Below are 53,547 nucleotides of genomic sequence, written 5' to 3'. Positions count from 1 at the left end.
CACACCCGTTCCCATACCGAACACGGAAGTTAAGCTCTCTAGCGCCGATGGTAGTTGGGACCTTGTCCCTGTGAGAGTAGGACGTTGCCAGGCAAAATGGAGGATTAGCTCAGCTGGGAGAGCACCTGCCTTACAAGCAGGGGGTCGGCGGTTCGATCCCGTCATCCTCCACCATATATGTCGGAGGGGTAGCGAAGTGGCTAAACGCGGCGGACTGTAAATCCGCTCCTTTGGGTTCGGCAGTTCGAATCTGCCCCCCTCCACCATTTCTTAATTATTGGGCTATAGCCAAGCGGTAAGGCAACGGACTTTGACTCCGTCATGCGCTGGTTCGAATCCAGCTAGCCCAGCCATTAAGAGCCATTAGCTCAGTTGGTAGAGCATCTGACTTTTAATCAGAGGGTCGAAGGTTCGAATCCTTCATGGCTCACCATTTTCTTAAAAAATATGCGGGTGTGGCGGAATTGGCAGACGCACCAGACTTAGGATCTGGCGCCTTTGGCGTGGGGGTTCGACTCCCTTCACCCGCACTTTTAATAAAATATCTCATACATGTCTTGCGGAAGTAGTTCAGTGGTAGAATACAACCTTGCCAAGGTTGGGGTCGCGGGTTCGAATCCCGTCTTCCGCTCCAATTTTCAATATGACATGCCGGGGTGGCGGAACAGGCAGACGCACAGGACTTAAAATCCTGCGGTGGGTGACCACCGTGCGGGTTCGACCCCCGCCCTCGGCACCATATGCGCCCGTAGCTCAATTGGATAGAGCGTTTGACTACGGATCAAGAGGTTAGGGGTTCGACTCCTCTCGGGCGCGCTTTTATTAACGGGAAGTGGCTCAGCTTGGTAGAGCACCTGGTTTGGGACCAGGGGGTCGCAGGTTCAAATCCTGTCTTCCCGATTTTCCCAAAAACATGGGGCCTTAGCTCAGCTGGGAGAGCGCCTGCCTTGCACGCAGGAGGTCAGCGGTTCGATCCCGCTAGGCTCCACTTTATTTTTTATATGTCGGAGGTATACCCAAGTTCGGCTGAAGGGATCGGTCTTGAAAACCGACAGGCGGCGAGAGTCGCGCGGGGGTTCGAATCCCTCTACCTCCTCCATTTATTTTTAAAACATAATATCGTCGCGGGGTGGAGCAGTACGGTAGCTCGTCGGGCTCATAACCCGAAGGTCGCAGGTTCAAATCCTGTCCCCGCAACCAATGGTCCCGTGGTGTAGTGGTTAACATGCCTGCCTGTCACGCAGGAGATCGCCGGTTCGACCCCGGTCGGGACCGCCATTTTATGTTGGCTCGGTAGCTCAGTCGGTAGAGCAGAGGACTGAAAATCCTCGTGTCGGCGGTTCGATTCCGTCCCGAGCCACCATTTTTTTATTTTTTTTATTTTTTTTTATTTATGCCGGCTTAGCTCAATTGGTAGAGCAACTGACTTGTAATCAGTAGGTTGGGGGTTCAAGTCCTCTAGCCGGCACCATTTAGGGGCATAGTTTAAAGGTAGAACTGAGGTCTCCAAAACCTCCAGTGTGGGTTCAATTCCTACTGCCCCTGTAAATTATATGGGCCTATAGCTCAGCTGGTTAGAGCGCACGCCTGATAAGCGTGAGGTCGATGGTTCGAGTCCATTTAGGCCCACCATATATTCCGCAGTAGCTCAGTGGTAGAGCTATCGGCTGTTAACCGATCGGTCGTAGGTTCGAGTCCTACCTGCGGAGCCATGGCCCGTTGGTCAAGTGGTTAAGACACCGCCCTTTCACGGCGGTAACACGGGTTCGAATCCCGTACGGGTCATAAAAAAAGAGTCAGCATATTGCTGACTCTTTTTTATTATGTATAAGCCTCTTTTTATCACCTTATTTTCCTCAAATAAATAAAGGGATTTAGGAAAAGCTATGGTATGTATTAAAAGGAGGAGATGAAAAATGACACAAGTTAGAGAACTTATGAGTACTCATATCGTACATTGTACACCATTAGACAATGTATATGAGGCGGCTGTAAAAATGAAGGAAGAATCGGTTGGATTGATTCCTGTTATTGAAAATAAACAAGTTGTTGGGCTTGTTACTGATCGAGACTTAGTTGTTCGTGGGATTGCTGAAAAACATCCTGGATCTAATCAAATTACAAATGTAATGACAACAAACATTGTTTCAGTTTCTCCAGATGATTCTATTGAAAAAGCTACAGAATTAATGGCACAATATCAAATTAGACGGTTACCGGTAGTTGAGAGCGGTCAACTCGTTGGGATGCTAGCACTAGGTGATTTAGCTATAAGAAAATCAGCAGATGATCAAGCAGGGTTTGCTTTAAGTGAAATCTCGGAGCATACGGAATAAATTATGTATAAAGATCAGATACATCATTCTAGTATATATGGATTAAACTAATATGTTAGCGTGATGTATCTAGGGCATTATATAATAAGTATAGAGTCAATATTTTTGACAGTTTTTTTAAATTTGTCATTCCTAATTTTTAATAAGAGAAAAAATGATATACTGAGAGATATAAGTATTATGATAGATTTTGAATATAACAATATTTATTATTAATGATGTAATAATGAATTAATATTTCCTACGTAGATAAAGTGAAACTTTAATTATTGGGGGGGGGGTGTCCATCCCCCAATAATTATTAGTTGAACCAATCGGGCTTTTATGGGCAGTTTTATCTCCCACCTAACTTCCTCGCATTCGCAGAATTTTGAGGTGGGAGTCTTACTGCCTGAAAATAGCGGGATAAAAAGGGAAGGGGAATTATATGAGGGCTGTACAGGGCGATCCAAATTGGAATTTGGTTACAGATACATATATAGAACCAAATAATTTCGCTGAGTTATTTTCTTTGCTTGTACCTTGTCATCCAAAAGGTGAAGGGAAAGAGCGAACTATATTAGTATGGAAAGAAAAAGAATTTTATAAAGAAGAAAATTTAGCGGCATTTATCGTATATGGCATGGATAAAGTAAAGAATTTACCGCAGTTTCATAAAGATGGAATTCCAACTCTAGTACGTATTCTTCGTTTATGTCAAGAGATTGGTTGGTATGAAGAGGCAAATGCTTTTATGATAACCCAAGGGCTAGATGAATTTGTCCAAACTTCATTGGAGTATGAAACATGGGATCTTTTGACGAAAGCAGTTGCTTTAAACTATTTAATTATTAAATATCGTATTGGTGAATTAACAGCTGAGGATGTAGAAATTTGGGATCGAGTTAAATTTAATGAGAAATGTATAACCGATTGCAAACATCTATTATCTCATAAAGAAGTATTGGAATTTACATTCTTTTATATATGTAAGCGAGCGAAGCTACTGTCAAAAGAGCAATTAAATAGTGATATGATGAGTCTAGCAATGCATTGTAATACTTTTGTGTATGATTTATATACACATGACTTATTACGAAAGTATCGTAAGTGTACAGACTTCCTATCATATTATGGACCTAGTCAAGCAGTTTTAGCTTGTCAAAGAGCTGTACTTTCACAAATTTCCGATCGATTAGACCCTTTAAAGACAACTCATGTAGATGATTATTTATATGTGATGAAAGAAATGATGGAGCATATGACGATAGGGGTAATGGATCGGTATGGTCATTTTATTGGAAAGTTACTATCATATGTACCATTTTTCGAAATGATCCAAGTTCCACAGCATGCATATTATTGTGAAGAATTACTGTATATTTGTAAGGGAATTGAATACAAAGAAGAACTACTACGCAATTATATATTTATACAATTACATGATTGTTTACCATCATTCTTTAAACTATTTCTTAAAAATAAGCGTTATGCAACGATTCATGATATTCTTTTCTATTGGTGCGACGATGAACAAAGAATGAGCTTAGAGAAAAAATATAATCTTAGTTTTATTTATGAAAAATATGCTTGTGGATAAACCGTATTTTACATATTAAAAATTAATATAAATTAAAAAGGATCTCAAGTTTATGTGAGATCCTTTTTTGTTAGTAAAACAAGGAGAAAGTAACTAAGATAAGAAATAACATTCCATAAAGGAGAAATTGTGAAGTATAACTTCCTTGTATACCAAAAAAAGTATTCATTTTTTCATATAAATTCAATATATATTTCATTGGATTATCTTTGAAAGATTGGTACACAGTGTCTCCTCTTTCTAAGCTTCTTGTTCATGTTTTTGGTTATTAGGAACATTAACGTATCTAGCTAGGAATAATAAAACACCTATAAAGAATACAGGAAGTACAGTAGATAAATAAAAACCATTACTAATTATATTTGTTATAAGAGCACTCAAAAGAAAAATTGCATTATAAATATGGGCAATTTTTTGTTTTAGCCGCATTTGTAATGCTTCCATAATGATTTCTAAAGCAACAAAAGCAATAATAATAGATAAAAATACAGTGTTCGTATTATAAATGATTAAACAACAGATTAAACCTAAAAAGGCCAGGTATTCAATAAAGAGAGGTATATTGCGTGGCATATAATTTACCTAACTAAATATGGCAGTGGGTTTACTGCATTTGTTTTTTCAAAATTCCATTCCCCATTATGTAATTCAAAATGAAGATGTTGCCCGTATGAATGACCTGTATTTCCCATATGACCTACTAATTGTCCAGTTTGTACTTGATCACCAGCTTGTACAGTACGATCCTTCATATGAGCATAAACTGTTGTATATAATTTCCCATTTATTTGATGGGCGATGAACACGACATTGCCGTAGCTAGCCGAATAATAAGATTTCACAACCTTACCCGCAGCAGCAGCTTGAATAGAGACATTTCCTTGTGCTGCTATATCTATACCATAATGCATTTGCTCCCAGCGCATATCAAAAGTGGAGCTGATTTTTCCTTGAGTAGGGAATTTGAAAACTGCTGGAATTGATGCAGGTTGAGCTGTTTTAGCTTGTGCTTGATTTTGATTTTGCACTACATAGTGTTTTGCTACATATCCGTATCCTGTGCCAAAACGAATTTTATACCAAGTACCTACCGTTTCTACTACTTGTACTTGTGTACCATTTTGTAATGAGCCAAGTAGAGTGCCACTTGTGCTAGCATTGCTACGTACATTTAATTTTGGTGTTGCAACAGTATAAGAAGGAGAATCTTGTACAGTTACACCTTTTACTAGAGGTGTGGATCCATTAGATACAAATGTTTTTTGGACGTAACCAATTTGCCCGTTATGTAATATTTTGTACCAATCTCCTTGTTCACCTTGAATGGTAATGAATTGACCATTTGGTAATATATCTAGAATAGAAGACTCTGTATTAGGTTCAGAACGAACGTTTAATGCGTTTGCATTTACGATATATTGATTCTTTGGTTGAACATTTTTTTTGAATAGAATTGCATCTTTTTTCATATAGCCTGTTTTGTTGTTAACAGATACTTTATACCAATCTTGAGTTGTCTCAAGAATAGTAACAGGGCTATTAAATCGAATGTTATCAATTATTGCACTGTCTGCATGGTTATTTTGATGTAGTGCAACGTTATCAATTTTTACATATCCAGTTTTTACTGTAGATGGTTGCTTAGCAGCTGCTGTTTGTATATCGGATTCTCCCATAGAAGGAAGTAAAGAAGCAATTGCGATAGTAGTTGCTGTTAAAGCTGTAGCTTTCATATTCATGTAATAAAGACCTCCTCTAGTTGTATAGTTGTAATTTTATTATAGTATAAAGATATAATATAGTGGGTGTATTCACATAAATGTAATATGAAATCAATATAAATAATGTTAGAAGAGAGGTTCATATATAAATATTGTATATATCATTTGTGGGGTCGCATTTATATTTGTTTAACACGTTAATATTTAATTCGCAATTAAGAAAATTAAAACAGTTGATGATGTCTTATGGCGGTGTTATACTGACAGTGATAATTTTATAGTTTGCTAGGAGGGCTGGTGTTGCCAGCTGAGAGTAAGACCTTAAGTCTTTGATCCTTTTTATTACCTGATCTAGATTATGCTAGCGTAGGGAAGCAATTCGGACACTAACAATGAGTCCCCGTTTCTTTGCGTATAGAAACGGGGCTTTTTTATTTAAAAATTTCATATTAACACCACTAGGGGTGCTTTTCGTGCTGAGAGAGGAATAATCCTTAACCCTTACAACACCTGATCTAGATAATACTAGCGAAGGGAAGTGGAACAACGAATAAATTATAATTTTATTTGCTGTAACCACTTCTTATATACAGAAGTGGTTTTTTTATTGAGATAAATAGATATATAGGAAGGGGAATTATTAATGAAATTTTGTGAAAGATTATTTGATACGGTGCAGCCTGTTTGGGAGAAAAGTCATAATCATCCGTTTGTAGTAGGTATGGGGGATGGTACGTTGGAAAAAGACAAATTCCAGTACTATATTATTCAAGATTATTTATATTTGTTAGATTATGCAAAGCTATATGCAATTGGGGTTGTAAAGGCAACGAATCCACAAGTTATGGCAAAATTTGCAGAGCAAATTGATGGGATTTTAAATGGTGAAATGACGATTCATAAACAGTATGCAAAAAGACTTGGCATTTCTGCACAAGAGATGGAATCTGCGAAACCATCTGCTAAAAATTTAGCCTATACAAATTACATGATGTCTGTATCTCAAAATGGCACACTTGCAGAATTAATATCAGCTTTACTTCCATGTATGTGGAGTTATTGGGAGATTGGAAAGCGTTTAAATGATATTCCTGGAGCAGGAGATCATGAGTTCTTTGGAGAGTGGATTCAAGGATATAGTTCTGAAGAATACGGTAACCTTTGTATTTGGTTAATAGATTTATTAAATGAAATGGCAGTTGGAAAGTCAGAGAAAGAGCTAGACCGATTAGAGGAGATTTTCTTATATTCCAGCCGATTTGAATATTTATTCTGGGATATGGCTTATCGTAAGGAGATGTGGGGTTTTGAGGAGCAAGAACATACTACAGTTTCATAATGTTTCCTTTCATTATGATGAGAAACCAATCATCAGTGAATTAAATGCTTCTATACAAGATAAAGAGTTTGTAAGTATTATCGGACCGAGTGGATGCGGGAAAAGTACTTTATTTCGCCTTATTACAGGCTTAGAAGAGGCAAGTATTGGACAGATAGAGCTGACAGAAACAAAGAGTCATCCTGTAGGGTATATGCCCCAAAGAGATATGCTCTTGCCGTGGAGGACGATTATTGAAAATGCGGCCCTGCCGCTAGAGTGCCAAGGAGTGCAGAAGAAAGAAGCGCAAGTAAAAGCGAAAGAACTGTTACATAAATTTGGTTTACAAGGGTACGAGAAAAAATATCCGAAAGATTTATCTGGCGGTATGAGGCAACGCGTATCTTTTATCCGAACTTTATTAACAGGCGGGGAGATATTATTGTTAGATGAACCTTTTAGTGCATTGGACGCTTTAACGAAGGCATCTTTGCAAGAATGGTTGTTTGAACAATGGAAAGAGTGGGAAAAAACAATTTTATTTATCACTCATGATGTTGAAGAAGCACTGTTTCTTTCTAATCGAATTTTGGTTGTAGAAAATCAACCGATAGCAACTTTAACTGAGCGAATTGTGCCGCTTGATCGTAACCGAACAAGAAAAGATTTATATAAGCCTGAAGTGTTAGCGCTTAAAGAAGATCTCCTTAGTATGTTACAAAGGCAGGTACTCGTATGATGAATCGCTTGAAGGAGCTATTACCTGCCCTCATATTAAGTGGAATTTTACTTGCTCTGTGGGAAGTAGGAGCAAGAATTGTAGATGAGATGTACATTTTGCCATCACCGTCTGCAATTGTAATGAAGATATGGGTGCTGAAAGATATATTATTTACGGTTCATTTACCTGCAACGTTGTACGTCGTTTTAATAGGCGTTGTTATTTCTATCGTACTGGGCGTAGGGCTAGCAATGTTAATGAATGCGAGTACATGGATGGAGAGAGCGTTTTATCCGTTATTAGTAGCTTCACAAACAATCCCGATTACAGCACTTGCGCCACTATTTGTTTTATGGTTTGGATATACCATTTGGAGCAAGGTTGTTGTTACAGTTTTAATTACGTTTTTCCCAATTGCGGTAAATACGTATGATGGACTGCGTAGTACGAAGAAAGAATGGGAGGAGCTCTTAGTTACGTACGGTGCAACGAAAAAGGATATTTTTCTAAAGCTAAAATTGCCATCTGCTCTTCCTTACTTTTTCTCAGCGTTAAAAATTGCAGTTCCGCTTAGTGTAATAGGGGCAGCAATTGGAGAATGGCTGGGTGCACAAGCTGGGCTTGGATATTTCAGTAAAAGAATGATGACGCAGTTAGACGGAGCTGGTGTATTTGCACCCATTGTATTGTTATCATTATTAGCTATTTTCTTCGTCATACTTATTTCTATATTAGAAAAGAAATTTATTAGTTGGAGGAAACATTCATGAAATTATTAAAACGCATCTTTGTGTTTACATTATTAGTTGCAATGATTGCAGGATGTTCGAGTAATTCAGCATCAGATAAGAGTAAAAAAGAAAAAGAAATAACGGTCATGCTTGATTGGTACCCGAATGCGGTACATAGCTTTATTTATACGGCAATTGAAAAAGGATACTTTAAAGAAGAAGGAGTAAAGGTGAATATTAAATTCCCTTCTAATCCGACTGATCCATTAACGCTAGCGGCAGCAGGGAAAGTGACAGTTGGTTTGTATTATCAGCCAGATGTTGTTATGGCCAGAGCAAATGAACAAATTCCAGTGAAATCAATTGGAGCTGTCGTACGTTCCCCATTAAATCATGTTGTATCGCTGAAATCGGCAGGTATTCAATCACCGAAAGATTTAGAAGGAAAAACAGTTGGATATTCTGGAACCCCTTTAAGTGAAGCATATTTAAAAACGATGATAAAAAAAGATGGTGGTAATCCAGATACAGTAAAAGTAGTTGATGTTGGATTTGATTTAGTACCAGCGTTAATTACGAAAAAAGTAGATGCTGTAACAGGAGCATACATTAACCATGAAGTACCTGTTATGCGTCATGAGGGACATGAACCAGCATACTTTAATCCAGCTGATTACGGAGTACCGAACTATCATGAGCTTGTGTTTGTAGCGGGTGATAAAACGTTGAAAAAAGATAAAGAAGCATTGCAAGCCTTTTTACGTGGTGCGAAAAAAGGATATGATTTCATGAAGAAAAATCCGGATGAAGCATTAAATATTTTATTAAATCATCAAGAAAAAGAAAACTTCCCGCTAGTACCAGAAGTTGAAAAAGAAAGTATGAAAATTTTATTAGAGAAGATGGAAACGAAAGATGAGCCATTCTTATCAGATTCAAAAGAGTCATGGGAGAAGCAAAATAAATGGCTGAAAGAAAAAGGAATGACGAAAGAAATTGTTCCAGCCGATGAATTATTCGAAAACATTTTAAAGTAGGCGAATGAATATGAAAAATGAGCTCCATGTAATCTCAAATGGTCACATGCCATTCGAAGAGTTAGTGAATGTAGCGATGCAAATTGAGAGTGAGATTGATTATTTGCATATTCGTGAGCGTGAGAAAAGTACGAAGGAATTGTATGAAGGTGTGGAAAGTCTTTTGGGTAAAGGCTTTCCGGCATCAAAGATAGTGATAAATGATCGAATTGATATTGCTATTCTATTAAATATTCCGCGTGTGCAGCTAGGATATCGAAGCGCAGATGTAAGGTCAGTGAAAGAAAAGTTTTCTTATTTGCATGTTGGTTATTCAGTACATTTTCTAGATGAAGCGATAGTGGCATTTAAAAATGGAGCGGATTCCCTCGTTTACGGTCATGTATTTCCAACGACTTGTAAAAAGGATGTACCAGCAAGAGGATTAGAAGAAATTGCTCATATGGCAAGGTGCTTATCCATACCAATAACTGCAATTGGTGGAATCACTCCGGAAAATACAGGTGATGTTCTTGCAAATGGTGTAAGTGGCATTGCTGTTATGTCCGGGATTATAAGCAGTAGTAATCCGCATAGCAAGGCGAAATCTTATAAGGAATCAATAAGAAAGTGGGCGGAAAAACATGTGTAAGAAGTACGATGTAGCGATTATTGGCGGAGGTGTAATTGGTAGTTCAGTTGCACACTTTCTAGCAGAAAGAGGGCATAAAGTAGCGATTGTAGAGAAGCAAAGAATCGCATCTGAAGCTTCGAAAGCAGCTGCTGGTTTACTCGGTGTTCAGGCAGAGTGGGATGAATATGATCCGCTGTTTGAACTTGCTAGAGAAAGCCGTGCTATATTTCCACAACTTGCAGAAGTTTTACGTGAAAAGACAGGCATCGATATTGGGTATGAGGAAAAAGGCATTTATCGCATTGCCCAAAATGAAGATGAGAAGGAAAGAATTCTTCATATTATGGATTGGCAACAGAAAACAGGTGAAGATTCCTATTTTCTAACGGGGGACCATTTACGGGAAAAAGAGCCGTTTCTATCCGAGTCAATTATAGGAGCGGTATATTATCCGAAAGATGGTCACGTTATTGCGCCAGAGCTTACGAAAGCATTCGCACATTCCGCGGCATTTTCTGGAGCTGACATATATGAACAAACAGAAGTGTTTGATATTCGTATTGAGAATAATAAAGTGACTGGGATTGTTACGAGTGAAGGTGTAATCACATGCGAAAAAGTCGTTATCGCTGGAGGGTCATGGAGTACGAAATTACTACATTATTTCCATAGTGATTGGGGTACATATCCTGTTAAGGGAGAGGTTGTTGCAGTAAGAAGCAGGAAACCTCTCTTGAAAGCTCCTATTTTCCAAGAGCGGTTTTATATTACGCCGAAGCGCGGTGGCCGTTATGTGATTGGGGCAACGATGAAGCCTCATACGTTCAATAAATCTGTACAACCAGAAAGTATTACTTCCATATTAAAGCGTGCTTATACGATATTGCCTGCTTTAAAAGAAGCAGAGTGGGAAAGTACATGGGCAGGATTAAGGCCACAATCGAATCATGAAGCTCCTTATATGGGAGAGCATGAAGAAATAAAAGGTTTATATGCTTGTACTGGACATTATCGAAACGGTATTTTATTAAGTCCTGTTTCTGGTCAGTATATGGCTGATTTAATAGAAGGAAAGCAGGAGAATCATCTGCTAGATTCATTGCTTTCTAAATCGGTTTAGAAAGGGGATGGAAGTTTGAATTTGAAAATTAATGGTAATCAAATTGAAGTACCAGTGAGTGTGAAAACAGTAGCTGAGCTACTTACACATTTAGAATTAGATAACAGAATTGTTGTAGTAGAGCGTAATAAAGATATTTTACAAAAAGATGATCATAAAGATACATCAGTTTTTGATGGAGACCAAATTGAGATTGTAACTTTCGTAGGAGGCGGTTGATTATGTTAAACATTGGACCATTTTCATTTCATTCTAGACTTTTATTAGGAACAGGGAAATTCTCTGATTTTGATGTGCAGCAAAAGGCAATTGACGTTTCTGAAGCTGAAATTTTAACGTTCGCAGTACGTCGTATGGATATATTTGATGCGAAGCAACCTAATTTATTAGAGAAACTTGATTTGAAAAAATATACGTTACTACCAAATACAGCGGGAGCAAAAAATGCTGAAGAAGCTGTTCGAATTGCGAAATTAGCAAAAGCTTCTGGACTTTGTGACATGATAAAAGTAGAAGTTATTGGTGATGATAGAACGTTATTACCTGATCCGGTAGAAACGTTAAAAGCATCTGAAATGTTACTTGAAGAAGGATTTATCGTTCTACCGTACACATCTGATGATGTTGTATTAGCGCGTAAATTACAAGAACTTGGCGTGCATGCCATTATGCCAGGTGCATCACCGATTGGTTCAGGGCTTGGTATTGTAAATCCATTAAATTTAAGCTTCATTATTGAACAAGCGACAGTACCTGTTATCGTTGATGCCGGTATTGGTAGCCCAGCTGATGCGGCATTTGCAATGGAATTAGGAGCAGATGGCGTGTTATTAAATACAGCAGTATCTGGTGCGAAAGATCCTATTAAAATGGCATCCGCGATGAAATTAGGTATTGAAGCAGGCCGATTAGGCTTTGAAGCGGGTCGTATTGCGCGCAAACGTTGTGCGACAGCGAGTAGTCCTTTAGAAGGAATGAGCGTAGTTGAATAATCGATATTCTCGCCAAGAATTATTTTCTCCAATTGGAGAAGAAGGACAACAAAAGATAGGAGAAAAGCATGTACTCATTATTGGTGCGGGTGCACTAGGTAGTGCAAATGCAGAGATGTTTGTAAGAGCAGGCGTTGGTAAGGTGACAATTGTTGACCGCGATTATGTAGATTGGAGTAATTTACAAAGGCAGCAATTGTATGCAGAGTGTGATGTAGAGAATAACCTTCCGAAGGCTGTAGCGGCAAAGAAGCGTCTGGAAGAGGTTAATAGTGAAGTAAGAGTAGAAGCTCTCGTTCAAGATGTAACGGCTGAAGAATTAGAAGAACTCGTTACAAACGTTGATGTAATCATTGATGCGACTGATAATTTCGAAACGCGTTTCATTGTGAACGATATATCGCAAAAATATTCTATTCCATGGGTTTACGGGGCATGTGTAGGAAGTTACGGCCTTTCTTACACAATTCTTCCTAGTAAAACGCCATGTTTATCATGTTTATTACAATCGATTCCGCTTGGCGGAGCGACATGTGATACAGCGGGGATTATATCACCTGCTGTATCTCTTGTCGTTTCTCATCAAGTAACGGAAACACTTAAACTGTTAGTAGAAGATTATGAATCGCTTCGAGATGGACTTGTATCATTTGATGTATGGAAAAATGAATATTCATGTATGAACGTGCAAAAACTTCGTAAACATAATTGTCTATCGTGCGGTGAGAATGCGTTATATCCATATTTAAATAAAGAAAACACATCGAAAACAGCAGTTTTATGCGGGAGAAATACAGTTCAAATTAGACCACCTTATAAAGAGGAAATGAATTTTGAACAATATAAAAAACTGCTGAATGACCGTGTGAATGATTTGAATGTAAATCCATACTTACTATCGTTTTCAGTTGAAGGAAAGAGATTAGTTGCCTTTAAAGATGGCCGTGTACTTGTACATGGAACGAAAGATATAAGCGAAGCAAAGACGATTTATCATCGCTATTTTGGATAGAAAAGGATGAGTGAGATGGAAGTGAATAAAGCTTTAACAATTGCAGGATCTGACAGCGGAGGCGGTGCTGGAATTCAAGCAGATTTAAAAACATTCCAAGAGCTTGGTGTGTATGGCATGACGGCTATTACAGCAATTACTGCTCAAAATACGCTTGGCGTTCAAGGGGTATATCCTGTTTCTTTAGAAGGAATTACGGAACAGCTGAATTCAATTGGTACGGATTTAACGCCAGATGCTGTGAAACTAGGGATGCTATTTAGCAGTGAAATTATTCAAATTGTCGCAGAACATATTAAGAAATTTGGCTGGAATAATATTGTGCTAGATCCTGTTATGATTGCTAAGGGCGGGGCATCATTATTACAACAAGAAGCAGTGCAAGCATTAAAAGAATATTTATTGCCACTAGCAACTGTTGTAACACCGAATGTTCCGGAAGCAGAAGTGTTAACTGGGATGGAGATTCAAAATATAGAAGATAGTAAAGAAGCTGCGAAAGTATTGCACGAATTAGGTGCTAAATATGTTCTTATGAAGGGCGGACATGCAGAATATCAAGGTAATGAAGTAATTGATTTACTCTTTGATGGAGAAGAGTTTATTGAATTTAGAAGTGAACGAATTCCTTCGAAGCAAACGCACGGAAGTGGCTGCACATTTGCTTCAGCAGTTACAGCTGGACTTGCAAAAGGATACTCAATTGAAGAGGCAGTTCAAGAGGCAAAACGATTTATTAGTATAGCAATTGAAGAGCCATTGAATATTGGTAGTGGCCATGGACCGACGAATCATTTTGCTTATAAAGTGAATAAGACACATGCATAAGTGAAAATTTAACCAGTGGGGCTATATCCCCACTGGTTATTAATGTTAATGATTAATAGGGGTTTAATATATGCTAGCAAATGTGATTGGTTCTTCTTGTTTAAATGCGTCCTTTAGATGAGTAAAGTATATAAAAGATGTGATGAGATTAATATTAAATATATAAAATAGGGAATCATAGCTTTCTTATTTTTACTTAAGTATTTACTATAAATTAATAACAAACAAGAAATTAAAAAAATGATTTCTAATGTAGTACGGAATTCAGTATAACCAGGAATAATAACTATAATCGCTAGAATGAATAGCAACGAATTACCTAGAATATTTATTATTTTGATAAAATTATTCTTTGTATCCTCGATCATATACCATCCTCTTTTCACTTTTAGTTTTTAATCATTTTTTTATTTAGTATTATTACAATACGACTAATGAAAATCCCTATTGAATACAAAAATTTTTATTGTTTACTTTTTCCAAATACAGGAGTAATATATCAGCCAGAATACATTTCTTGTAATACGCTGAGTCCAATTGTATGGAGCGGAGGAACCAATTTGTGCGTCGTCACTAGGGGTGAATCTTTCAATGTTGAAAGTAGGGCTACTCTCAAAGTCCGAATCCGACAGCTAACTTCGTAAGCGTCTTGAGAGAGGACGGTGCCATGATGGATATATCACTTCGTCGGTCTGATTAGTATAGGAGAATATCAATCTGTGTTGGAGTTCTTTTATGCTAAGGAGGATGAGGTACATGGAATTAACGCTTATTTGTGTTGGAGAAGAAAATAAGGTAAAGAGTTTAAGAGAGCTAGTAGCAGTTCAGCATGAGTTAATTATTTTTACAGCAAATGAAGAGCTAGCAGCTCAAGTTAGAAATTGTGGATTTGATTCGACTTATAGCTGTAATAAGGAGCAGGATTTTACTAGTATTTGCGAGCGGATTAAGAAAGTAATTTTATTAGGAGATGAGCTTCCGATAGTTAGCTTTTTCACAGAACGCATTCGTTTTTCTTTTCAAGCGCCTATTACTGTTGTTACAAAGAATAAACGCTATCCAGCCAGGCTCTATGAAACAATTGGAGCTAAATTTGTAGTGTTTACGAACTGTGATAATATTTCTTTTTTATTTTTTGAATAGGGCGGGGGAAACGAAGATGAGGGTATTGTTACTAGGAGATATTGCGAATCGTTGGGTGGTATCGGTAGAGCGAGTTCAAGAATTGGTAGTGCTCGATCCTATTTTTCCAAGGCCATATATAATATTGCCATCGAAAGATGCTTTATATTTAAAAACGGATATTATCGAATATGAGCAGCTACATGCAGAACTGTCACAAGTTTATATTCGGGGGAGAAATTTACGTGCATTTTTGCGTGGAGAATAAAGTGAAACTTTAATCAGTGGGAGTCTTACTGCTCACAAATAGCGGGATAAAGGTTGAATGAAAAAAGAGCGAATACTGAGTGCAACAAGCTATGCACTTCATGTAGTTCGCTCTTTTTATTTCATATTTAAAAGATCATTTTTATGAAAAAGAAAGAAAAGACAAGGAAATAGATGGAATTATATGAATAACACTTAATGTAAGCGTTTAAACAGCGGGATATTTTCTTATTTTCAGTAATTTGCCTCTTTACAAGTTAAATATAGAGGAGTATATTTACTCTCATAAATCATTCATGAAATTTCCAAAAAAAACCTAAAATCGCTGAGTTCCAGAAATGGAGCGGGGGAACCAATTTTGTGCATCGTCACTTGGGGTGAATCTTTCAGTTTTGAAAGTAGGGCTACTCTTTAGGCCCGAATCCGACAGCTAACCTCGTAAGCGTTTAGAGAGGAGGTTTACTTTGTGTAGTTCGTTTCGAACACTAAGTAGAGCTTAGTGTTCTTTTTTTGATGATTAGATGGAAAATTTTAACAGAAGAGAGGGATAGTTATGTTAGATGTTGTAATGATCGGGATTTTTGTTGGGTTAGTCGCATCGATGGCAAGTCTTGCAAGTTGGTCAGATAAAGTTGTGAAAGAAGGGAAGCAATCATGATGATTGCCTTATCGGTTATTGTTGCAGCGATTACGGTGTACTTAGTATACGCATTATTAAATCCAGAAAAGTTTTAATTAGGGGGAATCATTCATTATGATTTGGGTTGCAGTCGTTATTACAATGCTCTTGTTTATTCTAGTAGCAAAGCCAATGGGGATTTATTTAGAGAAAGCCTTTCAAGGTAGCAAGAAGCTAGATAAAGTATTCGGGCCTTTTGAAAAACTTATTTTTAAAATTACGGGTGTAAAAGCATACAATCAAACGTGGAAGCAATACGCATTATCATTAATTTTGTTAAACGGATTTATGATTATCGTTGTTTATTTCATTTTCAGATTACAAGGTGTGCTGCCGCTAAATCCAGCGCATATTGCAGGGATGGAGCCTACGCTCGCTTTTAATACAGCAATTAGTTTTATGGCTGATACAAATTTGCAGCATTATAGCGGTGAAAATGGTTTATCTTATTTATCACAATTAATCGCCATTACGTTTTTAATGTTTGCAGCACCAGCAACGACGTTAGCGATTGTTATGGCATTTATAAGAGGGCTTGCTGGAAAAGAACTTGGGAACTTCTTCGTTGATTTTACGAGAGCTTTAACGAGAGTTTTTCTTCCAATCGCATTTGTTGCGGCGTTAGCCTTTGTCGCACTCGGTGTACCACAAACGTTAGACGGGGCAGTTACAGCACATACGATTGAAGGTGCAAAGCAAAGTATATTACGTGGACCAGTTGCATCATTCGTTTCAATTAAGGAACTTGGGAATAATGGTGGTGGTTTCTTCGGAGCAAACTCAGCGCATCCATTTGAAAATCCAGGACAAATTAGTAATATTTTGCAAATGATGCTTATGATGTTATTACCAACAGCACTTCCATTTACGTACGGAAGAATGGTAGGAAATAAAAAGCAAGGACGTATCCTTTTTGTATCACTGTTCATGGTCTTTTTACTAGGATTTATAACGATTACGACATCCGAATTACATGGAAATCCAGTATTGAACCAAACGGGTATCCAGCATGTGCAAGGAAGCACAGAAGGAAAAGAAGTACGATTCGGAACCGTATTTTCTTCACTTTACGCGACAGTAACGACAGCTGCTGAAACAGGAGCGGTTGATACGATGCATGATACGTTAACACCAATTGGCGGTTTAGTTCCACTCGTAAATATGATGTTGAATACAGTATATGGCGGCGTTGGAGCAGGCTTTATCAATATTATCATGTATGCAATTATTGCAGTCTTTATATCAGGATTAATGGTCGGACGGACGCCAGAGTTTTTAGGTAAAAAGATTGAAGGTAAGGAAATGAAATTAATTGCGGTAACGATATTATTCCATCCGTTGCTTATTTTAGGATTTTCAGCATTAGCTCTTTCAACAAGTTTAGGAACAGATGCCATTTCTCATTCCGGTTTTCACGGTTTAACGCAAGTTGTATATGAATACACATCGTCAGCTGCGAATAACGGGTCTGGATTTGAAGGTTTAGGGGATAATACGCCGTTTTGGAATATTACGACTGGTTTAGTTATGTTTTTAGGACGTTATTTCAGCTTAATTACGATGCTAGCTGTTTCTGCTTCACTGAAGGAGAAAACGGTCGTACCAGAAACAGTCGGAACATTCCGTACGGATAATAGTTTATTTGGTGGCATCTTCATCGGAACGATTGTAATTGTCGGTGCGTTAACATTCTTCCCGATGTTAGTATTAGGTCCAATTGCAGAATTTCTTACATTGAAGTAATGGAGGGTAAATGATGAGACCGGTAGTAGTAAAAGAAAAACAAGTGAACGAGTCACAAATACATGTTATAGAAGATGAGGTTAGACAAGCGAAAACGTTGGATCGTGATATCGTGACGCATGCGATGAAACAATCCTTTGCGAAATTGAATCCGAAAGTAATGATAAAAAATCCTATTATGTTCATTGTGGAAATTGGATTTATAATAACGTTACTTTTATCCTTTCTTCCAAGTAGTTCGAGTAGCGTACCAGGATGGTTTAATATAACAGTTTCTCTCATTCTATTATTTACAGTTTTATTTGCTAACTTTGCAGAAGCGTTAGCTGAAGGTCGTGGTAAAGCGCAAGCCGATTCTTTAAAACAATCGAAAAAAGATGTATTTGCAAATGTTGTAAAAGAAAATGGAGACATTGTTCAAGTTTCAGCAACTGATCTGAGAAAAGGTGACATTGTTATTGTAAAACAAGGAGAAATGATTCCAAATGATGGTGAAGTAATTAAAGGATTAGCGTCTGTAGATGAATCTGCAATAACAGGAGAATCTGCTCCTGTTATAAAAGAAGCAGGTGGCGATTTTTGTTCCGTAACAGGCGGTACGATGGTCGTAAGTGATGAGATTACAATTGTGATTACGAGTAACCCAGGTGAATCATTTATCGATAAAATGATTTCTTTAGTAGAAGGAGCTGCTCGTCAAAAAACGCCGAATGAGATTGCTTTAAATACAGTATTAACGAGTTTAACTCTTATTTTCTTAATAGTTGTTGTGACGTTGCCGATTTTTACAAATTATTTAGGGTTTCAAATTGATACAGCTGTACTTGTAGCGTTGTTAGTTTGTTTAATTCCGACGACAATTGGTGGGTTATTATCAGCGATTGGTATTGCTGGGATGGACCGTGTGACAAAATTTAATGTGCTAGCAATGTCAGGGAAAGCAGTAGAAGCTGCGGGTGATATTAATACAATTATTTTAGATAAAACGGGTACGATTACTTTCGGAAACCGGATGGCACATACACTGCTTCCTGTAGGAAATGAAACGATTGAGCAAGTAGGAAAATGGGCTGCGATTAGCTCAGTTTTAGATGAAACACCAGAAGGTCGATCAGTTATAGAATATGTACAAACGAAATCTATATCATATAATAGAGAAATTGCAGAACAAGGTGAATTTGTTCCATTTAAAGCAGAAACGAGAATGAGTGGTGTTGATTTACAGGACGGAACGAAAGTGAGAAAAGGTGCTGTTAGTGCAGTTATTGAATGGGTTCAATCGCAAGGCGGAACAATTCCGAAAGATGTGAATCAAAAAGCAGATTTAATCTCAAAAGAGGGCGGGACACCGCTTGTAGTTGCAGTAGATGATCGTATTTATGGTTTGATTTATTTAAAGGATACAGTAAAACCTGGTATGCGTGAACGTTTTGAACAATTGCGCCAAATGGGGATTAAAACGGTTATGTGTACTGGTGATAATCCGTTAACAGCAGCAACAATTGCAAAAGAAGCAGGGGTAGATGAATTCGTTGCCGAGTGTAAACCGGAGGATAAAATTGCGGTTATTAAAGCAGAGCAAGATAAAGGGAAACTTGTAGCGATGACAGGTGATGGTACAAATGATGCTCCGGCATTAGCGCAAGCTGACGTTGGATTAGCGATGAATAGTGGTACGACAGCTGCGAAAGAAGCAGCGAATATGATTGATTTAGATTCGAATCCAACGAAAATTATTGAGGTTGTAGGAATCGGTAAGCAATTGTTAATGACACGAGGTGCGTTAACGACGTTTAGTATTGCGAATGATATTGCAAAATATTTTGCAATCATTCCAGCAATGTTTACACTTGCGATTCCGCAAATGGAAGCATTAAACATTATGAAATTAACATCACCGCTTTCAGCAATCTTATCAGCATTAATATTTAATGCAGTTATTATTCCGTTACTCATTCCGTTAGCGATGAAAGGTATTGCGTATAAACCGATGAGTTCTAATGCACTACTTAGTCGAAACTTATTCATTTACGGGCTTGGCGGAGTGATCGTTCCGTTCATTGGAATTAAAGTAATTGATATGATTGTCGGCTTGTTCATATAAGGAAGAGGGGAAAAAAGATGGCGAAAAAACAAAGTATACTTTCACCAATTATTCGTATTACTTTTACATTTCTAGTCTTGTGTGGACTTGTATACCCGCTTATTGTAACTGGTATTGCGCAAGCGGTAATGAAGGATAATGCGGATGGAAGTCTTATATATAATGATAAGGATGAAGTAGTTGGTTCAAAATTAATCGGTCAAAATTTCACAGATCCACGTTATTTTCATGGACGTGTCTCTAGTATAGAATATAAAGCAGAAGCATCTGGTTCAAATAACTATGCACCGTCTGATCCAGAATTAGCAAAACGAGTTGAGAAAAGTATTGAAGACTGGAAGAAACAAAACAGGGCCGTTCCAGTTACAGAAGTACCGATAGATTTAGTGACGAATTCGGGTTCAGGGCTTGATCCTGACATTAGTCCAAAAGCGGCTTCTGTGCAGGTAGATCGCATCTCGAAATTAACGAATATTCCGAAAGAAAAGCTGGATCAATTGATTAAGGATCAAACAGAAGGTGCTGCACTTGGCTTGTTTGGAGAAGATCGCGTGAACGTTTTAAAGTTAAATTTAGAATTACAGAAATTAATGAAATAGTAACAGTGCTACCTCAATCTAACGGATTGAGGTAGTGTTGTTTCGAAAGAAAGGTTGTGAGTGTTTTGTATGCGGATGACTATAAACCGACGTTTCAAAGGCGAACACCAGAAGAGTATTTAGAATACATTCGTCAACAAAATCGTGGGAAGTTAAAGCTATATGTAGGAGCGGCTCCAGGAGTAGGAAAAAGTTATAAGATGCTCTATGATGCTAGAGAAATGAAAAAGGATGGTATTGATATTGTAATTGGTTTAATTGAAACACATGGGAGGGAAGAGACAGAAGAAGCGATTGCTGATTTAGAAAAAGTCCCTTTAAAAGAAATACAGTATAAAGGAAAGTTATTTTGTGAGCTTGATGTGGAAGGAATTATAAAGCGTGCACCGCAAGTAGTTGTAGTGGATGAACTCGCGCATAGTAATATTCCTGGATCTAAAAATAAGAAACGTTATATGGATGTACAAGAATTATTAGAAGCAGGCATATCCGTATTATCAGCATTTAATATTCAACATTTAGAAAGTGTTCATGACATTGTAGCTCAAATTACGAATGTAAAAGTAAGAGAGCGTATTCCAGATTTTATTTTGCAAAAAGCAAATGAAATTCAACTCGTTGATGCAACGCCCGAGGTACTCCGGAAGAGATTAATAGATGGAAAGATATATAAGGAAGAAAAAATAGAGCAAAGCTTACAAAATTTCTTCACACTCAATAATTTAGGGGCACTCAGAGAGTTATCGCTTCGTGAAGTGGCAGATGATATGGATGAGAAAATTAGTCAAACAGTTACAGAACCAATTGGGGTGAAAGAAAAAATTCTCGTTTGTGTACAATACAGTTCAACAGCGGAGAAGTTGATACGAAGAGGTTGGCGTATGGCTGACCGGTTAAACGCTGAATTGTATGTCTTAAACGTTGAGAGGGAAAATATAGATTCTCTTTCAGCAGGGAAAAAGCAAACAATTGAAGAGTGGAAGTCGCTAACGAATCAATTTGATGCGAGTTTTGTATTAGAAGAAGCGAAAGGAAGAAAACCGGCGGATGTTATTATTGAAGTTGCCCAGAGACTACAAGTAACACAAGTTTTACTCGGGCAATCGGCGAGAACACGGTGGGAGGAAATACGAAAAGGTTCTATTGTAAATGAAATTATGAGACAAACGAAGTATATTGATATTCATATTGTTGCTGATCAAAGAGCTTAAAATAGAGCCGACCTTTCGGGGGCTCTATTTTGCTTTGTGTGCGGTAGGGGAGCGTAGCATTTTCATCGCATATAAGATTACGAGTAGAAACATAATTGCTCCTATGAAGAAAATCCAAAAATAATTTTGGTTAAATAAAAGAAATCCACTTATAATAGGTCCAGCACCCATACCGAGATAGCGAATGAAGTTGTACATACCGATAGCAGTTGCACGTTCTTGTACGAATTCTTCCGTTAATAAAGTAGTGTGAGTTGGCATAGAAAGTCCCATACTAAAACCGTATAAAGATGTAACGATAATTATGAATGGGATATTGATGCTATATGTGAAAGAGAATAAAGTGACACATATAATATTGAAGAAACTAGTGATGAATAAAGCTTGCTTTGTTGTGAGCCGTTTTTGCAAAAATTTGTAGCAATAACTTCCTAACATAATAGAAAGGGACATCGGTACAAACATAAGACCAATTTCACCTGCGTGTAGATAAAATATCTTTGTTAATATGCTAGGCAAAAAAACGAGGAAGCAGAAATACATACAAAATTGAATAAAGCCAATAAGAGCAATGGAAGATCCAGTTTTATTTTTTAAGATAAGCCAGTAATTCTTTTTTGTTTTAGGTTGCTCAATTACATTTGGTTTTGTTTCTGGAAGTAGTGAAATGTTTATAATTAATAAGAGAATGCCAAGTATAGATAAAAACAGAAATACGGATAAGTGACCATTTATACTGCCGAGATAACCACCTATGAGAGGGCCGAGAGCAGGTGCGAGAGCAAGTAACATTTGATAAAGGCTCATCGCTTCTCCACGTTCTTTTCCTTCAAATAAATCACCGATAATCGTTGCTGCAACTATAGGTATAGCCGCTATTCCTATAGCTTGAACAGCTCTAAAGAATAGAAATAAGTAAATGTTTGGTGAGAAAGCACAACCGATTGAACCAATTGTACTAATGATTAAACTAGGGATAAGGACAGATTTTCTTCCTATTGTATCAATTAAAGGTCCATAGATGAGCTGCATAATCGCAAGAACGAATGTGAAAAGTGAAACGGTTAAATTTACGAGATAAAGAGAAGTATGAAATGAATTTTGAATCATCGGTAAAATAGGTGTGTAAATATTTTGAGAAAAGGAACCGAGTAAAGCACTAATACAGACAACATATAAAATGAAATTTAGTTTGGATTTTTTCATTATGTTAACCTCCTTGTCATTTAGTTTCCTAGGAAACTAAATTTATTTTAACATGATTTTCTCACTTGTAAAGATGGAGAAATGATTTTAAAATGGTATATAGTTAAATTGTTTCTTTGGAAACTTAGGAGGCGGGCGGATTGGAACGTACAGCGAAACAAATGGAAATAATTTCGGATATTCGTACACTTTTTCATAAAAAAGAAGAACATATGAAAGAAAATAATGAGAAGTTTCTTCGTGAAACAGGTGTAAGTGGTATGTCTTTATCTGAGTTACATGTTATCGAGTGTATCGGACAAAATGGTCTTATGAATGTAACGGCTATTACGACAGAAATGGGAATGACGAAGGGTGCAATCTCTAAAATTTGTACAAAGTTGTTTCAAAAGCAATTCGTTGAGAAGATGCAAATGTTAGATAATCAAAAAGAAATTTTCTTCCGCTTAACGGAAAGAGGAAATGAAATATATAAAGCTCATGAAAAGTTGCATAAACAAGCTGAAGAAAAGTGGCTGTTACTTTTAGATGGATATACGAAAGAAGAGCAAAATTTTATTCAAAGGTTTATAAAGGATGTCTCCGATCATTTGGAAATATAATTGGAAGAAAAAATCTCTTTTTTCAAGCCTTTTGAATATAATTTCTGAAAGAACTCATATATAATAGAAAAAGATACTTAACATAGTGAATAATTAAAGAGTCAATGTATATAAAGAGGAGAGAATAACATGCTTGAAAATACGGGGTTAGTATTAGAAGGAGGCGGTATGCGTGGTGTATATACTGGTGGGATACTAGAATACTTTATGGAACAAGATTTATATTTTCCATATGTAGTCGGTGTATCAGCTGGTGCTTGTCATGCAGCGTCGTATCTTTCCAGACAAAGAAATAGAAACAAAACGGTCAATATTGATTATGTATCACATCCGAAGTATTTATCGTATAAAAACTTATGGAGAAAACGTCAGTTATTTGATATGGATTTCATTTTTCATGAAATACCAGAAAAGCATGTGCCGTTTGATTTTGAAACATACTTTAATAGTCCCGAACGCTTTCTTGTAGGAACAACGGATTGTGAAACAGGACAGTCTGTTTATTTTGAAAAAGAGGGAACGAATGATGATGCGCTAAATTTATTACAAGCGTCTAGTTCATTACCTTTCATTGCACCAGTAGTAAATTACCGTGGTAAGCAGTTATTAGATGGCGGGATTTCAGATCCGATTCCAGTGCGTAAAGCACAATCGGACGGGTTTAAAAAATCAGTCGTTATTTTGACGAGAAACCATGGTTATGCGAAGAAAAAATCAAAATTTGGATGGATTGCAACGAAAGCTTATAAAAAATATCCGAACCTTGTTAATACGATGCTAGCTCGTTATGAAGTGTATAATGAAACACTTCACTACATTGAAAAAGAAGAGCAAGCGGGTAATTTATTTGTTATTCGCCCGGAAGTGCCGCTTCAAGTAGATCGTATGGAAAAAGATGCGGCAAAGCTACAAAGTTTATATGAGCAAGGCTATGAAGATGCAAAGAGACAATTTGCAGATTTACAGTCGTTCTTGCAAAAGTAATAATTAGGCTGTGGAGAAGGAGTTCTCCGCAGTCTTTTTTATTATTGATCTATAACTGAATGCCATTTTAGAAACATATATATATATTTAGTTATGGTATAATATGGATAAAGTTGTGTGGAGAGGTGATACATATGGAAAATGTATATAAGGGGCTTAGACATACTGGATTTACTATGATACTTATTTTTGGTGGTGTATTTCTACTTCGCTGGTTCATCCATGATGAGATGCTACTGGACCAGCTTATTGGGTTTAGTGTAGGAATGATGATGGTTATTTCATCATTTTTTATTCAAAAGTATAGTAAAGAGTTACGGGTAGATGAGAGGTATTAGAAATTGTGAGCGCCCTTTATCCCGCATTAAAGTTTTACTTTATTTTGGCTTTTATTTCTGCTGTTATGCTTGTATTTAATAACGGAATGGGAGAGCTGATGATAGCAGCTTTCCTAGGATTTGTAGCAGTAGCGAACTTTCTCTTACTGCTTGCGCTAAAAGTAGTTCGTGTGATTGTTGCAAAAGGAAAGTAGAGCATCGGAATTCGATGCTCTACTTTTTTATTTAAACTTTTTTTAATAAATGAAAAGGCTAAAGCTGTAATTAAAATACTGCCTTTAATGATATCTTGTGCATAATAAGGAACGTTCATCATTGTGAGGCCATTTAATATAATTCCAATTAATACTGAGCCAAGAAATGTTCCGACAATGTTTGGTTTCTTTGCACCAAACATTGCATAACCGATATAGGCAGCTGCAACTGCATCCATTAATAATGGGGCGCCTGCTGAAACTTGTCCTGTTCCAACGCGGCTACATAGAATGATGCCGCCAATAGAGGCAAGTAAACCGCTAATCATATAGGCATATACACGGTAATGATCAGTAGGGATACCGGCTAGTCTAGCAGCTTCTCGATTCCCACCTGTCATATAAAAGAAACGACCGTACGTTGTTTTTTCTAAAAATAAATATGCAATCAAAACGACGCTAAGCATGATAATGACAGGGACTGGAATTCCTAAAACGGAGCCCTGACCGATAAATAAAAAGGATGGAATAAAATGTCCTGTGGCACCAGACATTCCTTCATAAATAGAAGATCCTTTTGAGAATGTTAAGTGTAGTCCATTCACGATATACATGATACTTAATGTAGCTAGTAAATCTGGTAGCTTAATTCGGATAACGAGTAGTGCATTTAATAATCCAACTAATAGTCCACAAAGAATAGGAATAAGGAGTGTGACTATTAGTTCTTGTCGATATAAAACGAGACAAGAAGCCGCGGTAATTGTGGCTAAACTAGCGGTAGAGCCGACTGATAAATCAAATCCATCTACAATTAATGTAAAGGTAACACCAATTGCAAGTAACGTTACAATAGAAATGGAACGTAAAATATCACTAATATTGTTGTAGGTTAAAAAAGAATCGTTGGCGATAGAGAAAAAAATTGTAACACCTATAATGATAGCAATCGTGCTAAATTGATAAAAAAGATGGGTAGGTAAATATAATTTCTTAGTTTTAGTTTTATGAATGAGATTCAATGGAAAAGCTCCCTTCAGATAAATGTAAAAGCTGTTCAGGAGATAGGTCATTCGGCAAGTACTCACCAACAAATTCGCCGTTTGCTAGTATGAGAATACGATCGGCGATATGTAGCGCTTCATCTTGTTCTCCTGTGAAATAAATTATGGAATTTCCGTCATTTGTAATGTTACGAATGGATTGAAAAATGTCTTGTTTCGCAGCGATGTCTACACCTTTAGTTGGCTCGTCCAAAAGAAATAGATTAGGTTTGAATCCATGCCACTTTGCAATTGAGACTTTTTGTTGATTTCCGCCGCTAAGTGAATGAATAAAGGCTTTTGGATCATTTGGTGAGATGCCGAAAGCAGTAATTGCCGCAGTAGCATTATTTAATTCGGTTTGTTTTCGTCTCCAACCTGATTGGTGTAAATTTGTGTGACTTATAATATCTTCCGAAAGAAATACGCCTTGTTTTCTTCTTTCTTCTGGTACAAGCGCGATTTTCGCTTTAATCGCATCTTGCGGTGTTTTAATCGTTATATTTTGACCGTCGATTTCTGCTTGATAAGTATGACGAGCACCAAATAAAGTTTCAGCAAGTGTTGTTTTTCCGCTTCCAATTAATCCGTATATCACAACAGTTTCTCCTTTTCGTACTGTAAGAGAAAGCGGAGGATGGTCTTTATGTAATTGAAGTTCTTGTACTTTCAATATTTCTTCGCTCCCGAGTTTTGGTGTTGTATTAATAGGAAGTGTAAGTTGTTTTCCAGTCATTGCTTCAACAATTTGTTGATCCGTAATCGTTGTAATGGTTTCAGAAAGTGCGACTTTACCTTTATATAAAACAGTTACCTCATCCGCAAATTTTCGAATCTCTGATAAACGATGAGAAATCAGGATGATGCCAATTCCTTTTGATGTTAAATCTTTTAATAGTTTTCCAAAGGTTTCGACTTCTTTTGGTCCAAGAGAAGAAGTTGGCTCATCTAATAAAAGATAATTTGTATTGTTAGATAGAGCTCTTGCGATGAGAAGTAATTGTTTTTCATGTAATGAGCAGTTTGAAACATCTTCAAGCATATTTAAGTCGGCCTGTACAGCTTGCAAGTATTGTTTAGCGAGTGCCACTAATTTTGATTTTGAAAATAGTGCTTTATTTTGCATTGCTAAATGATCGATTAGTACATTTTCTAATACGGATAATCCAGGAATAAGTCCGTGATCCACTTCTTGTGTTACGAAAGAAATACCATGCTTTTTTGCATCGCGTGGTGAAGTAAAAGAAACGGGCTGATTATTAATTGTTATGTGTCCAGCAACTGGTTGAATTTCACCAGTTGCTATTTTTAGTAAAGTACTTTTTCCTGCACCATTCATTCCTAGTAAAGCGTGAACTTTTCCTTTTTGTATGTTAATAGAAATATTTTCTAGTACAGGGGTAGCGATGTGATAAGAATGTGTAATGTTTTGAAGAGAGAATGGCATCATTTTTTCTCCTTCTCTAATTTTTTCATCCAAGGTGAATATGCATCTTTCGAGTCTCCCCAACCGTTTATATGTTTTGATAATTGATCCATCGTTATATTTTCTTGTGGTAAAATATTTTTCTTTACTAAATAAGGTTCTAGTGAATAAATATCTGGCGTTTGTTCACCAGCGATTTTCTTGTATAAGAAACGCACTTGAACTTTACCGACTTCAGCTGGATCGGTTGCAGCCGTAGCAGTCCAAGGTGAATTTTCTTTTTGCATGAGTTGTAAATCTTCATTACTTAAGTCGATGCTGTATACTTTTATATCTGTACGACCAGCTTGTTCGAGTGCTTTGACGGCCCCTTTAGCAAACTCATCCCACGAAGCGAAAATAGCTTGTAAGTCACCTTTTTTTGGATATTTTTTTAGTAAAGCTTCTACTTGTGTTTGTGTATCAAGTGGTGTGTTATTACTAGCGGTACCAAAGCGTGCCACTTCTTTTATATTTGGATAACGTTTATAAAAAGCATCAATGATAACATTGCGACGTTCCATTGGAGAAAATCCGCCAACCCATACGACGGCGATATTCCCTTGTCCATTCAGATCTTCTGCTAACGTTTTTAATGATTTCCATGCAAGACTATAGTCATCTTGATCAATAATCGTTACGCCTGGTAAGCGTAGGTCGTTATCAGATGCCACTACAGGAATGTTCGCTTGTAATGCTTTTTCTACTCCGGGTTTTAGTGCTTCAGAGCGACCATGATCAATTAAAATACCATCAACTTTTGAATTAATAGCAGTATCTAGATTTGCTGCCATTTTTGCTAAATCATTATCAGAATTGTAGACTTGCACACTGCCACCGAATAGCTCGACTTGTTTTTTGACACCCTCAATATATTGAGAGGAAAAAGTTCCGATGGACATTTGCATAATTAATGCGATTTTTAATGGCTTTTTTACTTGGCTTGGAATTTCTGTTTGTAAATGATTTTCTGCTGTAGTAGCTTCTTTCTTCACCGTTTGTTGCCTTTGTGAAGAGATAGCATCTTGTTCATTTGTGCAAGCTGTTAATGCGAGTAAGAGAATAATGAGTACGGTGGAACATAATTTTTTCATAAAAAAATCCCTCCTAAATTAAGAAGAGAGAGGAGGGAGTGAAAATAAAAACGTCTTTTCATATAGAAAAGACGTCTTATCATATTACTCTTATCTTTCAACACAATGTGTTGTAAGAATTAGCACCGTGCCCATAAATGGGTCGGTTGCCGGGCTTCGTAGGGCTCATCCCTCCACCTGCTCTTGATAAGACATCGAATATTTAACTATTTAGAATTATTCCATAAGTATATACTGTTGTCAAATGTTTTTTTGTAAATAAAAAATCCCTCTTTATGAGGGATTTTAATGTGGTAAGAAAACTAATTGATAAGCGAACAAGATTCCGAATAAATACACAAGCGGGTGAACAGCACGGAATTGTCCTTTTGCCAATTTCATAAGTGGGTATGAAATAAATCCAAGTGCAATTCCTGTTGAGATACTTGATGTAAGTGGCATGCTTAAGATTACTAAAAATGCTGGGAATGCTTCATCGAATGTATCCCAATCGATGTGGCGAACTGAGCCCATCATAAGACTACCAACGATAATTAATGATGGTGCTGTAATAGCTGAAACGCCAGAAACAGCACTCACTAACGGTCCGAAGAATGCTGCTAATGCAAATAGAACAGCTACTGTAACAGTTGTTAAACCAGTACGACCACCAGCTGCAACACCAGCAGATGATTCAATGTAAGCTGTTGATGGTGTTGTTCCGAACATAGCTCCAATTGTTGCTGAGAATGAGTCAGATAGAAGAGCTCGTCCTGCTTTTGGAAGCTTTCCGTCTTTCATAAATCCACCTTGTTGTGCAACGCCAAGTAGTGTACCTGTTGTATCAAATAGTGTAACGAGGAAGAATGAGAACACAACGCCGTATAATCCGTAGTTAATTACATCAGATACAGCAGTAATTGGATTTGAAACGATAATTCCTTCTGGTAATCCAGGCATTGATGTAACGCCGTTTGAGAATGTTAATTGACCTGTGAAGTAAGCGATAATACCAGTTAATAACATTCCGATAAATAGTGCCCCGTTTATATTTAAAGACATAAGGATAATTGTAATTCCAAGGCCAGCTAATGCTAGTAGAACTGGAGCAGAGTGAAGATCGCCAAGCCCAACTAAGTTTGCATCATTTTTTGTAACAATTCCTGTTAAGCGCAAACCGATAAAAGCAATAAAAAGACCGATACCAGCAGTAAGTGCATGTTTTAAGTTTTCAGGAATTACTTCCATTAATTTCGTACGGAAAGATGTGAATGATAACAAAATTAAAATCATACCTGCTACGAATACAGCAGAGAATGCAATCGCGAAAGTCATGCCTTCATGAGCTTTTACAACAGAGTAAGAGAAGTAAGCATTTAATCCCATACCTGGTGCAATTGCGATTGGTAGATTAGTAAAGATCGCCATAAATAATGTTCCGACAACAGCTGCAATGATTGTCGCTGTAAATGCTTGCTCAAATGGAACGCCTGCATCCCCAAGGATGACAGGGTTTACGACAATGATATATGCCATTGTTAAAAAGGTAATAATACCTGCCATAATTTCAGTTTTAATAGAAGTTTTATGTTTTGAAAGGTTAAACATATAAACATCCTTTCTTTTTACGAATAATTTTCACAACAGTTATATATAATATTCGTTTTTTAACTATTTTGCAATAGTTTTGCATAAAAACTTTAGAACAATTCCTATTTTATGTCGTAAATTCGAATATTAACCGTAAAACTGTGTGTGAATTGTGGTTTTTTAATGTGTAAGTAGTTTTTTTTATTGTGCGCATTATAAGGGGAAAGGAGTTGAAGGAAGTTATGCCGCAGCAAAAAAACTTTGTAACGATGCCAGCGCAACATCAAAATAAACAGCCTGGTATTGAATCATTAATGAATCCTCGTCCAAAGTTTGAAGATCCTAATTATAAAGGAAGCGAAAAGTTAAAAGGAAAGAATGTATTAATTACAGGGGGAGATAGTGGGATTGGGAGAGCTGTGTCCATCGCTTTTGCAAAAGAGGGAGCAAATATTGCGATTGCTTATTTAGATGAGGACGAAGATGCAAATGAGACGAAAAAACTTGTTGAGAAAGAAGGCGTAAAGTGTGTATTGTTGCCGGGTGATTTAAGTAATGAACAACATTGTAAAGATATTGTGGAAGAGACCGCCCGACAGCTAGGTAGTTTAAATATTTTAGTGAATAACGTCGCACAGCAATATCCGCAGCAAGGATTAGAATATATTACAGCGGAACAGTTAGAAAAAACGTTTCGCATTAATATTTTTTCTTATTTTCACGTTGCGAAAGCAGCACTCTCTCATTTAAAGCAAGGTGATGTAATTATAAACACGGCATCTATCGTTGCGTATGAAGGAAATGAAACGTTGATCGATTATTCTGCAACGAAAGGAGCAATCGTCACTTTTACAAGATCGCTATCTCAGTCGTTAGTACAAAAAGGAATTCGTGTAAATGGGGTTGCACCAGGCCCAATTTGGACACCGCTTATTCCATCCAGTTTTGATGAGAAAAAAGTATCACAGTTTGGGAGCAATGTTCCTATGCAAAGGCCTGGTCAGCCGTATGAATTAGCGCCTGCATATGTATATTTGGCGTCTAGTGATTCGGCATATGTGACAGGGCAAATGATGCATGTAAATGGTGGAGTAATTGTGAATGGATAGTTTTCATTTATAAGAGCAAAGTAAAGCTAATTGCATTTATCCCGCTATTTGCGGGCAGTAAAATTCCAACTCAAAATTCAGGTGGAGCACAGAAGTTAGGTGGGGGGATTAACTCCCCGTAAACGCCCGATTGGTGAAGGCTAATCCTCAGTGGGGGATGAACAAACCCCCCACTGATTAAAGTTTCACTTTATCTCGCTATTTGCGGGCAGTAAGACTCCTACCTCAAAATTCGGTGAATACAAGAAAGTTAGGTGGGAGATAAATGCCCGATTGGTGAAGGCTAATCCTCAGTGGGGATGGACAAAATCCCCCAACGAGTAAAGTTTCACTTTATTATGATGTTAGTGCTAGGGAGGATTTAGATGAAGAAAGTATGGTTTATCGTAATCCTATTTTTCTGCCTGCCAGCTAGCGTTTTTGCTAATACAGATCATTTAATATTAGTTAACCTTACAACGAATCAGCTGTCTTTTTTTGAAGAGGGAAACTATACTAGAACATTTCCGATAACGACAGGAAGAGATAGCACCCCAACGCCTGAAGGGAATTTTTGTATTATAACTAAATATAAAAATAAAGAATACCATCGTAAGAAAATAGCTGGGGGTGCTCCAAATAACCCTCTCGGTACGAGGTGGCTGGGTCTAGATAAAAAGGAATATGCGATTCATGGAACAAATCGGGAATGGACGATTGGAAGCCGGGAGTCGAATGGTTGTATTCGCATGCACGATCGGGACATACAATGGTTATACGACCGAGTACAATTACAGACGAAAGTAATTATTTCGCGTTTTCATACGAGTCCCGAATATGAAGCGTATAAGCTTGGTTATCGTGTTGTGAGTTGGAATGGTCGTAAAGTAGAAGAAGAACAAATTGGAATGCTTACGTTAGTAGACCGTGTAAATATATATTGGCAAGAACCAAATGGACAATTGACGAAAATAAAAACGGTATTGCCAACTGAAAAATATACAGTGTATTCCAAACGAAAAGATGGAACCTATTATATAGGAAACAATTTGTATATTGTAGATGAAACGGGAGAAAAAATTCGTTATGAGCAATTACCTTATTCGATTTTAAGTAACATATATAAAAGGAAATATAATGTTCCATAATAGCTACCGTGTATAGGCGGTAGCTTATTTGTGATGAAGTTTAGTTGGTTTTAATGATTTCATACCAATCGTGTGCCTGCAAATAGTGAGATGAAAAAATTGAAACAGCAACTATTATGTTTTGCTGAATATAATACAGTACAGACTGGGGGGCGGTCACATTATGAAAAGTGAATTTGCATTTAAAATTTTCTTAATCACGACTTGTTTATTTATCGTGTATGTATATGCGTTACTCGTCTTCTCCTTTTATGTTCCATATGTTGATTTAATATTGTTCGTCGGATTTATTTGGGCATTTGTTAAAGCGAGGGAAGGGGAGAAGAGTGTATATCGACGCATTACTTTATGCGGGACGGTCCTTCTCGTTATTTTGTACTTTTTTATGATGCATGATTTTTGGAGGGTAATGTAAAAAAGCATACGACTAATCGTATGCTTTTACGTTTAATATTTCGGTTTAAATGTATGACAACACGTTTCTACACTCGTTGTTACAGAACTTTCAAGCGTCTCGTTTGTTAAAGTAGTGTTTGTATATGAACTGTTTTCAATTTGACCTGCTTCTTGTGCATCAGGTTGAACAACGATTGCACTTGCTTGACAAAGGTTACCTTGTCCCCAAAATGAGCAATTGGAAACAGAGCATTTCACTTCTGGCATAAAACCCCCTCCTTATACATTAGTGTGGGATTTTACACGCATTTCATGTATAGAAGGAGTTTCCTTTTCTCGTTATTTCTTCGTTTGCTCAAGCCACTCTTTTAATTTGTCTTCCGGTTGTTCGCCGCTAATACGGCTCACTTCTTTACCATCTTTAAAATGAATGATTGTTGGAGTACCTTTAATTTTATATTCATCCCAAGGAGCATCTAATTTTTCAATATCCATAACTTTCATATCAACATTCAAGTCTTTAGCCATTGGTACTAGGATAGGAGATAATTTTTGGCAATGAACGCAAGATGTTTGATAAAAGTATACTGTTTCTTCTTTTTTTTCTTTTAAGTTCTTTTGGAGATCTGAAAGAGAGATTTTATTTGTGTAGTAGTCAGGACCATCTGTTTGACTACCAGTAGTATTATCAATTTTTTGGCTAGTTGAAGCATTTTTTTCTTCCATTTGTGTTACAGCGAAAATTGCTGCAAACAAGGCAATAATAATACCGCCAAATATAAGCATTTTTTTCATTTTTTCATCTCCTTACTTGTTTTTAATTACAATGAAGCTACAAATAGCGATTGTGATAAAGCCGATAAGTGCTAAAAACGGGATTGTCACAAAGCCAAACCAGTTTATGTATTCTCCCGTACAAGGTACGCGTCCGCAAGCTGCTCCTGCAGCTGATAGTGCTGAAACTTTTTGAATTGCATAATGATATAAAGAAATACAAGCACCAATACTTGCAATTGGTAAGGAATAACTTGCAATGCGATAATCTTTTTTTACTACAGCAATGCCGAGCCATAAAACGAATGGATACATAAAGATACGTTGATACCAGCAAAGGACACAAGGCTCAAATTTCATGATTTCGGAAAAGTATAGGCTACCTAGCGTAGCAATAAAAGAAGCTCCCCATGCAGTAAATAAAGCATACTCTTGCTTTTTTTCTCGTCCCATATTTTATACCTCACTTATAATAGTTACATACTAAATTATAGTATGAAGTAGTACAGAAAAGAAAGAGAAAATATGTTTATCAATAAAAGTTTTGTAAAAGAAAACTTTTATTGATATAAAAATGTTCAAAAAAGCGCCATTCTCTAAGAGAGAATAGCGCTATATTTTACATTTGAATTTGCTCTACTACTTCTTCTACATGTGACTTCTGGGATGCATGGTCAATATATTGAAATAGGAGCTGCAATTGCTTGTCAACTTCTGGTAATTCTTTACTGTATTGATAAGCGTGTAAAAAGTGTTCAATACGCTTAGAAAATAGTTGATCATTCGTTTGAACCATTAAAACGAGTAGTTTATCCCAATTACAGCAATACGTGTAATAGAGAGCTTTGTCATAGTCGTTATATGTTTGCACTGTGTTACCCTCCTTACCGAAGAGTTATATATAGTGTGTGATAAGCGAGGAGAAATACACTTGAAAGAATTTGTTAAGAAAAAAAGTGAATGAAAAGAAAAAAAACGAGGAGTCTCCTCGTTTTTTAAGCTTTTGGCATTGGCGTAGGTGTTGGTTTTCCATATCCTTCTTTGTATTTATTATCAATATAATTACGAATTTCAAGCGTTGATTTTCCTTTTTGTTTCATCGAAGCAGATTCAACTGCGATTTCTAAGCAATTTACACAAGTTGTTGCATGGGAATCCCAAACAACTTCACCATTCTTTTTGATTTCACGAATAAAGCAATTTTTATTATTTTTATGTCCTACACTTTCACCACAACCGCAGTAACAAGGAATCCAATCCAATAGTTCAGCATTTTGTCCAGCGACAGTATAGATGTCTTTCATTTGTGGATCAAGTTTGTCTAGGAAGGCCGGAAGTGTGTCGACTCCTTTTGTCTTTTCTTGAATGTCAGCTTGCTGAGTATGCGTGGCATGGTCATGCTCTTCTTTTGATTCAGAAGATTTTTTTTCATTTGTACCAGTACTCCCGCATCCAGTAAGAATTAAGCTCAGTACTACAAGTAAAGAAAATACATACTTTTTCATCCGCTTGTCCCCTTTACAAATGTATTAATAAAATTGTATCAGACTAAAGCACACCTAGGGAGAAGTTTTTTTTGAACGATTTTTGAAGCGCCACCGCAGTGAATGGAATAGAAATAAAATCGGTACATAAGCGTAGACAATATACATGCCTATTTGGGATAATATTGTATTTAATGCATTGATACTCTCACGGTTTGTAAAAAATAGGGATGAAATAAATATAATTGTGATAAAAAGTGGCAATGTAATTTTAAATGGTATGCGAAAAGATTTCTTAGTAATGCAACAAGAAGACCAAATCGTTAAACAAAGGTTAGGTAAAATAATAAGAAACCATAAGAAAATAATAATGTACTCAAACCTTTGGATAAAGGGAACCTTAATAATTTTTAGCATCGTTAATGTTGGCCAAATTGTATGATGTAGTTGTCCTTGGCTATAGTACATAAGGGAAACAAGCGCTAATATGACGTATAGAATGGTTGTAAAAGCAATACCGCTATGTGCCCATTTATTTAACGATTTTCCTTTTTTTATAAATGGATAAAAAATAAGGATTGCTTCAAATCCAAGAAATTCTAATGCAGATGCTTTAGTTGCAGTTAGAATGTCTAAAGGTGAATGAGTGAGAATTGGGAAAATGTTACGGACATGTGCATATTTCATTGGGAAAACTAAGAAAAATAGTACGAAAATCGGTATTATGACGCCCCAGAAACAGATTCCTGTTACAGAGCGGAATCCACCTTTTATTACGTAATATGTTACGAGTAAAAATAATAACGTTAATTTCCACGGTTTAATTGTAGGAAAGACCCAAACTTGAATGACTTCAATATATGTACGAAGAACAGTAAGGCAAAATAATAGAAGGTATGCAGCAAAGCATACGGAAAAAAATGTTCCAATCCACTTTCCGAAACATGTCGTATGAATATTCATTAAATCATTATCTTTTTCTAACATTTTAAGCATGCAAAATAACACGATATGAGTTGCAATACCAGCGACAATAAGGGAAATCCAAGAATCATAACCGGCATATTGCGCAATAATTCTTTGGTATCCTAACACACCTACTCCGATTTGAAGGGAGTGTAATAGAAGGAATGTGAAATAAGGGGAAACAGTATGTGTTTTATCTTGTTCAGCCATTATAGCACCTCACTATTCTCCGATACCAGATTGTACGACATTAATTTGCACATTAACAGCAACGTCTACGCTAGGGTACATTTCTTGAATTTGTTGTATAGTCCATTTTCTTGAATGACTACGAATTTCTTCTCGTATCCCTATTGGATCGATTTCTTTTTCTTGGAATTGTTTTATTAATTCGTTTAAATGCTTCTCAAGCGTTTTTTCTACATGTTTTTTTACGTAAGTTATATTTTCGTTCTTTGCTAAATCGAGCCAGTCGGGAGCATTTTTTATAAGTCCATTTAACTTTAAGTGGATGTTAACTTTCGGAATGTCACCGTTTTGGGAAAGAGAACAAAAACTTTTTCCAGATAAGTTTTGAGTAGCGATCAATCCTTTATGTTTACCTTGACGTATCGGAACTTCGTAACGCCCATTTTTAGTTGGATTAATGAGTAATTTTAATAAAAAAGATCCTTTTTTATCTGTGTACATAACCACTTTATCCTTTTTTAAAAAAGCAAGTCCTTTAATGGAAGCGGACTTGTCTTCATCAACTTTAATATAAGGAAGAAATGGATCGTATCCAGATGAATAAAAGTTATATAAAAAAATATTTAAAGCTGTCCGAGGGATTGTCTCGGTTTCTATATTTTGCTCCAGTAAATCAGATAGATATAGCGATCCATTCGTTTTGACATGTTTAAGTAATTCTTCTGTTGAACCATCTACAAGCGCTAGTTGCACATCTCGGCCAATATTAGGATTACGTTGTAAGTTGGTAATAACATCCCCAATTCCACGTTCACCAAATGATTTTCCAAATAGGACAACACGCATTTGACCTACAGCGATCGTATGTGGTGATTTGGCGTTTAGAAGTGAAGATATTGTTTCAATGGTACCAGCAGTCGTTGATTGAGTTTGAGGCTTTGATTGCACGCCCCTTGTGTAATCGGGATAGAGAATCGTCCCGCGAAATTTTTTATCTTTCGTTATATCAAATCCACCTACATGAATAATTCGCTGTGTGTCTACTATATTTGGTTGTGTACAGCCGGATTGGAAAATTAAAATGATAATGGAAAAGCATAATAAAGTATTTTTCATTTCTCTTCACCATCATGCTTTTCTTTCGCTTTGTTTGGATCATAGCGCCATTTCTTTTTTGGTCTTAGAAAAGAGGCACGTCCTGCAGTTTGACTAAATGGCAAGCGAAAGAGGCCTTCTGCTGTCCCTAAACCGCGAAATGGATATAGAGGTAATAAATAAGGTGATCCAAGTGATTTTAAGCGAATTAAATGAGCTAATATGAATACGAATCCTACAATGAGACCTAAGCCCCCAAATGCACCAGCTAAAAGAATAAGTGGAAATCGTAGTATCCGGATAGTAGAAGACATTTTTACAGTTGGTGTTGTAAAAGAAGCGAGTGCTGATAAAGCAACTGCAATTAATAAAATGGTACTCGTTAAAGCAGCCTGAACAGATGCTTGGCCAATTACAATCCCGCCAACGATGCCGATTGTTTGTCCAACTTTTGTAGGTAATCGTGCTCCAGCTTCACGGAGCAATTCGATTGTGATTTCTAAAAAAAGTGCTTCTAAAATAGGCGGAAAGGGTACATTAGCTCTTGAAAAAATAATCGGGCCTAGTAAATCCGCAGGAATCATTTGATAGTGATACGTTAATACAGCTGTATAAATAGCTGATGAAAATAGCGAGAATGCTGCTCCGAAAAAGCGAACCATTCGAAGAAATGAGCCTGCTATCCATGGTAAATAATAATCTTCTGGAGAGACGAAGAAATCGAGTAATGTCGCTGGTCCAGCTAATGCATATGGTGAACCGTCTGTTAAAATGACAACTCCTCCATTCAATAATGCATAAACGGAGCGATCTAAACGCTCTGTAGGGAGTAAAACAGGGAAGGGAGAGTTGCTGTTATCACTAATAAACTGTTCAATCATAGTTGCATCGAAAGGAACATCAAAGTCAATGTCTTGTAGGCGCTGCATTGCAGTATTAACGTGCTGTTCATTCGTAATGCCTTCGATGTAAGCAACTACGACTTTTGTTTTTGATATAGAGCCCACTACAACTTCTTTGAAAACTAATTGCTCCGTTACAATATTCCGGCGAAGTAAGTGTATATTTGTATCAATATTTTCAACAAATCCGACTTTTGGACCGATGACACTATATTCATTTTCAGTATCGTTATATAGCCGTGTACCTAAAACGGAACTTTCAGCACGAAAAAGTGCATATTCTGCGATTTGAGAATCATTTTTTAGTTGTATAAGTACATAACCACTTAATAATTTTTCACGAATGTCATCAATAGAAGGATTAGTGATAATCTCCTCAAGTGTGACGATATTTGCTATATCACTTATATTTTCAATGTGATCTAATTCTCTTTTTATAGGTGTTAAAATGAATCGATTAATGAGGAGTGATTCGGCTGTAGATTTATAGTAAAACAAACATAACGTCCCATCTTCTACGATGTTATAAGAAACGAAATCACTAGATCCTTTCATAGTTTGGATAAATTCAGGAATGGAACAGATTGTTTTTTTATTCTTTTTAGACGAAGAACGAAACATTTTCTCACCCCTTACCTACATTATTTACTTATGTTAGTTTTTGGGAAAGACGGGAATTTATACTTGAAAATTGAAAGTTCATAAAGAAAAGGAAGAGGGATGAATATCTCTTCCTTTTTGGCATGTTAATTTGTTTTCTTTTCTTTAATAGACTTCACTAATTTAATCATTTCTGCCCGTATATCTTCTTTTTTAACATTTAGTTTTTCCGCAATTTGTTTAATATCCATCCCATCTTTTTTCATTTTCAGTACATCATCGAGAGAAGTATTACTTTTTTGAGCGATGATTGTTAATACCGTGAGCTGACGTAAGCCTATGTTATACTCTTTCATTTTTTGTTTTAGTCCATCTGGTGTGGACTTTTGCATACTTGCTAATTCTTGCAGTAGTGCTTTTTTCGTTTCTTTATTCATATGATGCTTTTTCAATTTACTTGGATCTACACCGAAATGCTCGGCTGTTTTCTCCCAAGATTTATTTTGCTTATAGTAAGCTAAAACGTCCTTAATTTCTTTTTTACTTATTCTTGCAATGTGGGCAGCTTTCCAAATTTCATGTTTGTTATAGCCGAGTTTTTCTAATGATTGCATTTCTTCTTCTGAAACTGGCTTATGATGGTGCATGGTTACTTCTTTTGGCGTGGCAGCGGAAGCAAAAGCAGAAGCAGGAAAGACAGATATCCCACACAATAATGCTGCCATAGTCATACTTACTACGATTTTCTTATACATGTAAACTCCTCCTAGATGGGTAATGTGGAAAACTTACACATATCATTTCCATAAAATGTGAAAAACTTGTGAACAAGTTAAGTTTTTTTATTCACAGTATAAAAAGAAGTTTTTCTTGGTTTTCCAACATAAAACATTGATTAATAGTGAAAAACTAGGTTATAATCGAAATTGAAAATCAATATCAATGACGGATTTATACATATAGATAAAAATAAGGGAGAGAAAAATATGACTACATATACTTCCATCGCAAACGTTATTAAAGAAAGACGTTCTGTTCGTACATTCACAGATAAAGCAGTAGAAAAAGAGCTATTAATTGAACTATTAAACGAAGCAACGTGGGCGCCGAATCATAAACATCGCGAGCCATGGAATTGTAAATTATACATTGGAGAAGGTCGTCAGAAATTAGTAGACGCAGTATTAAACTCTTTCACAGAAGAAGAAAGAGCGAAACGCGGCAAAATTTTATCTGACCGTTTCTTAAGCACCCCTGCACAAATCGTTGTGTACATTAATGAAGATCCGCGTCAAATTCAACGTGACGAAGATTACGCTGCAACATGTGCATTTATGCAAAACTTCCAATTACTTGCTTGGGAACGTGGCTTAGGATGTGTTTGGAAATCAGGTGGATTAAACTATAATCCACTATTTATAGAAGGAATCGGTTTAACAAGAGGTCAACGCATCATTGGAATTCTTCACATCGGCTATTTCGATAAAGCACCAGAAGGAAAAGCTCGTACGCCGATTACGGAGAAGATGGAGATTATTGAGGGTTAATTTGGAAGGCATTCTCGTTTTTTACGAGGGTGTCTTTTTATTATGTAATCAATCCTCATGAAAGCTTGTTCCCCATCATACACTTTCTTAAGGGAAAGTGTAAGGAGGGAAAATAATGAGAACAAGTGACGATAAAGCACTACAATATGCGATTGCTGAAATTACTGAAATTGCGACTGGATTTGGTCTTGATTTTTATCCGATGCGCTATGAAGTATGTCCAGCGGAAATTATTTATACATTTGGTGCATATGGGATGCCGACGAGGTTTTCGCATTGGAGTTTTGGAAAGCAATTTTTTAGAATGAAATTACAATACGATTTGGGACTTAGTAAAATTTATGAACTCGTTATTAACTCTGATCCATGTTACGCCTTTTTATTAGATACGAATTCTTTAATTCAAAATAAACTAATCGTGGCGCACGTTTTAGCGCACTGTGACTTCTTCAAAAATAATATTCGTTTTTCTAATACGAAACGTGATATGGTGGAGAGCATGTCAGCAACAGCTGAACGTGTGAAAGCATATGAGCATAAGTACGGAAAAGCAGAGGTAGAAACGTTCTTGGATGCAGTACTTGCCATTCAAGAACATATAGATCCATCACTTATGCGCCCGAAACTTGCATGGAGTATTGAAGATTTAGAAGAGGATGTAGAAAAGAAAAAGATATCACAGTACGATGATTTATGGAATTTAGATGATCGAAACAAAAAGAGGGAAAGACCTAATATGCATAAAAAGAAGAAAATCCCTCCGCAACCAGAAAAAGATTTACTCCTCTTTATTGAAGAATACAGCCGTGAGCTAGAAGATTGGCAGCGCGACATATTAACAATGATGCGCGAAGAAATGTTATATTTCTGGCCACAGCTTGAAACGAAGATCATGAATGAAGGCTGGGCTTCCTACTGGCATCAACGCATACTTCGTGAAATGGACTTAACATCTGGTGAAGCAATTGAATTTGCGAAATTAAATGCAGGTGTCGTACAGCCATCAAAAACAAGTATTAATCCATACTACCTCGGTATTAAAATGTTTGAAGATATTGAAGAACGCTACAACAATCCGACAGAAGAAATGAAGCGGCGCGGTGTGAAGCCAGGCTCTGGTCGTGAGAAAATGTTTGAAGTACGAGAAATTGAATGGGATGTATCATTCCTAAGAAACTACTTAAATAAAAAACTTGTAATGAGAGAAGATATGTACTTATTCCAGCGCCAAGGAAAAGAATATAAAGTAATTGATAAAGAGTGGGAACATGTACGCGATCAACTCGTAAATATGCGTACGAATGGAGGTTTCCCATACTTAGTAGTAGAAGATGGCGACTACTTAAAGAATGGGGAATTGTACATTAAACATAGCTATGAAGGAATTGAGCTAGATTTAAAATACTTAGAAAAAGTATTACCGTATCTTCATCAGCTATGGGGAAGAACGGTGCATATGGAGTCCATTGTGGAGAGTAAGGGCGTTGTGTTTTCTTATGACGGGAAGATGGTGCATCGGAAGTATGTGTGAGAGGAAGCCGCTGGAATCAGCGGCTTTTTTATTGATTTGGTAATTTAATGAAATTGGTAAACGTATATGTGATAATGTTGTTAGTTTCTTAAATTTTGTTTTTTATTCAAGGGGGATAAGATGCGTGGGGGAGTTTGAACTGCAAGTTTATCAAAGAAAATATGTGGTAGGGAAAGAGGTTGAGTATTACATCCTTACAGGTAAGATCAGTGAGGCAGAGTATATAGTTAAAGTTTTAGCAAATCATGAAGAGCTTGCATCAGTAGTTGTATATAAGAGGTTGGAGTTTGCAAAGAAAAAAGGAATGGAACTTTTGTTACAACATGAAGAAAATGTTGAGTTGGAAGATTTAGAGATGATTCATTTTAAAGAGGATCGTCTTAACGGAAAGCCTTGGCAAAAAGATAATGATAGTGTGCTCAAGTCATTGTTAAATCAGAATTATAGAAGTTTAAATGGGGAAATTGAGTCGCATATAGGGAATAAGAATGTAACCGAAGAGAGGGATAAGATAATGCAACAAAAAAATACGATTCTATATGGACCACCAGGAACAGGAAAAACATATACAGTTGCGGAGAAAGCGCTTGAAATCATTATGCCTCAACAGTACAAACAAATAATGGGAAACCGTTTAGCTGTAATGGAAGCCTATCAAAAATTAAGTGAACAAAATCGTATTTCTTTTTGTACATTTCATCAATCTTTCGCATATGAAGATTTTGTGGAAGGGTTAAGAAGTGACGAGGAAGGAAAATTCATATTACAGGATGGTATTTTTAAAAGAATATGTGAAACAGCGGTATTAGGAGAAACAAAGGATGTTTCTGTATATGATTTTGATGAGAATGAGATTGAATTTTATAAAATGTCTTTAGGTGGCATTCAAGAGGAATACGGAGAAGATATCTACAACTATTGTATTGATAATAATTGTGTTGCATTAGGTTGGGGCGGCAATATTGATTATGAGGGATGTATAGATCGCCAAGCTGTACATGAGAAATTTTATTCATACAATGCTGAGGATGATAAGGTATTTAATGTTGATGCAATTAATCGGTTTAAAAATTGGATGAAGAAGGACGATATTATTTTCATTTCTGAAGGTAACCATAAAATTAGAGCCATTGCGAAGGTAATTGGTGATTATAATTATGTTGAAGATTCAGAGATTAGATATAAACACTTTCGAGAAGTAGAGTGGTTATATTATGGCGAAACAATAGGTGTCGACCAAATTTTAAAAGATAAAGTATTATCGCAGCAAACAATATATCAATTTGGAAAAATGGATTTAAATATGCAGCAAATAAAACGTTTGCTTACAAAAACAAAACCAGTTAATGAAGAAACGGATAATTATGTACTTATTATAGATGAAATTAACCGAGGAAATATCTCGAAAATATTTGGGGAGCTTATTACTTTAATTGAAGATGACAAAAGAATTGATGCTACAAATGAAATAAAGGTAACTTTACCTTATTCGAAAAAATCATTTGGTATTCCTAGTAATCTTTATATTATTGGAACAATGAATACCGCTGACCGATCTATTTCGATGATGGATACAGCATTACGCCGAAGATTTCATTTTGAGGAACTAATGCCGCAACCGAATTTGTTACCAGAAAAAATAGGGAATATAGAAGTACAGAAAATGCTAAAAGTATTAAATGAGCGCATTGAGTTTTTAATTGATCGTAACCATACAATCGGACATGCCTATTTTATAAAAGAAAATTTAACTTTTGAAGAGCTAGTTGAAATTATGAAGTTTAAAGTAATCCCATTGTTACAAGAATATTTTTATGAAGATTGGGAGAAGGTGGAACTTGTTTTAGGTGGAGCTGGAAAACTGGGGGATAATTCATATTTCTTAACAAAAGAAGAAAAAACTGCTCAAGGAATTTTTAAAACTGAATTAGATTACGATCAAACTATAAAGAAATATCAATTGGTGGAAAATCCGAATGAACAAGCTTTTTTAAATATATATGAGGGATAGGATATGAAACATATCACAACATATGAAGTTGCAGGAAAAGTTTTGATTAAGGAAAATTGTTCACAATGTTTAACTGAAAAAGAAGCTAGAGACTTAGAAAAGTATATTGGAAGTAGTAAGCTTGATAAGAAGTGTATTAAATGGGGAAGAAATAGCGTAACATTTATTAATTATGTTGGTTTTATTCAACTAACAACGGTATCTATTGAAATCCTACCTAAAACGCAGATAAACAGCTCTGATAAAGAAATTGAAGAATCAAGAAAAATGTTATTACAAATGTTGTATAGGACAGGAAGTCTAAAGATTAATGTTAATAATATGAGTATGAATCAAATGTGTAAGCATAATTTATTAGAAATGTTTGGAGAGCTATTTGCATTGATGTTGGAAAAAGAATTAATGAAGGGGCTTTATATGCAGTATGTTCAACTAGAGGAGAACTTATCTGTAGTAAAAGGGAATATTCTTTTTCATAAACAATTACAAAATCAAGCAACTCGTGTTAATCGTGTACATTGTCAATATGAAGAATTTTCTGCTGAAACCCAATTAAATTATATTTTGAAAAGTGCAATTGAAAAATTAATGAGTAATGTGAAACAATTAGGAACCTTAAAGAAATTGAAAAGATGTTCTGTTTATTTTGATGAGCTGGCATTTTCAACAATAACAAGCATGGATTTTAATACAGTTTATTTTAATAGGTTAAATAGAAGGTTTGAACCAATTTTTATTTTAGCAAGAATGATATTAGAAAATATGTTTTCATTATCAAGTTTCGGAAAAGAAAAAAGTTTTTCGATTTTATTTAGAATGGATGAATTGTTTGAGAAGTATATTGCTAATTTATTAGATACATGTATTGAACATAAAGTGATGGGTCAGCATAAGAAATATAAACTTATGATTAATGAGTTTAATGATAGAGAGGTATATCCATTAAAACCTGATATTGTTGTTTTGCAGAATGACAGTGAAAAGCTGATTATTGATACAAAATGGAAATTTATTAATGGTTCTAGAAACCGTCATGGAGTAAAAAGAGAAGATCTATTTCAAATGTATGCGTATTTAACTAGGTATGAGAAGGTTTCAACGGTAATTTTGTTGTATCCACATCAATCAGCTATTGCTAAGCCATCAAGTGAAGTTTTGGAATCGTGGTATTTAGAAGAATCTACGGGAATTCAACAAAAACAAAAAATAAGGGTATATTCTGTCAATTTATCCAGTGAAAGAAGAGTAATTCAAGATTTACAAGGGATAATTGAAGAGAACCTCACTGTATTATTATGAGAGTTTTTAGTAAATCGTTGTGAGTATATCGGAAGTATGTGTGAGGAAAAGAACGGACATAGATTGCTATGTCCGTTCTTTTTATCTGGAACAAAGTCAAATATGCTATTCTTGAAAAAAGGGAGTTACATAGAGAAATGGAGAGATTCAAATGAGCAAAGTAGGGGTATGCAAGGTGGATATTACGCCGCCTTTAGGCATTGATTTTATCGGATATCATAGAGATACAGGAATTAATAATATTGAAGAGCGTATTTATGGGACGGTCTTTGTATTTGAAAAAGATGAAATAAAAACTGTGTTTATAAGCATTGATAATATTGGGATGTTAGTAGAAGATACGAATATTATTCGTGAGCGAGTAGCTAGTAGGCTTCATGTCCCATTTGAGCGAATAACGGTTGTTTATACTCATACGCATTCCGGTCCAGAAACGGTCGGTGATGATCCGCTAGTACAGTCGTATAAAACGATTTTAGTAAATAATGTGGTGCACGGTGCTGTTACTGCAAATAACAACATGGTGTTATGTGAAGTTGGATGGGGTGTTACGACAGGTGATATGGGAGTAAACCGAAGAGAGAGAACATCTGATGGAAAAGCGAAGATGGGAATAAATATAGGGGGTGTTGTAGATAAACGAATTGGCATGTTAGCAATGAGAGATGCTGAAACGAAGGAGCTATCTGGGATTGTAGTATTTTGTACTGCTCATCCGAATGCTTTAAAAGGTGATAGTGATGTATTATCAGCAGATTATCCTGGAATGACGAGAGGGATTCTTGAGAAGATAGTAAACTGTCCTGTTATTATTGTTCAAGGTGCTGCCGGAAACGTGAACGCGAAGTATCGTGGTTCAAGGAAAGCATTAAAACAAATGGCTTACACACTTGGTGGACATGTATTAACGATGCTACCAACAGTTACATATAGCCCAATTGTAAAATTAAGAACGATTTCGAGTACGATGCAAATGAAATTGAAGGATATTCCTGAAATTGATGAGATAAGAGGAATGGCTCGATTAGCTGAGAGACAGTGGGGTGTGAATACAGATGAATGGCTTACTATCGTTTTAGAGAAACATAAGCAAAATATTCGGCAGCTAAGTATCGTTTTAGAAGTTCAACTGTTTCAAATTAATGATGGTATGTTCGCTGGAATACCGATGGAACCTTTTTCGGAAACTGCGTTAGAAATAAAAGAGAGTCTTCAAAATGAACTAGCTTTCTTTGGTGGCTATACGAATGGATATATTGGTTACTTACCGACAAAAGAGGAATATGCATATGGTGGGTATGAAGTGGAATTAAATCCTGTTGTGTATGGGCCGGTTACAAACTTGTTGATGCCGCCAGAGGAGAATACAGCAGATTTCATTGTACAGAAAGTTATAGAAATATACGTAAAAGAACTTGGAGCTATCTAGGTTCTTTTTTGTTTCGAATTTGTGAACAAAAGATATATATATTGAAAATGATTTTTGTATATTTTATCATATACCCATACGGGTATGAGTTTTTTGTTTATAATACATGGAGAAATTAAATAATAAACAACATGGAGGTTTAAAATATGTCTAGAAAAATTGTTGTAGTAGGTGGGGTTGCGGGCGGGGCATCAGTCGCTGCAAGGCTTCGTCGTTTAAGTGAAGAAGATAAAATTATTATGGTTGAGCGTGGTGAATATATTTCATTTGCAAATTGTGGATTACCATACTATATTGGCGGTGTAATTACAGAAAGACAAAAACTATTAGTACAAACTGTTGAAAAGATGTCAAAGCGTTTTAATTTAGATATACGTGTATTAAGTGAAGTGGTAAAGATTAATAAAGAAGAGAAAACAATTACTATAAAGAATGTAACTACAAATGAAACATATAACGAGGAATATGATGTGTTAATTCTTTCACCAGGGGCAAAACCAATTGTTCCACCTATTCCGGGTATTGAAGAAGCGAAGGCGTTGTTTACATTACGAAATGTACCTGATACAGATCGTATTAAAGCATACATTGATGAGAAGAAACCAAGTCATGCGACGATTATTGGTGGCGGATTTATTGGGATTGAAATGGTTGAAAACTTAAGAGAACGAGGACTTGATGTTACTCTTGTAGAGATGGCAAATCAAGTAATGCCACCGATTGATTATGAGATGGCAGCGTATGTACATGAACAGATGAAACAGCATAATGTTGAGCTTGTTTTTGAAGATGGTGTGGATGCTATAGAAGAGAACGGAACTATTGTGCGTTTAAAAAGCGGTTTAAATATAAAGACAGATATGATTATTTTAGCAATTGGTGTACAACCAGAGAGTCGTTTAGCAAAGGATGCAGGATTAGCACTAGGAGTTAGAGGAACGATAAAAGTAAATGAAAAATTTCAAACGTCGGATTCACATATATATGCAATCGGTGATGCGATTGAAGTGAAAGATTTTGTTACAGAAACAGAAACGATGATTCCTTTAGCGTGGCCAGCTAATCGTCAAGGTCGCATGTTAGCAGATATTATTCATGGTCATATGGATTCTTTATATAAAGGTACGATGGGAACTTCTATAGCTAAAGTTTTTGATTTAACAGTTGCTTCGACGGGAGTAAATGAGAAAATATTGAAACGGTTAAATATACCCTATGAGGTAGTACACGTACAAGCAAATTCCCATGCTGGATATTATCCAAATGCTACCCCAGTACTAATCAAATTAATTTTCAATAGAGAAAATAGAAAAATTTATGGAGCACAGGCGCTAGGGCGTGACGGTGTAGATAAGCGTATTGACGTTATTGCAACAGCGATGAAAGCAAATTTAACTGTAATTGATTTGCCAGATTTAGAATTATCATATGCACCACCATATTCATCTGCGAAAGATCCAGTAAACATGGTAGGATATGCGGCAAGTAATATAGTAGATGGTTTTGTTGATACAGTACAATGGCATGAAATTGATCGTATTGTTGAAAATGAGGGATATCTGATTGATGTTCGAGAGCCTAATGAATTAAAGCAAGGAATGATTAAAGGTTCTATTAATATTCCATTAGATGAATTACGTGATCGCTTGGATGAAGTGCCATTAGATAAAGAAATATATATTACTTGTCAGCTTGGTATGAGGGGATATGTTGCAGCACGTATGTTAATGGAAAAAGGATATAAGGTAAAGAACATAGATGGTGGTTTTAAATTGTATGGGACAGTATTACCAGAACGTGTTGTATATTGATAGGTTTCACTTTTTGTTTAGCGAACATATAAGGTGAAAATTAAAAATAGGGGTTTATAAAATACCTGTAGGGGTATAATATATTGTCATAAGTTATAAATGGTGACATAATGGTAATGAGGTGATTATAGGATGGAATATAATCAAGATATGAAAAATAGATTGAAACGTATTGAAGGTCAAGTTCGTGGTGTGCTTCGCATGATGGAAGAGGGAAAAGATTGCCGAGATGTTATTACACAGTTAACTGCATCCCGTTCTGCGCTAGATCGTACAATTGGACTCGTTGTGGGAACAAATTTAGAGCAATGTTTACGTGAACAGTTTGAAAGTGGAAATGGTTCAAATGAAGAATTAATTAAAGAAGCTGTTCAATTACTTGTAAAAAGCCGATAATCTGTCAAACATATGTGTTGACAGATTTTCAAAAACATTTTATTATACCCCTACAGGTATATGTATGGTGATTAGGGAGGAAATGACGATGAGTATAAAAGTGGATACGAGTTTAGATTGTAAAGGATTGGCTTGTCCGATGCCGATTGTGAAGACGAAGAAGGCGATGGAAAGATTGGCATCAGGGCAAGTGATTGAAATCGAGGCAACAGATAAAGGATCTACGTTAGATATTCAAAGTTGGGCGAGTAAAGTAGGGCATCAATATATCGGGACGAAACAAGAGGGAGATATATTAAAGCATTATGTAAGAAAAGCCCATGAGCATGAAGTGAATGAAGTTGTGAAATATCCTTATACGATTACGAATGGGGAATTGCAAAATATATTATTAAGTGGTGAGGATTGCACTGTATTAGATGTTCGTGAAGAAGCGGAATTCGTCTTTGGTCATATTCCATCCGCAATTTCGGTGCCGTTAGGTGAATTAGATAGTGCTTTGTTAGACAGTGCGAAACCAATTTATGTTGTTTGCCGAACGGGTAATCGTAGTGATATAGCGTGTCAAATGTTGAAAGAAAAAGGTTTTTCAAACGTGAAAAATGTCATTCCAGGTATGTTAGAGTGGCAAGGGAATGTGGAGAAATAAAATTTTTTAAATGAAAATATACCTACGGGGGTAATTAAATGAACATTAAGATGTTACAAGCAAAAGATGTTGCAGAGAAAGTTTTATTCGGAGATTTGTTTATTTTAGATGTTCGTAATGAGACGGATTATGAAGATTGGAAAATTGAAGGGAAACAAGTTTCTTCTATAAATAAACCTTATTTTGACTTGTTAGATGGTGTAGATCATATTGTAGATGAATTACCGAGAGAAAAAGAGATTTTAGTCGTATGTGCGAAAGAAGGTTCTTCGCAGTTTGTTGCGGAGCAATTGTTGAATGCTGGTTTCAACGATGTTTCCTATTTAGCTGGTGGGATGAAAGCTTGGAGTGAATATGTAAAGCCGCTCAAAGTAGGAGATGTACAGGGCGGAGGGAGTATATATCAATTTAACCGTCTTGGAAAAGGCTGCCTATCCTATATGGTAGTTTCAAAAGGTGAAGCAGCAGTTATTGATGCAGTAAGAACGGTTGAAGCATACGAGGAATTTGCGAAAGAGCATGGAGTTACTATTACGAATGTAATGGATACACATTTACATGCAGACCATATTTCTGGTGGTCGTAAGTTAGCTGAAAAAGTAGGTGGTACGTATTGGTTACCTCCAAAAGATGCGGAGGAAGTCGTTTTCTCATACGAACGACTTGTAGAAGGATCTGTTATTACGGTGGGGGGTACCAAAATTGGAATTGACGCGTTATACTCACCAGGGCATACGATTGGGAGTACGTCATTTATTGTAGATGATTCCTATTTATTATCAGGTGATATTTTATTTGTAGATTCAATTGGCCGTCCAGATCTTGCTGGGAAGGCTGAAGATTGGGTGAGTGATTTACGAAATACGTTATATAAACTTTATAAGGAACTGTCTCAAGATTTAATTGTTTTACCAGCTCATTATTCAAAAATAAGTGAAATGGACGACAGAGGCATTGTGAGTGCGCATTTACAAGATTTATTTAAGGAGAATGTAGGGTTAAATATTGTTGATGAGGGAGAGTTTCGTAAAACTGTGACAGAGAACTTACCGCCTCAGCCGAATGCTTATGAAGAAATTCGTCAAACGAATATGGGTAAGATTTATCCGAGTGTGGAAGAAGAGCGTGAAATGGAGATTGGCCCAAATCGTTGTGCAGTTCATGATTCATTATAAAATAACAAACTGGAGGAATAGATGATGAATGTAAAACAAGTATTAGATGCGAAAGGTTTAGCATGTCCAATGCCGATTGTAAGAACGAAGAGAGCGATGGATACTTTACAATCTGGAGAAGTGTTAGAAGTACATGTAACGGATAAAGGGTCAGTTAAGGATATTCCAGCATGGTCAAAAACAGGCGGTCATGAAATAGTAAAGCATAATATAGAAGACGATGTGCTGAAGTTTTGGATTAAGAAGGCGTAGTGAAGAACTAGTTTTATAAAGGCGGAGAGGTTGGTTATATGAATACAATATTAAGTACGCTGTTCATTGCATTTGCTGCATGGTTTGTTATTTCACGTTTTTTACCGGTGAAAGGTGTTCAAAATATAAATGGAAAAGAATTAAAAAGTATAGTGGGAAAACAGGGGAAGTACTTTATTGATGTTCGTACAGTAGGTGAATATAGAGGAAATCATATGAGAGGATTTCAGAATATCCCGCTAAATGAGTTAGTTAGTAAGGCAAATCAGCTAGATAAAAATAAGGAAGTAATCGTTATTTGTCAGAGCGGGATGAGAAGTAAGCAAGCAGCAAAAGTATTAAAGAAATTAGGATTTCAGCACATTATAAATGTTTCAGGCGGTATGAACGCTTTGTAAGGAAGGGATAGCAAGATGAAAGAAATAACAGCGAGAGAAGTAGAGGAAAGATTGTTACGAAATGAAGAGATACATGTGATTGATGTTCGTGAAGTGGAAGAAGTGATGGAAGGGAAAATTCCAGGAGTGATTCATATTAGGTCAGGTTTACTAGAGTTTCGAATACATGAGCTGGATAAAAATAAAGAATATATTATCGTTTGTCGCTCAGGCGGGAGAAGTGCAAGAGCAGTTCAGTTTTTAGAGAGTTACGGTTTTCGAGCCATAAATATGGTAGGTGGCATGTTAGCTTGGGAAGGTAAAGTTGTATAGTACGGAGATAAATGATTTGAGCCTTTTTATAAATAATTAAATACCCCTATAGGTAATTAGGAGGAGAACAACATGGAACAACAGAAGAAAACGACGATTGTTTTATTTAGTGGAGATTATGATAAGGCGATGGCAGCTTATATTATTGCAAATGGTGCAGCGGCGTACGATCATGAGGTGACTATTTTTCATACTTTCTGGGGTTTAAATGCGCTTAGGAAAGATGAGCATGTGAAAGTAAAGAAAACGTTTATAGAGAAAGTGTTTGGAAAAATGATGCCGCGCGGCGCTGATAAGATGGGATTATCAAAAATGAATTTTGCTGGTATGGGGCCAAAGATGATTAAAGGCATTATGAAGAAGCATAATGCGATGTCTTTGCCAGATTTAATTGATATGGCGAAAGAGCAAGAGGTTAAGCTTGTAGCTTGTCAAATGACAGTAGATTTATTAGGGTTAAAAGAGGAAGAGATTATGGAAGGGGTAGAGTTTGCAGGAGTAGGTGCATATTTAGCAGATGCTTCGGATGGGAATGTGAATTTATTTATTTAAATCACCTTCTTTTTAGAAGGCGGGGGATACAATATGAGTTTAACAGTACTACTTTTTATTATTGGATTTATAGGTTCGTTCATATCAGGGATGGTTGGGATTGGCGGTGCAATTATTAATTATCCGATGATCCTATACATTCCAGTATTGCTAGGATTTGCCGGATATACATCACATGAAGTGAGTGGTATTACAGCGGTTCAAGTATTCTTTGCAACTTTTGCAGGCGCGTGGGCGTACAGGAAAAGTAACGATATGGATAAAACGTTGGTTGTGTATATGGGAGCTAGTATATTAATAGGAAGCTTTGTAGGTAGCTTTAGCGCGAATTTATTAAATGAGCATGCTGTAAATGTTGTTTATACAATATTAGCTACTATCGCGGCTATTATGATGTTTATACCGAAGCGAAGCGATCGTAAGGGATCAGAGGGGATTATGTACAATAAATGGCTAGCTAGTTTGTTAGCGTTTATTGTAGGAAGTGTTTCCGGCATTATTGGGGCTGGTGGTGCGTTTCTTTTAGTCCCGATTATGCTAGTTGTTTTAAAACTACCGATACGTACGACAATAGCAACCTCTATCGCTATTACTTTTATTTCCTCGATAGGAATTACTACTGGGAAAGTGATTACTGGACAAATAGTTGTTATTCCGGCTCTTATCGTTGCGATAGCAAGTTTATTTGCCGCTCCTCTTGGAGTGAAAGTAGGGAAGAGACTGAATCAAAAAATTTTGCAATATGTATTGTCCGCTTTAATTGTAGGAACTGCGATAAAGATGTGGATTGATATGATATCGAAATAAAAAGATGGTGCTCTTGTAGCACCATCTTTTTATTTACGCCCAAATAACTTTCATTAAGTTCTTATATTCATCGTTTGCCAGTTTATATAGCATTCTCGTGTGTTCAAAGACAAGTGCGGGATTAAAGTTTGGTTCTGAGAATGCAAGAGATGTTGAAATATCAATTGCATTTTGTTTGTTTAGCGTGAATTTTGCAAATCGATAAGATGTGTTTAATTCATTGATGACATGTAAAATGTCATTTTTTGATGTTGAATCAGGTACAAGAGCAACATTGAAGCAGTATATATCCACAGCAGGATGTTCGCTTTGGAAAGCAGCGATAAGTTGAATTTTTGCGCCAGCTTCTGTTTCTAATCCTACTGAAAAATGTACCGAACCATCATTTTCATCTATATTTTCTTCCATGTATATATCGTTTGATTTTAAGTACTCTTTAAAATCTGAAATGTTATGTTTTACTGCAGCTTTCATATGTATGAGCCCCCTGATAATTGGAATAGATTAC

The 53,547-nt window shown here is 36.3% G+C and carries 56 protein-coding genes, 19 tRNA genes, 1 rRNA gene, 2 pseudogenes and 5 riboswitches; of the genes and pseudogenes, 61 read left to right on the top strand and 17 right to left on the bottom strand.

The features are described 5' to 3' along the window. The 22 genes from rrf to ACFWDE_RS17505 all read left to right on the top strand — a co-directional run. A 5S ribosomal RNA gene (rrf, locus tag ACFWDE_RS17610) occupies positions 1–93 on the top strand; the annotation flags it as partial. A gap of 5 nt (positions 94–98) precedes the next feature. Next, positions 99–174 (top strand) — tRNA-Val (locus ACFWDE_RS17605). Between the two features lie 8 nt (positions 175–182). After that, positions 183–266, top strand: a tRNA-Tyr gene (locus ACFWDE_RS17600). Positions 267–278: 12 nt separating this feature from the next. Then, positions 279–353: transfer RNA gene (locus tag ACFWDE_RS17595), tRNA-Gln, on the top strand. Between the two features lie 4 nt (positions 354–357). Beyond that, positions 358–433, top strand: a tRNA-Lys gene (locus ACFWDE_RS17590). Between the two features lie 16 nt (positions 434–449). Beyond that, a tRNA-Leu gene (locus ACFWDE_RS17585) sits at positions 450–530 on the top strand. A gap of 29 nt (positions 531–559) precedes the next feature. Further along, a tRNA-Gly gene (locus tag ACFWDE_RS17580) sits at positions 560–634 on the top strand. A 16-nt stretch (positions 635–650) separates the two neighbouring features. After that, positions 651–739, top strand: a tRNA-Leu gene (locus tag ACFWDE_RS17575). A gap of 3 nt (positions 740–742) precedes the next feature. Then, positions 743–816: transfer RNA gene (locus tag ACFWDE_RS17570), tRNA-Arg, on the top strand. A gap of 10 nt (positions 817–826) precedes the next feature. Next, a tRNA-Pro gene (locus ACFWDE_RS17565) sits at positions 827–900 on the top strand. 15 nt (positions 901–915) lie between these two features. Beyond that, positions 916–988 (top strand) — tRNA-Ala (locus ACFWDE_RS17560). Between the two features lie 18 nt (positions 989–1,006). Continuing rightward, positions 1,007–1,099 (top strand) — tRNA-Ser (locus tag ACFWDE_RS17555). A 24-nt stretch (positions 1,100–1,123) separates the two neighbouring features. Continuing rightward, positions 1,124–1,200: transfer RNA gene (locus tag ACFWDE_RS17550), tRNA-Met, on the top strand. 2 nt (positions 1,201–1,202) lie between these two features. Beyond that, positions 1,203–1,278 (top strand) — tRNA-Asp (locus ACFWDE_RS17545). Positions 1,279–1,287: 9 nt separating this feature from the next. Then, a tRNA-Phe gene (locus ACFWDE_RS17540) sits at positions 1,288–1,363 on the top strand. A 32-nt stretch (positions 1,364–1,395) separates the two neighbouring features. Then, positions 1,396–1,471: transfer RNA gene (locus ACFWDE_RS17535), tRNA-Thr, on the top strand. 3 nt (positions 1,472–1,474) lie between these two features. Then, a tRNA-Trp gene (locus ACFWDE_RS17530) sits at positions 1,475–1,545 on the top strand. A gap of 10 nt (positions 1,546–1,555) precedes the next feature. Next, positions 1,556–1,632: transfer RNA gene (locus ACFWDE_RS17525), tRNA-Ile, on the top strand. A gap of 5 nt (positions 1,633–1,637) precedes the next feature. Next, positions 1,638–1,712: transfer RNA gene (locus ACFWDE_RS17520), tRNA-Asn, on the top strand. A gap of 1 nt (position 1,713) precedes the next feature. Beyond that, a tRNA-Glu gene (locus ACFWDE_RS17515) sits at positions 1,714–1,785 on the top strand. A 131-nt stretch (positions 1,786–1,916) separates the two neighbouring features. Further along, entirely contained in the window at positions 1,917–2,336 is a 420-nt protein-coding gene (locus ACFWDE_RS17510) for a CBS domain-containing protein (protein WP_002125317.1), read from the top strand. Positions 2,337–2,763: 427 nt separating this feature from the next. Continuing rightward, entirely contained in the window at positions 2,764–3,915 is a 1,152-nt protein-coding gene (locus tag ACFWDE_RS17505) for a DUF3965 domain-containing protein (protein ID WP_377893608.1), read from the top strand. A 240-nt stretch (positions 3,916–4,155) separates the two neighbouring features. Here the strand turns inward: ACFWDE_RS17505 and ACFWDE_RS17500 are convergent, their stop codons facing one another. Both ACFWDE_RS17500 and ACFWDE_RS17495 read right to left on the bottom strand, forming a co-directional pair. Next, a complete protein-coding gene (locus tag ACFWDE_RS17500; RefSeq protein ID WP_002150506.1) occupies positions 4,156–4,488 on the bottom strand; it encodes a hypothetical protein in 333 nt (110 codons plus the stop codon). A 5-nt stretch (positions 4,489–4,493) separates the two neighbouring features. After that, complete coding sequence (locus tag ACFWDE_RS17495) at positions 4,494–5,654, bottom strand: SH3 domain-containing protein (RefSeq protein WP_377893605.1); 1,161 nt, start codon at positions 5,652–5,654, stop codon at positions 4,494–4,496. Between the two features lie 259 nt (positions 5,655–5,913). Then, positions 5,914–6,026, top strand: a riboswitch (TPP riboswitch). Positions 6,027–6,086: 60 nt separating this feature from the next. Then, positions 6,087–6,190, top strand: a riboswitch (TPP riboswitch). A gap of 89 nt (positions 6,191–6,279) precedes the next feature. On the opposite strand from ACFWDE_RS17495, the gene tenA reads away from it, so the two are divergent. From tenA to kdpDN, 18 genes are all read left to right on the top strand, one after another. Then, positions 6,280–6,975, top strand: coding sequence for a thiaminase II (tenA, locus tag ACFWDE_RS17490; protein WP_002150502.1), 696 nt, complete (start codon positions 6,280–6,282; stop codon positions 6,973–6,975). After that, complete coding sequence (locus ACFWDE_RS17485; protein ID WP_377893603.1) at positions 6,944–7,693, top strand: ABC transporter ATP-binding protein; 750 nt, start codon at positions 6,944–6,946, stop codon at positions 7,691–7,693. The genes tenA and ACFWDE_RS17485 overlap by 32 nt, the downstream gene beginning before the upstream one ends. Continuing rightward, positions 7,693–8,445 (top strand): ABC transporter permease, encoded by a 753-nt coding sequence (locus ACFWDE_RS17480; protein ID WP_215581996.1) that lies wholly within the window; start codon positions 7,693–7,695, stop codon positions 8,443–8,445. The genes ACFWDE_RS17485 and ACFWDE_RS17480 overlap by 1 nt, the downstream gene beginning before the upstream one ends. After that, complete coding sequence (locus ACFWDE_RS17475) at positions 8,442–9,443, top strand: ABC transporter substrate-binding protein (protein WP_377893601.1); 1,002 nt, start codon at positions 8,442–8,444, stop codon at positions 9,441–9,443. Before ACFWDE_RS17480 ends, ACFWDE_RS17475 begins: the two co-directional genes overlap by 4 nt. 10 nt (positions 9,444–9,453) lie before the next feature. After that, positions 9,454–10,074, top strand: a complete 621-nt coding sequence (gene tenI, locus ACFWDE_RS17470; protein ID WP_377893600.1) for a thiazole tautomerase TenI — start codon at positions 9,454–9,456, stop codon at positions 10,072–10,074. Next, positions 10,067–11,176, top strand: coding sequence for a glycine oxidase ThiO (thiO, locus tag ACFWDE_RS17465; RefSeq protein ID WP_377893598.1), 1,110 nt, complete (start codon positions 10,067–10,069; stop codon positions 11,174–11,176). The genes tenI and thiO overlap by 8 nt, the downstream gene beginning before the upstream one ends. Before the next feature lie 15 nt (positions 11,177–11,191). Then, a complete protein-coding gene (thiS, locus tag ACFWDE_RS17460; RefSeq protein ID WP_033718047.1) occupies positions 11,192–11,395 on the top strand; it encodes a sulfur carrier protein ThiS in 204 nt (67 codons plus the stop codon). A gap of 2 nt (positions 11,396–11,397) precedes the next feature. Continuing rightward, positions 11,398–12,168 (top strand): thiazole synthase, encoded by a 771-nt coding sequence (gene thiG / locus ACFWDE_RS17455; protein ID WP_377893596.1) that lies wholly within the window; start codon positions 11,398–11,400, stop codon positions 12,166–12,168. After that, positions 12,161–13,180: a thiazole biosynthesis adenylyltransferase ThiF gene (locus ACFWDE_RS17450; protein WP_377893593.1), complete on the top strand. Its 1,020-nt coding sequence runs from the start codon at positions 12,161–12,163 to the stop codon at positions 13,178–13,180. The genes thiG and ACFWDE_RS17450 overlap by 8 nt, the downstream gene beginning before the upstream one ends. Before the next feature lie 6 nt (positions 13,181–13,186). Then, the gene (thiD, locus tag ACFWDE_RS17445; protein ID WP_377893591.1) at positions 13,187–14,008 is read left to right on the top strand and encodes a bifunctional hydroxymethylpyrimidine kinase/phosphomethylpyrimidine kinase; all 822 of its coding nucleotides are present in this window, start codon (positions 13,187–13,189) and stop codon (positions 14,006–14,008) included. Positions 14,009–14,523: 515 nt separating this feature from the next. Next, positions 14,524–14,671, top strand: a riboswitch (cyclic di-AMP (ydaO/yuaA leader). 93 nt (positions 14,672–14,764) lie between these two features. Beyond that, the gene (locus ACFWDE_RS17440; RefSeq protein ID WP_377893589.1) at positions 14,765–15,151 is read left to right on the top strand and encodes a hypothetical protein; all 387 of its coding nucleotides are present in this window, start codon (positions 14,765–14,767) and stop codon (positions 15,149–15,151) included. A gap of 16 nt (positions 15,152–15,167) precedes the next feature. Beyond that, a complete protein-coding gene (locus tag ACFWDE_RS17435) occupies positions 15,168–15,398 on the top strand; it encodes a hypothetical protein (RefSeq protein WP_033706424.1) in 231 nt (76 codons plus the stop codon). A gap of 312 nt (positions 15,399–15,710) precedes the next feature. Then, a riboswitch (cyclic di-AMP (ydaO/yuaA leader) is annotated at positions 15,711–15,856 on the top strand. Between the two features lie 94 nt (positions 15,857–15,950). Next, positions 15,951–16,055 (top strand): SipW-dependent-type signal peptide-containing protein, encoded by a 105-nt coding sequence (locus ACFWDE_RS17430; RefSeq protein ID WP_000887888.1) that lies wholly within the window; start codon positions 15,951–15,953, stop codon positions 16,053–16,055. After that, positions 16,052–16,132 (top strand): K(+)-transporting ATPase subunit F, encoded by an 81-nt coding sequence (kdpF, locus tag ACFWDE_RS17425; protein ID WP_000972378.1) that lies wholly within the window; start codon positions 16,052–16,054, stop codon positions 16,130–16,132. The genes ACFWDE_RS17430 and kdpF overlap by 4 nt, the downstream gene beginning before the upstream one ends. Positions 16,133–16,151: 19 nt before the next feature. Next, positions 16,152–17,819 (top strand): potassium-transporting ATPase subunit KdpA, encoded by a 1,668-nt coding sequence (gene kdpA, locus ACFWDE_RS17420; protein ID WP_377893587.1) that lies wholly within the window; start codon positions 16,152–16,154, stop codon positions 17,817–17,819. Positions 17,820–17,832: 13 nt separating this feature from the next. Next, positions 17,833–19,923 carry a potassium-transporting ATPase subunit KdpB gene (kdpB, locus tag ACFWDE_RS17415; RefSeq protein ID WP_377893586.1) on the top strand — a complete coding sequence of 697 codons (2,091 nt, stop codon included), beginning with the start codon at positions 17,833–17,835 and terminating at the stop codon, positions 19,921–19,923. Positions 19,924–19,940: 17 nt separating this feature from the next. After that, complete coding sequence (gene kdpC, locus ACFWDE_RS17410) at positions 19,941–20,522, top strand: K(+)-transporting ATPase subunit C (RefSeq protein ID WP_002063856.1); 582 nt, start codon at positions 19,941–19,943, stop codon at positions 20,520–20,522. Between the two features lie 56 nt (positions 20,523–20,578). Further along, positions 20,579–21,733 (top strand): KdpD-like non-kinase potassium sensor, encoded by a 1,155-nt coding sequence (gene kdpDN / locus ACFWDE_RS17405; protein WP_377893584.1) that lies wholly within the window; start codon positions 20,579–20,581, stop codon positions 21,731–21,733. 24 nt (positions 21,734–21,757) lie between these two features. On the opposite strand, the gene ACFWDE_RS17400 is transcribed toward kdpDN, so the two are convergent. Then, positions 21,758–22,939: an MFS transporter gene (locus tag ACFWDE_RS17400; protein ID WP_377893582.1), complete on the bottom strand. Its 1,182-nt coding sequence runs from the start codon at positions 22,937–22,939 to the stop codon at positions 21,758–21,760. A gap of 140 nt (positions 22,940–23,079) precedes the next feature. Between ACFWDE_RS17400 and ACFWDE_RS17395 the strand changes: the two genes are divergently transcribed. From ACFWDE_RS17395 to ACFWDE_RS17380, 4 genes and pseudogenes are all read left to right on the top strand, one after another. Continuing rightward, positions 23,080–23,541, top strand: coding sequence for a MarR family transcriptional regulator (locus ACFWDE_RS17395; protein WP_377893581.1), 462 nt, complete (start codon positions 23,080–23,082; stop codon positions 23,539–23,541). A 129-nt stretch (positions 23,542–23,670) separates the two neighbouring features. Further along, positions 23,671–24,525: a patatin-like phospholipase family protein gene (locus ACFWDE_RS17390; protein ID WP_377893579.1), complete on the top strand. Its 855-nt coding sequence runs from the start codon at positions 23,671–23,673 to the stop codon at positions 24,523–24,525. A gap of 134 nt (positions 24,526–24,659) precedes the next feature. Continuing rightward, positions 24,660–24,863 carry a hypothetical protein gene (locus ACFWDE_RS17385; RefSeq protein ID WP_377893578.1) on the top strand — a complete coding sequence of 68 codons (204 nt, stop codon included), beginning with the start codon at positions 24,660–24,662 and terminating at the stop codon, positions 24,861–24,863. Between the two features lie 38 nt (positions 24,864–24,901). Further along, positions 24,902–25,057, top strand: a pseudogene (locus ACFWDE_RS17380) (sugar ABC transporter ATPase); the annotation flags it as partial. Between the two features lie 38 nt (positions 25,058–25,095). On the opposite strand, the pseudogene ACFWDE_RS17375 reads toward ACFWDE_RS17380, so the two are convergent. From ACFWDE_RS17375 to ACFWDE_RS17360, 4 genes and pseudogenes are all read right to left on the bottom strand, one after another. Beyond that, positions 25,096–26,079: pseudogene (locus ACFWDE_RS17375) on the bottom strand (ABC transporter permease); the annotation flags it as partial. After that, positions 26,063–27,550, bottom strand: coding sequence for a sugar ABC transporter ATP-binding protein (locus ACFWDE_RS17370; RefSeq protein ID WP_377893575.1), 1,488 nt, complete (start codon positions 27,548–27,550; stop codon positions 26,063–26,065). The gene ACFWDE_RS17370 and the pseudogene ACFWDE_RS17375, both read right to left, overlap by 17 nt. Further along, positions 27,547–28,659 carry a sugar ABC transporter substrate-binding protein gene (locus ACFWDE_RS17365; RefSeq protein WP_377893574.1) on the bottom strand — a complete coding sequence of 371 codons (1,113 nt, stop codon included), beginning with the start codon at positions 28,657–28,659 and terminating at the stop codon, positions 27,547–27,549. Before ACFWDE_RS17365 ends, ACFWDE_RS17370 begins: the two co-directional genes overlap by 4 nt. Positions 28,660–28,746: 87 nt before the next feature. Beyond that, positions 28,747–28,852, bottom strand: a riboswitch (SAM riboswitch). Positions 28,853–28,944: 92 nt separating this feature from the next. Continuing rightward, positions 28,945–30,246 carry an NCS2 family permease gene (locus ACFWDE_RS17360; RefSeq protein WP_377893573.1) on the bottom strand — a complete coding sequence of 434 codons (1,302 nt, stop codon included), beginning with the start codon at positions 30,244–30,246 and terminating at the stop codon, positions 28,945–28,947. A 224-nt stretch (positions 30,247–30,470) separates the two neighbouring features. Here ACFWDE_RS17360 and ACFWDE_RS17355 point away from each other — a divergent pair, with 224 nt between their 5' ends. The 3 genes from ACFWDE_RS17355 (at position 30,471) to ACFWDE_RS17345 (ending at position 32,879) form a co-directional block, all read left to right on the top strand. Continuing rightward, positions 30,471–31,337 (top strand): SDR family oxidoreductase, encoded by an 867-nt coding sequence (locus tag ACFWDE_RS17355; protein WP_377893611.1) that lies wholly within the window; start codon positions 30,471–30,473, stop codon positions 31,335–31,337. 365 nt (positions 31,338–31,702) lie between these two features. Further along, positions 31,703–32,464, top strand: coding sequence for a L,D-transpeptidase (locus tag ACFWDE_RS17350; RefSeq protein WP_377893571.1), 762 nt, complete (start codon positions 31,703–31,705; stop codon positions 32,462–32,464). Between the two features lie 163 nt (positions 32,465–32,627). Further along, a complete protein-coding gene (locus ACFWDE_RS17345; protein ID WP_377893569.1) occupies positions 32,628–32,879 on the top strand; it encodes a hypothetical protein in 252 nt (83 codons plus the stop codon). Positions 32,880–32,911: 32 nt separating this feature from the next. Here ACFWDE_RS17345 and ACFWDE_RS17340 read toward each other — a convergent pair whose 3' ends face one another. The 9 genes from ACFWDE_RS17340 to ACFWDE_RS17300 form a co-directional block, all read right to left on the bottom strand. After that, on the bottom strand, positions 32,912–33,127 hold the full coding sequence (locus tag ACFWDE_RS17340; RefSeq protein ID WP_377893567.1) for a DUF1540 domain-containing protein: 216 nt from the start codon (positions 33,125–33,127) through the stop codon (positions 32,912–32,914). 72 nt (positions 33,128–33,199) lie between these two features. After that, complete coding sequence (locus tag ACFWDE_RS17335) at positions 33,200–33,655, bottom strand: thioredoxin family protein (protein ID WP_377893565.1); 456 nt, start codon at positions 33,653–33,655, stop codon at positions 33,200–33,202. Positions 33,656–33,667: 12 nt separating this feature from the next. Continuing rightward, positions 33,668–34,087 carry a disulfide formation protein C gene (locus tag ACFWDE_RS17330; protein WP_002116351.1) on the bottom strand — a complete coding sequence of 140 codons (420 nt, stop codon included), beginning with the start codon at positions 34,085–34,087 and terminating at the stop codon, positions 33,668–33,670. Positions 34,088–34,253: 166 nt separating this feature from the next. Next, complete coding sequence (locus ACFWDE_RS17325) at positions 34,254–34,505, bottom strand: YhdB family protein (protein WP_002150460.1); 252 nt, start codon at positions 34,503–34,505, stop codon at positions 34,254–34,256. A 124-nt stretch (positions 34,506–34,629) separates the two neighbouring features. Continuing rightward, positions 34,630–35,139 carry a PCYCGC motif-containing (lipo)protein gene (locus ACFWDE_RS17320; protein ID WP_002063869.1) on the bottom strand — a complete coding sequence of 170 codons (510 nt, stop codon included), beginning with the start codon at positions 35,137–35,139 and terminating at the stop codon, positions 34,630–34,632. Positions 35,140–35,193: 54 nt separating this feature from the next. After that, positions 35,194–36,294 carry a GerAB/ArcD/ProY family transporter gene (locus tag ACFWDE_RS17315; protein ID WP_377893562.1) on the bottom strand — a complete coding sequence of 367 codons (1,101 nt, stop codon included), beginning with the start codon at positions 36,292–36,294 and terminating at the stop codon, positions 35,194–35,196. Between the two features lie 12 nt (positions 36,295–36,306). Next, the gene (gene gerYC / locus ACFWDE_RS17310) at positions 36,307–37,389 is read right to left on the bottom strand and encodes a spore germination protein GerYC (RefSeq protein ID WP_377893561.1); all 1,083 of its coding nucleotides are present in this window, start codon (positions 37,387–37,389) and stop codon (positions 36,307–36,309) included. Next, entirely contained in the window at positions 37,386–38,891 is a 1,506-nt protein-coding gene (locus tag ACFWDE_RS17305) for a spore germination protein (RefSeq protein ID WP_377893559.1), read from the bottom strand. The genes gerYC and ACFWDE_RS17305 overlap by 4 nt, the downstream gene beginning before the upstream one ends. Positions 38,892–39,016: 125 nt before the next feature. Beyond that, positions 39,017–39,625, bottom strand: a complete 609-nt coding sequence (locus tag ACFWDE_RS17300; protein WP_377893558.1) for a hypothetical protein — start codon at positions 39,623–39,625, stop codon at positions 39,017–39,019. Positions 39,626–39,856: 231 nt separating this feature from the next. On the opposite strand from ACFWDE_RS17300, the gene ACFWDE_RS17295 reads away from it, so the two are divergent. From ACFWDE_RS17295 to ACFWDE_RS17230, 14 genes are all read left to right on the top strand, one after another. Continuing rightward, a complete protein-coding gene (locus tag ACFWDE_RS17295) occupies positions 39,857–40,417 on the top strand; it encodes a nitroreductase family protein (protein ID WP_002150450.1) in 561 nt (186 codons plus the stop codon). A 115-nt stretch (positions 40,418–40,532) separates the two neighbouring features. After that, positions 40,533–41,948, top strand: coding sequence for a stage V sporulation protein SpoVR (gene spoVR / locus ACFWDE_RS17290; RefSeq protein ID WP_377893556.1), 1,416 nt, complete (start codon positions 40,533–40,535; stop codon positions 41,946–41,948). A 124-nt stretch (positions 41,949–42,072) separates the two neighbouring features. Beyond that, positions 42,073–43,959: an AAA family ATPase gene (locus tag ACFWDE_RS17285; RefSeq protein ID WP_377893555.1), complete on the top strand. Its 1,887-nt coding sequence runs from the start codon at positions 42,073–42,075 to the stop codon at positions 43,957–43,959. Between the two features lie 3 nt (positions 43,960–43,962). Beyond that, positions 43,963–45,258, top strand: coding sequence for an McrC family protein (locus ACFWDE_RS17280; protein WP_377893553.1), 1,296 nt, complete (start codon positions 43,963–43,965; stop codon positions 45,256–45,258). Between the two features lie 151 nt (positions 45,259–45,409). Further along, positions 45,410–46,687 (top strand): neutral/alkaline non-lysosomal ceramidase N-terminal domain-containing protein, encoded by a 1,278-nt coding sequence (locus ACFWDE_RS17275; protein WP_377893552.1) that lies wholly within the window; start codon positions 45,410–45,412, stop codon positions 46,685–46,687. A 146-nt stretch (positions 46,688–46,833) separates the two neighbouring features. Further along, on the top strand, positions 46,834–48,498 hold the full coding sequence (gene cdr / locus ACFWDE_RS17270; protein ID WP_377893550.1) for a CoA-disulfide reductase: 1,665 nt from the start codon (positions 46,834–46,836) through the stop codon (positions 48,496–48,498). Positions 48,499–48,630: 132 nt separating this feature from the next. After that, complete coding sequence (locus tag ACFWDE_RS17265) at positions 48,631–48,894, top strand: metal-sensitive transcriptional regulator (RefSeq protein WP_002063885.1); 264 nt, start codon at positions 48,631–48,633, stop codon at positions 48,892–48,894. A gap of 88 nt (positions 48,895–48,982) precedes the next feature. After that, positions 48,983–49,543 (top strand): sulfurtransferase TusA family protein, encoded by a 561-nt coding sequence (locus ACFWDE_RS17260; RefSeq protein ID WP_033706433.1) that lies wholly within the window; start codon positions 48,983–48,985, stop codon positions 49,541–49,543. Between the two features lie 38 nt (positions 49,544–49,581). Continuing rightward, positions 49,582–50,718: an MBL fold metallo-hydrolase gene (locus tag ACFWDE_RS17255; protein ID WP_377893546.1), complete on the top strand. Its 1,137-nt coding sequence runs from the start codon at positions 49,582–49,584 to the stop codon at positions 50,716–50,718. A 21-nt stretch (positions 50,719–50,739) separates the two neighbouring features. Beyond that, positions 50,740–50,970 carry a sulfurtransferase TusA family protein gene (locus ACFWDE_RS17250; protein ID WP_002063888.1) on the top strand — a complete coding sequence of 77 codons (231 nt, stop codon included), beginning with the start codon at positions 50,740–50,742 and terminating at the stop codon, positions 50,968–50,970. A 38-nt stretch (positions 50,971–51,008) separates the two neighbouring features. After that, positions 51,009–51,368 carry a rhodanese-like domain-containing protein gene (locus tag ACFWDE_RS17245; protein WP_377893544.1) on the top strand — a complete coding sequence of 120 codons (360 nt, stop codon included), beginning with the start codon at positions 51,009–51,011 and terminating at the stop codon, positions 51,366–51,368. A gap of 15 nt (positions 51,369–51,383) precedes the next feature. Next, on the top strand, positions 51,384–51,680 hold the full coding sequence (locus tag ACFWDE_RS17240) for a rhodanese-like domain-containing protein (protein WP_002063891.1): 297 nt from the start codon (positions 51,384–51,386) through the stop codon (positions 51,678–51,680). A gap of 72 nt (positions 51,681–51,752) precedes the next feature. Beyond that, positions 51,753–52,232, top strand: a complete 480-nt coding sequence (locus ACFWDE_RS17235) for a DsrE/DsrF/DrsH-like family protein (RefSeq protein WP_002063892.1) — start codon at positions 51,753–51,755, stop codon at positions 52,230–52,232. A 33-nt stretch (positions 52,233–52,265) separates the two neighbouring features. Then, the gene (locus ACFWDE_RS17230) at positions 52,266–53,039 is read left to right on the top strand and encodes a sulfite exporter TauE/SafE family protein (RefSeq protein WP_002063893.1); all 774 of its coding nucleotides are present in this window, start codon (positions 52,266–52,268) and stop codon (positions 53,037–53,039) included. Between the two features lie 33 nt (positions 53,040–53,072). Here the strand turns inward: ACFWDE_RS17230 and ACFWDE_RS17225 are convergent, their stop codons facing one another. Continuing rightward, entirely contained in the window at positions 53,073–53,513 is a 441-nt protein-coding gene (locus ACFWDE_RS17225; RefSeq protein WP_002010734.1) for a hypothetical protein, read from the bottom strand. Positions 53,514–53,547: the final 34 nt, after the last annotated feature.

The sequence above is a fragment of the Bacillus sp. NPDC060175 genome (assembly GCF_042728695.1).
Lineage (GTDB): Bacteria > Bacillota > Bacilli > Bacillales > Bacillaceae_G > Bacillus_A.
This window is presented reverse-complemented; position numbering and strand designations above follow the sequence as displayed.

What these genes read in the sequence shown, in the direction of transcription:
- cdr (WP_377893550.1), top strand. Translation starts at nt 46,834, where the DNA reads ATGTCTAGAAAAATTGTTGTAGTAGGTGGGGTTGCGGGCGGGGCATCA.
- ACFWDE_RS17500 (WP_002150506.1), bottom strand. Translation starts at nt 4,488, where the DNA reads ATGCCACGCAATATACCTCTCTTTATTGAATACCTGGCCTTTTTAGGT.
- ACFWDE_RS17400 (WP_377893582.1), bottom strand. Translation starts at nt 22,939, where the DNA reads ATGAAAAAATCCAAACTAAATTTCATTTTATATGTTGTCTGTATTAGT.
- ACFWDE_RS17250 (WP_002063888.1), top strand. Translation starts at nt 50,740, where the DNA reads ATGATGAATGTAAAACAAGTATTAGATGCGAAAGGTTTAGCATGTCCA.
- ACFWDE_RS17295 (WP_002150450.1), top strand. Translation starts at nt 39,857, where the DNA reads ATGACTACATATACTTCCATCGCAAACGTTATTAAAGAAAGACGTTCT.
- ACFWDE_RS17365 (WP_377893574.1), bottom strand. Translation starts at nt 28,659, where the DNA reads ATGAAAAAATTATGTTCCACCGTACTCATTATTCTCTTACTCGCATTA.
- ACFWDE_RS17390 (WP_377893579.1), top strand. Translation starts at nt 23,671, where the DNA reads ATGCTTGAAAATACGGGGTTAGTATTAGAAGGAGGCGGTATGCGTGGT.
- ACFWDE_RS17235 (WP_002063892.1), top strand. Translation starts at nt 51,753, where the DNA reads ATGGAACAACAGAAGAAAACGACGATTGTTTTATTTAGTGGAGATTAT.
- ACFWDE_RS17510 (WP_002125317.1), top strand. Translation starts at nt 1,917, where the DNA reads ATGACACAAGTTAGAGAACTTATGAGTACTCATATCGTACATTGTACA.
- ACFWDE_RS17435 (WP_033706424.1), top strand. Translation starts at nt 15,168, where the DNA reads ATGAGGGTATTGTTACTAGGAGATATTGCGAATCGTTGGGTGGTATCG.
- spoVR (WP_377893556.1), top strand. Translation starts at nt 40,533, where the DNA reads ATGAGAACAAGTGACGATAAAGCACTACAATATGCGATTGCTGAAATT.
- thiD (WP_377893591.1), top strand. Translation starts at nt 13,187, where the DNA reads ATGAGTGAGATGGAAGTGAATAAAGCTTTAACAATTGCAGGATCTGAC.
- ACFWDE_RS17350 (WP_377893571.1), top strand. Translation starts at nt 31,703, where the DNA reads ATGAAGAAAGTATGGTTTATCGTAATCCTATTTTTCTGCCTGCCAGCT.
- kdpB (WP_377893586.1), top strand. Translation starts at nt 17,833, where the DNA reads ATGAGACCGGTAGTAGTAAAAGAAAAACAAGTGAACGAGTCACAAATA.
- ACFWDE_RS17335 (WP_377893565.1), bottom strand. Translation starts at nt 33,655, where the DNA reads ATGAAAAAAATGCTTATATTTGGCGGTATTATTATTGCCTTGTTTGCA.
- ACFWDE_RS17505 (WP_377893608.1), top strand. Translation starts at nt 2,764, where the DNA reads ATGAGGGCTGTACAGGGCGATCCAAATTGGAATTTGGTTACAGATACA.
- ACFWDE_RS17330 (WP_002116351.1), bottom strand. Translation starts at nt 34,087, where the DNA reads ATGGGACGAGAAAAAAAGCAAGAGTATGCTTTATTTACTGCATGGGGA.
- ACFWDE_RS17345 (WP_377893569.1), top strand. Translation starts at nt 32,628, where the DNA reads ATGAAAAGTGAATTTGCATTTAAAATTTTCTTAATCACGACTTGTTTA.
- ACFWDE_RS17440 (WP_377893589.1), top strand. Translation starts at nt 14,765, where the DNA reads ATGGAATTAACGCTTATTTGTGTTGGAGAAGAAAATAAGGTAAAGAGT.
- ACFWDE_RS17355 (WP_377893611.1), top strand. Translation starts at nt 30,471, where the DNA reads ATGCCGCAGCAAAAAAACTTTGTAACGATGCCAGCGCAACATCAAAAT.
- kdpF (WP_000972378.1), top strand. Translation starts at nt 16,052, where the DNA reads ATGATGATTGCCTTATCGGTTATTGTTGCAGCGATTACGGTGTACTTA.
- ACFWDE_RS17370 (WP_377893575.1), bottom strand. Translation starts at nt 27,550, where the DNA reads ATGATGCCATTCTCTCTTCAAAACATTACACATTCTTATCACATCGCT.
- ACFWDE_RS17240 (WP_002063891.1), top strand. Translation starts at nt 51,384, where the DNA reads ATGAAAGAAATAACAGCGAGAGAAGTAGAGGAAAGATTGTTACGAAAT.
- ACFWDE_RS17275 (WP_377893552.1), top strand. Translation starts at nt 45,410, where the DNA reads ATGAGCAAAGTAGGGGTATGCAAGGTGGATATTACGCCGCCTTTAGGC.
- ACFWDE_RS17480 (WP_215581996.1), top strand. Translation starts at nt 7,693, where the DNA reads ATGAATCGCTTGAAGGAGCTATTACCTGCCCTCATATTAAGTGGAATT.
- ACFWDE_RS17265 (WP_002063885.1), top strand. Translation starts at nt 48,631, where the DNA reads ATGGAATATAATCAAGATATGAAAAATAGATTGAAACGTATTGAAGGT.
- ACFWDE_RS17225 (WP_002010734.1), bottom strand. Translation starts at nt 53,513, where the DNA reads ATGAAAGCTGCAGTAAAACATAACATTTCAGATTTTAAAGAGTACTTA.
- ACFWDE_RS17360 (WP_377893573.1), bottom strand. Translation starts at nt 30,246, where the DNA reads ATGTTTAACCTTTCAAAACATAAAACTTCTATTAAAACTGAAATTATG.
- ACFWDE_RS17315 (WP_377893562.1), bottom strand. Translation starts at nt 36,294, where the DNA reads ATGGCTGAACAAGATAAAACACATACTGTTTCCCCTTATTTCACATTC.
- thiO (WP_377893598.1), top strand. Translation starts at nt 10,067, where the DNA reads ATGTGTAAGAAGTACGATGTAGCGATTATTGGCGGAGGTGTAATTGGT.
- tenA (WP_002150502.1), top strand. Translation starts at nt 6,280, where the DNA reads ATGAAATTTTGTGAAAGATTATTTGATACGGTGCAGCCTGTTTGGGAG.
- gerYC (WP_377893561.1), bottom strand. Translation starts at nt 37,389, where the DNA reads ATGAAAAATACTTTATTATGCTTTTCCATTATCATTTTAATTTTCCAA.
- ACFWDE_RS17340 (WP_377893567.1), bottom strand. Translation starts at nt 33,127, where the DNA reads ATGCCAGAAGTGAAATGCTCTGTTTCCAATTGCTCATTTTGGGGACAA.
- ACFWDE_RS17280 (WP_377893553.1), top strand. Translation starts at nt 43,963, where the DNA reads ATGAAACATATCACAACATATGAAGTTGCAGGAAAAGTTTTGATTAAG.
- ACFWDE_RS17495 (WP_377893605.1), bottom strand. Translation starts at nt 5,654, where the DNA reads ATGAATATGAAAGCTACAGCTTTAACAGCAACTACTATCGCAATTGCT.
- ACFWDE_RS17260 (WP_033706433.1), top strand. Translation starts at nt 48,983, where the DNA reads ATGAGTATAAAAGTGGATACGAGTTTAGATTGTAAAGGATTGGCTTGT.
- ACFWDE_RS17430 (WP_000887888.1), top strand. Translation starts at nt 15,951, where the DNA reads ATGTTAGATGTTGTAATGATCGGGATTTTTGTTGGGTTAGTCGCATCG.
- kdpC (WP_002063856.1), top strand. Translation starts at nt 19,941, where the DNA reads ATGGCGAAAAAACAAAGTATACTTTCACCAATTATTCGTATTACTTTT.
- thiG (WP_377893596.1), top strand. Translation starts at nt 11,398, where the DNA reads ATGTTAAACATTGGACCATTTTCATTTCATTCTAGACTTTTATTAGGA.
- ACFWDE_RS17320 (WP_002063869.1), bottom strand. Translation starts at nt 35,139, where the DNA reads ATGAAAAAGTATGTATTTTCTTTACTTGTAGTACTGAGCTTAATTCTT.
- tenI (WP_377893600.1), top strand. Translation starts at nt 9,454, where the DNA reads ATGAAAAATGAGCTCCATGTAATCTCAAATGGTCACATGCCATTCGAA.
- ACFWDE_RS17245 (WP_377893544.1), top strand. Translation starts at nt 51,009, where the DNA reads ATGAATACAATATTAAGTACGCTGTTCATTGCATTTGCTGCATGGTTT.
- ACFWDE_RS17385 (WP_377893578.1), top strand. Translation starts at nt 24,660, where the DNA reads ATGGAAAATGTATATAAGGGGCTTAGACATACTGGATTTACTATGATA.
- kdpA (WP_377893587.1), top strand. Translation starts at nt 16,152, where the DNA reads ATGATTTGGGTTGCAGTCGTTATTACAATGCTCTTGTTTATTCTAGTA.
- ACFWDE_RS17300 (WP_377893558.1), bottom strand. Translation starts at nt 39,625, where the DNA reads ATGTATAAGAAAATCGTAGTAAGTATGACTATGGCAGCATTATTGTGT.
- ACFWDE_RS17255 (WP_377893546.1), top strand. Translation starts at nt 49,582, where the DNA reads ATGAACATTAAGATGTTACAAGCAAAAGATGTTGCAGAGAAAGTTTTA.
- ACFWDE_RS17305 (WP_377893559.1), bottom strand. Translation starts at nt 38,891, where the DNA reads ATGTTTCGTTCTTCGTCTAAAAAGAATAAAAAAACAATCTGTTCCATT.
- ACFWDE_RS17230 (WP_002063893.1), top strand. Translation starts at nt 52,266, where the DNA reads ATGAGTTTAACAGTACTACTTTTTATTATTGGATTTATAGGTTCGTTC.
- ACFWDE_RS17475 (WP_377893601.1), top strand. Translation starts at nt 8,442, where the DNA reads ATGAAATTATTAAAACGCATCTTTGTGTTTACATTATTAGTTGCAATG.